Origin of the sequence: Paraburkholderia sp. BL6665CI2N2, from assembly GCF_004366535.1 — a bacterium.
Classification (GTDB): Bacteria; Pseudomonadota; Gammaproteobacteria; order Burkholderiales; family Burkholderiaceae; genus Paraburkholderia.
Window position 1 is genome coordinate 2,236,485 of the sequence record NZ_SORC01000001.1, and the last position, 57,671, is coordinate 2,294,155.

At 62.2% G+C, this 57,671-nt stretch carries 50 protein-coding genes and 2 pseudogenes (2 of these 52 cut by a window edge); 35 read left to right on the forward strand and 17 right to left on the reverse strand.

The genetic code is table 11. From position 1 onward, the window contains the following. From B0G81_RS10040 to B0G81_RS10050, 3 genes are all read left to right on the forward strand, one after another. A protein-coding gene (locus tag B0G81_RS10040) for an ABC transporter ATP-binding protein (protein WP_134134932.1) crosses the window boundary here: on the forward strand, nt 1-864 show its 3' portion. 51 nt of this gene lie to the left of the window's left edge; only the last 864 of its 915 coding nucleotides appear in the window; its start codon lies beyond the left edge, outside the window; its stop codon occupies nt 862-864. Between the two features lie 89 nt (nt 865-953). Further along, complete coding sequence (locus B0G81_RS10045; protein ID WP_121310547.1) at nt 954-1,631, forward strand: heavy metal response regulator transcription factor; 678 nt, start codon at nt 954-956, stop codon at nt 1,629-1,631. Then, entirely contained in the window at nt 1,631-3,091 is a 1,461-nt protein-coding gene (locus tag B0G81_RS10050) for a heavy metal sensor histidine kinase (protein WP_134134934.1), read from the forward strand. Before B0G81_RS10045 ends, B0G81_RS10050 begins: the two co-directional genes overlap by 1 nt. 88 nt (nt 3,092-3,179) lie before the next feature. Here B0G81_RS10050 and B0G81_RS10055 read toward each other — a convergent pair whose 3' ends face one another. Genes B0G81_RS10055 through B0G81_RS10065 form a run of 3 tightly spaced genes read right to left on the reverse strand, consistent with a single transcriptional unit; the run spans nt 3,180 to nt 9,354 of the window. Continuing rightward, nucleotides 3,180-4,682: an efflux transporter outer membrane subunit gene (locus B0G81_RS10055; RefSeq protein WP_134134936.1), complete on the reverse strand. Its 1,503-nt coding sequence runs from the start codon at nt 4,680-4,682 to the stop codon at nt 3,180-3,182. A gap of 27 nt (nt 4,683-4,709) precedes the next feature. Then, nucleotides 4,710-6,086, reverse strand: a complete 1,377-nt coding sequence (locus B0G81_RS10060) for an efflux RND transporter periplasmic adaptor subunit (RefSeq protein WP_134134938.1) — start codon at nt 6,084-6,086, stop codon at nt 4,710-4,712. Between the two features lie 19 nt (nt 6,087-6,105). Next, nucleotides 6,106-9,354, reverse strand: a complete 3,249-nt coding sequence (locus tag B0G81_RS10065) for an efflux RND transporter permease subunit (RefSeq protein WP_134134940.1) — start codon at nt 9,352-9,354, stop codon at nt 6,106-6,108. 310 nt (nt 9,355-9,664) lie between these two features. On the opposite strand from B0G81_RS10065, the gene B0G81_RS10070 reads away from it, so the two are divergent. Further along, on the forward strand, nt 9,665-9,952 hold the full coding sequence (locus B0G81_RS10070; protein WP_134134942.1) for a DUF4148 domain-containing protein: 288 nt from the start codon (nt 9,665-9,667) through the stop codon (nt 9,950-9,952). Nucleotides 9,953-10,008: 56 nt separating this feature from the next. Here the strand turns inward: B0G81_RS10070 and B0G81_RS43555 are convergent, their stop codons facing one another. The 4 genes from B0G81_RS43555 to B0G81_RS10085 form a co-directional block, all read right to left on the reverse strand. Continuing rightward, nucleotides 10,009-10,179 (reverse strand): hypothetical protein, encoded by a 171-nt coding sequence (locus B0G81_RS43555; protein ID WP_166678947.1) that lies wholly within the window; start codon nt 10,177-10,179, stop codon nt 10,009-10,011. A 130-nt stretch (nt 10,180-10,309) separates the two neighbouring features. Then, the gene (locus B0G81_RS10075; protein ID WP_134134944.1) at nt 10,310-11,455 is read right to left on the reverse strand and encodes a substrate-binding domain-containing protein; all 1,146 of its coding nucleotides are present in this window, start codon (nt 11,453-11,455) and stop codon (nt 10,310-10,312) included. Nucleotides 11,456-11,535: 80 nt separating this feature from the next. Continuing rightward, nucleotides 11,536-12,537, reverse strand: coding sequence for an ABC transporter permease (locus B0G81_RS10080; RefSeq protein WP_106308951.1), 1,002 nt, complete (start codon nt 12,535-12,537; stop codon nt 11,536-11,538). After that, nucleotides 12,534-14,156: a sugar ABC transporter ATP-binding protein gene (locus B0G81_RS10085; protein WP_134134946.1), complete on the reverse strand. Its 1,623-nt coding sequence runs from the start codon at nt 14,154-14,156 to the stop codon at nt 12,534-12,536. Before B0G81_RS10085 ends, B0G81_RS10080 begins: the two co-directional genes overlap by 4 nt. 251 nt (nt 14,157-14,407) lie before the next feature. Here B0G81_RS10085 and deoC point away from each other — a divergent pair, with 251 nt between their 5' ends. The 7 genes from deoC (at nt 14,408) to B0G81_RS10120 (ending at nt 23,886) form a co-directional block, all read left to right on the forward strand. Further along, nucleotides 14,408-15,418: a deoxyribose-phosphate aldolase gene (deoC, locus tag B0G81_RS10090; protein WP_106277976.1), complete on the forward strand. Its 1,011-nt coding sequence runs from the start codon at nt 14,408-14,410 to the stop codon at nt 15,416-15,418. A 16-nt stretch (nt 15,419-15,434) separates the two neighbouring features. Beyond that, the gene (locus B0G81_RS10095; RefSeq protein ID WP_134134948.1) at nt 15,435-17,825 is read left to right on the forward strand and encodes an aldehyde dehydrogenase family protein; all 2,391 of its coding nucleotides are present in this window, start codon (nt 15,435-15,437) and stop codon (nt 17,823-17,825) included. Nucleotides 17,826-18,007: 182 nt separating this feature from the next. After that, the gene (gene rbsK / locus B0G81_RS10100; protein WP_116144849.1) at nt 18,008-18,976 is read left to right on the forward strand and encodes a ribokinase; all 969 of its coding nucleotides are present in this window, start codon (nt 18,008-18,010) and stop codon (nt 18,974-18,976) included. A 39-nt stretch (nt 18,977-19,015) separates the two neighbouring features. Then, entirely contained in the window at nt 19,016-20,074 is a 1,059-nt protein-coding gene (locus tag B0G81_RS10105) for an ABC transporter permease (RefSeq protein WP_106277972.1), read from the forward strand. Nucleotides 20,075-20,169: 95 nt separating this feature from the next. Beyond that, nucleotides 20,170-21,174, forward strand: coding sequence for an autoinducer 2 ABC transporter substrate-binding protein (locus tag B0G81_RS10110; protein ID WP_012427059.1), 1,005 nt, complete (start codon nt 20,170-20,172; stop codon nt 21,172-21,174). A gap of 78 nt (nt 21,175-21,252) precedes the next feature. After that, nucleotides 21,253-22,812, forward strand: a complete 1,560-nt coding sequence (locus B0G81_RS10115) for a sugar ABC transporter ATP-binding protein (RefSeq protein WP_134134949.1) — start codon at nt 21,253-21,255, stop codon at nt 22,810-22,812. Nucleotides 22,813-22,827: 15 nt separating this feature from the next. Beyond that, on the forward strand, nt 22,828-23,886 hold the full coding sequence (locus B0G81_RS10120) for an ABC transporter permease (RefSeq protein ID WP_116144841.1): 1,059 nt from the start codon (nt 22,828-22,830) through the stop codon (nt 23,884-23,886). 65 nt (nt 23,887-23,951) lie between these two features. Here B0G81_RS10120 and B0G81_RS10125 read toward each other — a convergent pair whose 3' ends face one another. Next, nucleotides 23,952-24,677 (reverse strand): DeoR/GlpR family DNA-binding transcription regulator, encoded by a 726-nt coding sequence (locus B0G81_RS10125; protein WP_106277967.1) that lies wholly within the window; start codon nt 24,675-24,677, stop codon nt 23,952-23,954. A 442-nt stretch (nt 24,678-25,119) separates the two neighbouring features. On the opposite strand from B0G81_RS10125, the gene B0G81_RS10130 reads away from it, so the two are divergent. Together B0G81_RS10130 and B0G81_RS10135 are read left to right on the forward strand one after the other, a co-directional pair. Continuing rightward, nucleotides 25,120-25,521 (forward strand): hypothetical protein, encoded by a 402-nt coding sequence (locus tag B0G81_RS10130; protein WP_199730203.1) that lies wholly within the window; start codon nt 25,120-25,122, stop codon nt 25,519-25,521. Further along, a complete protein-coding gene (locus B0G81_RS10135) occupies nt 25,518-25,970 on the forward strand; it encodes a hypothetical protein (protein WP_134134952.1) in 453 nt (150 codons plus the stop codon). Before B0G81_RS10130 ends, B0G81_RS10135 begins: the two co-directional genes overlap by 4 nt. Nucleotides 25,971-26,024: 54 nt before the next feature. Here the strand turns inward: B0G81_RS10135 and B0G81_RS10140 are convergent, their stop codons facing one another. After that, the gene (locus B0G81_RS10140; RefSeq protein WP_134134954.1) at nt 26,025-26,828 is read right to left on the reverse strand and encodes a helix-turn-helix transcriptional regulator; all 804 of its coding nucleotides are present in this window, start codon (nt 26,826-26,828) and stop codon (nt 26,025-26,027) included. Between the two features lie 142 nt (nt 26,829-26,970). Between B0G81_RS10140 and B0G81_RS10145 the strand changes: the two genes are divergently transcribed. From B0G81_RS10145 to B0G81_RS10155, 3 genes and pseudogenes are all read left to right on the forward strand, one after another. Next, nucleotides 26,971-27,177, forward strand: a complete 207-nt coding sequence (locus B0G81_RS10145; protein ID WP_134134956.1) for a hypothetical protein — start codon at nt 26,971-26,973, stop codon at nt 27,175-27,177. Nucleotides 27,178-27,214: 37 nt separating this feature from the next. Further along, a pseudogene (locus tag B0G81_RS10150) lies at nt 27,215-28,173 on the forward strand (zinc-binding alcohol dehydrogenase family protein). Nucleotides 28,174-28,391: 218 nt separating this feature from the next. Beyond that, nucleotides 28,392-29,765, forward strand: a complete 1,374-nt coding sequence (locus tag B0G81_RS10155; protein ID WP_134134958.1) for an alkaline phosphatase family protein — start codon at nt 28,392-28,394, stop codon at nt 29,763-29,765. 161 nt (nt 29,766-29,926) lie between these two features. Here the strand turns inward: B0G81_RS10155 and B0G81_RS45350 are convergent, their stop codons facing one another. Further along, nucleotides 29,927-30,058 (reverse strand): hypothetical protein, encoded by a 132-nt coding sequence (locus B0G81_RS45350; RefSeq protein WP_279590464.1) that lies wholly within the window; start codon nt 30,056-30,058, stop codon nt 29,927-29,929. Between the two features lie 349 nt (nt 30,059-30,407). Between B0G81_RS45350 and B0G81_RS10160 the strand changes: the two genes are divergently transcribed. The 6 genes from B0G81_RS10160 to B0G81_RS10185 all read left to right on the forward strand — a co-directional run bounded on the left by B0G81_RS10160 (nt 30,408) and on the right by B0G81_RS10185 (nt 36,536). Further along, nucleotides 30,408-31,292 carry a manganese catalase family protein gene (locus tag B0G81_RS10160; protein ID WP_134134960.1) on the forward strand — a complete coding sequence of 295 codons (885 nt, stop codon included), beginning with the start codon at nt 30,408-30,410 and terminating at the stop codon, nt 31,290-31,292. Between the two features lie 253 nt (nt 31,293-31,545). Further along, on the forward strand, nt 31,546-32,115 hold the full coding sequence (locus B0G81_RS10165) for a ferritin-like domain-containing protein (protein WP_116144827.1): 570 nt from the start codon (nt 31,546-31,548) through the stop codon (nt 32,113-32,115). 145 nt (nt 32,116-32,260) lie between these two features. Further along, entirely contained in the window at nt 32,261-33,166 is a 906-nt protein-coding gene (locus tag B0G81_RS10170; protein ID WP_134134962.1) for a formate/nitrite transporter family protein, read from the forward strand. A gap of 96 nt (nt 33,167-33,262) precedes the next feature. Beyond that, nucleotides 33,263-34,432 (forward strand): zinc-dependent alcohol dehydrogenase, encoded by a 1,170-nt coding sequence (locus B0G81_RS10175; RefSeq protein ID WP_134134964.1) that lies wholly within the window; start codon nt 33,263-33,265, stop codon nt 34,430-34,432. Nucleotides 34,433-34,723: 291 nt separating this feature from the next. Continuing rightward, a complete protein-coding gene (locus tag B0G81_RS10180; RefSeq protein ID WP_134134966.1) occupies nt 34,724-35,143 on the forward strand; it encodes a MarR family winged helix-turn-helix transcriptional regulator in 420 nt (139 codons plus the stop codon). A gap of 85 nt (nt 35,144-35,228) precedes the next feature. Beyond that, nucleotides 35,229-36,536 (forward strand): chloride channel protein, encoded by a 1,308-nt coding sequence (locus B0G81_RS10185; protein WP_134134968.1) that lies wholly within the window; start codon nt 35,229-35,231, stop codon nt 36,534-36,536. Nucleotides 36,537-36,630: 94 nt separating this feature from the next. Here B0G81_RS10185 and B0G81_RS10190 read toward each other — a convergent pair whose 3' ends face one another. Continuing rightward, nucleotides 36,631-37,446 carry an AraC family transcriptional regulator gene (locus B0G81_RS10190; RefSeq protein ID WP_243856405.1) on the reverse strand — a complete coding sequence of 272 codons (816 nt, stop codon included), beginning with the start codon at nt 37,444-37,446 and terminating at the stop codon, nt 36,631-36,633. A gap of 372 nt (nt 37,447-37,818) precedes the next feature. After that, a complete protein-coding gene (locus B0G81_RS10195) occupies nt 37,819-38,256 on the reverse strand; it encodes a PRC-barrel domain-containing protein (protein ID WP_134134970.1) in 438 nt (145 codons plus the stop codon). A 295-nt stretch (nt 38,257-38,551) separates the two neighbouring features. Between B0G81_RS10195 and B0G81_RS10200 the strand changes: the two genes are divergently transcribed. Further along, nucleotides 38,552-39,127 (forward strand): HdeD family acid-resistance protein, encoded by a 576-nt coding sequence (locus B0G81_RS10200; protein WP_134134972.1) that lies wholly within the window; start codon nt 38,552-38,554, stop codon nt 39,125-39,127. Between the two features lie 17 nt (nt 39,128-39,144). Continuing rightward, nucleotides 39,145-39,465, forward strand: a complete 321-nt coding sequence (locus B0G81_RS10205; protein WP_243856406.1) for a hypothetical protein — start codon at nt 39,145-39,147, stop codon at nt 39,463-39,465. On the opposite strand, the gene B0G81_RS10210 is transcribed toward B0G81_RS10205, so the two are convergent. The 3 genes from B0G81_RS10210 to B0G81_RS10220 form a co-directional block, all read right to left on the reverse strand. Continuing rightward, a complete protein-coding gene (locus tag B0G81_RS10210) occupies nt 39,440-39,712 on the reverse strand; it encodes a UBP-type zinc finger domain-containing protein (protein ID WP_116121649.1) in 273 nt (90 codons plus the stop codon). The genes B0G81_RS10205 and B0G81_RS10210 overlap by 26 nt on opposite strands. A gap of 59 nt (nt 39,713-39,771) precedes the next feature. Then, nucleotides 39,772-41,013, reverse strand: a complete 1,242-nt coding sequence (locus B0G81_RS10215; protein WP_116121648.1) for an FAD-dependent oxidoreductase — start codon at nt 41,011-41,013, stop codon at nt 39,772-39,774. 280 nt (nt 41,014-41,293) lie between these two features. Further along, nucleotides 41,294-41,536, reverse strand: a complete 243-nt coding sequence (locus tag B0G81_RS10220) for a hypothetical protein (RefSeq protein ID WP_116121647.1) — start codon at nt 41,534-41,536, stop codon at nt 41,294-41,296. A gap of 650 nt (nt 41,537-42,186) precedes the next feature. On the opposite strand from B0G81_RS10220, the gene B0G81_RS10225 reads away from it, so the two are divergent. Further along, the gene (locus tag B0G81_RS10225; protein WP_134134974.1) at nt 42,187-42,741 is read left to right on the forward strand and encodes a phosphate-starvation-inducible PsiE family protein; all 555 of its coding nucleotides are present in this window, start codon (nt 42,187-42,189) and stop codon (nt 42,739-42,741) included. A gap of 94 nt (nt 42,742-42,835) precedes the next feature. Here B0G81_RS10225 and B0G81_RS10230 read toward each other — a convergent pair. After that, nucleotides 42,836-43,045: pseudogene (locus B0G81_RS10230) on the reverse strand (DSD1 family PLP-dependent enzyme); the annotation flags it as partial. 528 nt (nt 43,046-43,573) lie between these two features. Between B0G81_RS10230 and B0G81_RS10240 the strand changes: the two are divergent. The 10 genes from B0G81_RS10240 to B0G81_RS10285 all read left to right on the forward strand — a co-directional run bounded on the left by B0G81_RS10240 (nt 43,574) and on the right by B0G81_RS10285 (nt 57,328). Then, the gene (locus tag B0G81_RS10240) at nt 43,574-45,151 is read left to right on the forward strand and encodes an ABC transporter substrate-binding protein (protein ID WP_134134978.1); all 1,578 of its coding nucleotides are present in this window, start codon (nt 43,574-43,576) and stop codon (nt 45,149-45,151) included. Between the two features lie 222 nt (nt 45,152-45,373). After that, nucleotides 45,374-45,682, forward strand: a complete 309-nt coding sequence (locus B0G81_RS10245; RefSeq protein WP_134134980.1) for a (2Fe-2S)-binding protein — start codon at nt 45,374-45,376, stop codon at nt 45,680-45,682. Next, nucleotides 45,664-47,094 (forward strand): NAD(P)/FAD-dependent oxidoreductase, encoded by a 1,431-nt coding sequence (locus B0G81_RS10250; RefSeq protein ID WP_134134982.1) that lies wholly within the window; start codon nt 45,664-45,666, stop codon nt 47,092-47,094. Before B0G81_RS10245 ends, B0G81_RS10250 begins: the two co-directional genes overlap by 19 nt. Beyond that, nucleotides 47,091-48,245, forward strand: coding sequence for an FAD-binding oxidoreductase (locus B0G81_RS10255; protein ID WP_106277927.1), 1,155 nt, complete (start codon nt 47,091-47,093; stop codon nt 48,243-48,245). The genes B0G81_RS10250 and B0G81_RS10255 overlap by 4 nt, the downstream gene beginning before the upstream one ends. A 221-nt stretch (nt 48,246-48,466) precedes the next feature. Beyond that, nucleotides 48,467-49,927 (forward strand): aldehyde dehydrogenase family protein, encoded by a 1,461-nt coding sequence (locus B0G81_RS10260; protein ID WP_134143050.1) that lies wholly within the window; start codon nt 48,467-48,469, stop codon nt 49,925-49,927. Between the two features lie 174 nt (nt 49,928-50,101). Beyond that, the gene (locus B0G81_RS10265) at nt 50,102-50,497 is read left to right on the forward strand and encodes a GNAT family N-acetyltransferase (RefSeq protein WP_166678948.1); all 396 of its coding nucleotides are present in this window, start codon (nt 50,102-50,104) and stop codon (nt 50,495-50,497) included. 54 nt (nt 50,498-50,551) lie between these two features. Continuing rightward, nucleotides 50,552-52,591 (forward strand): hydantoinase/oxoprolinase family protein, encoded by a 2,040-nt coding sequence (locus B0G81_RS10270; protein ID WP_134134985.1) that lies wholly within the window; start codon nt 50,552-50,554, stop codon nt 52,589-52,591. A 71-nt stretch (nt 52,592-52,662) separates the two neighbouring features. Continuing rightward, complete coding sequence (locus B0G81_RS10275; RefSeq protein WP_134134988.1) at nt 52,663-54,666, forward strand: hydantoinase B/oxoprolinase family protein; 2,004 nt, start codon at nt 52,663-52,665, stop codon at nt 54,664-54,666. Between the two features lie 500 nt (nt 54,667-55,166). Then, the gene (locus tag B0G81_RS10280; protein ID WP_243856407.1) at nt 55,167-55,793 is read left to right on the forward strand and encodes an SDR family oxidoreductase; all 627 of its coding nucleotides are present in this window, start codon (nt 55,167-55,169) and stop codon (nt 55,791-55,793) included. Between the two features lie 320 nt (nt 55,794-56,113). Further along, nucleotides 56,114-57,328 (forward strand): alkene reductase, encoded by a 1,215-nt coding sequence (locus B0G81_RS10285; protein WP_134134992.1) that lies wholly within the window; start codon nt 56,114-56,116, stop codon nt 57,326-57,328. 119 nt (nt 57,329-57,447) lie between these two features. On the opposite strand, the gene B0G81_RS10290 is transcribed toward B0G81_RS10285, so the two are convergent. Beyond that, on the reverse strand, nt 57,448-57,671 hold the 3' portion of the coding sequence (locus B0G81_RS10290) for a fumarylacetoacetate hydrolase family protein (RefSeq protein ID WP_134134994.1). Its footprint extends 949 nt past the window's final position; 224 of the gene's 1,173 nt are visible here — the last part of the coding sequence; its start codon lies beyond the right edge, outside the window — the gene reads right to left on this strand; it ends in the stop codon at nt 57,448-57,450.

Consider the following 57,671-nt stretch of genomic DNA (forward strand, 5'->3'; position numbering starts at 1 on the left):
CGCGAGCGTTTCGACCGCCTGAAATCGCGCGAGGTGATTCTGGAGGTGCGCGACCTCGGCAAGCGCTTCAAGGCGGCGCAAGGCGAGTGCACGGCGCTCGACGGCATCAGCTTCAAGACGCACCGGCGTGAGTTCGTCTGCGTGATCGGACCGTCGGGCTGCGGCAAGTCCACGCTGGTGCGCATTCTCGCCGGCCTGGAGGCGCAGACGAGCGGCAGCGTGCTGCTCGACGGCAAGCCGGTGCAAGGGCCGGGCGCCGACCGCGGTATGGTCTTTCAGGGCTACACGCTGTTTCCGTGGCTGACGGTCAAGAAGAACGTCATGTTTGGTCTGAAGATGAACGGCCACAGCACCCTGCATGCGGAACGCGAGGCGCTGCAATGGCTCGATCTGGTCGGTCTGACGAAATTCGCCAATGCCTATCCGCATCAGTTGTCGGGCGGTATGAAGCAGCGCGTGGCGATTGCCCGCGCGCTCGCCAACCGGCCGCGCATTCTGCTGATGGACGAACCCTTCGGCGCACTCGACGCGCAAACGCGCGCGAAGATGCAGACGCACCTGCTCGATATCTGGCGCAACATCGACGTGACCGTGCTGTTCATCACGCACGACCTGGATGAGGCGATCTTTCTCGCCGACCGGATACTGGTGCTGAAGGCGAATCCCGGCGAGGTGCAGGAGTTGATCGAAGTGCCGGTGCCGCGGCCGCGCGACTATTCGCAGGTCACTTCGCCGGAGTTTCTGGCGACCAAGGCGCGGCTCGAAGCCTTGATCCATCCACCTACGGAGGCCCGCGACGAGGAGGACGATGTGGTCAAACCGCACATGATCCGTATGACCGATGTCGCGGATAACGTCGAGTAGGCGGCAGCGCATCGACATTACCGGATCGTAATCGCCCGTTGTGGTGCTTGACGGTATGATTCCACCGTCAATGCCACGCGGAGCAACCGATGCGAATCCTGGTGATCGAGGACGAGCTGAAAACAGCGGCCTACCTCAAGAAGGGCCTGGAAGAGTCCGGCTATGCGGTCGATGTGGCCAACGACGGCCCACAAGGGCTGATCCTCGCGCTGGAAGAAGAGTACGACGTGATCGTGCTCGACGTGATGCTGCCGGGCATGGACGGCTGGACCGTCGTCAAGACCTTGCGCGCGAAGCGCACCACGCCCGTGCTGTTCCTGACCGCGCGCGACGACATCGACGACCGCGTGCGCGGCCTCGAACTCGGCGCGGACGATTACCTCGTCAAACCTTTTGCCTTCGTCGAACTGCTGGCGCGCGTGCGCACGCTCGCGCGCCGGGGCCCGCCGCGCGAAAGCGAACTGATCAAGGTGGGCGATCTGGAAATGGACGTGAACCGCCGTCGCGTGAAGCGGGGCGGCACGCGTATCGACCTCACGCCGCGTGAGTTCTCGCTGCTGCAACTGCTCGCGCGCCGCCAGGGCGAAGTGCTGAGCCGCACGCAGATCGCGTCGTATGTGTGGGACATGAATTTCGACAGCGACACCAACGTGGTCGAAGTCGCGATCCGCCGCTTGCGCACCAAGATCGACGACAACTTTCCCGTCAAGCTGATCCACACCGTACGCGGCGTGGGCTACGTGCTCGAACTGAAGGACACTGCCTGATGCGCGGCCGCTCGCTTGCCGCGGCGCTCGCGCTGGCGTTCGGCGCCACCACGCTGACGGTTTTCGTGCTGGTCGGTAGTTTCCTGTATATAGCGCTCGAAAAGCAGATCAAGGCGCAGGACAATCTCGACATCGTGCTCGCCGCGCGTCACGCACGGCGCCTCGCTGAGGAACTGGAGTCGGCGCAAAGCCTGCGCGACCATAGCGAGCGTTTGACTAGCGTTGTGCTCGGCAACGAAGCGCTGTCGATGGAAGTGTTCGATCCCGACGGCAAGCGCGCGATCGAGCACAATATCGCCGGCGCGCTTGCCGCACCGGATGCGGCGAGCGGCGCCGCGACCGTCGCAGGGTTGCCGCCGCTCACGCGCGTGGCCGCGACGGCGCGCATCACCGAGGCCGATATCGGCGACTGGACTGGCCGTAACGGCGCGCCGATCCGCGGCATTTTCACGGACGCACGGCTGCGTAACGGCGACACGGCGAGCCTGCTGGTGGCGCGCAACATGAGCGACCGCTGGCGGCTGCTGGACCGTTACCGCGACAAGCTCAACATGGCGGGCGTGGCCGGCGTGGTGCTGGCCATGCTGCTCGGCTACCTGCTGATTCGCGCCGCGCTGCGGCCGTTGCGCGATATCGCGGCGAGCGCGAGCCTCGTCACGGTGAACCGCCTCGATACGCGAATCGCGGTGGCGCGCGTGCCGAGCGAACTCGAAGCTCTGGTGGCCTCGCTGAACGCGATGCTCGAACGCGTCGAGCACGGGTTCCAGCGTCTGTCGCGTTTCACCGCCGACCTCGCGCACGACATGCGCACGCCGCTCAGCAACATGCGCGGCGCCGCTGAAGTCGCGCTCGCGCGGCCGCGCTCCGTCGACGACTACGAAACGCTGCTCGCCTCGAATCTGGAAGAGTGCGACCGGCTCTCGCGCATGATCGAGAGCGTGCTGTTTCTGGCGCGCGCCGAGCATCCGCAGTTCGTCAAACAACTGCGCGAGTTCGACGCGGCGCAGGAGTTGACTCACATCGCCGAGTATTTCGAAGGCATTGCCGAAGATGCGGATGTGCGTTTGCGCGTGAGCGGCACGGCCAGCGTGACGGCCGATCTCGAGTTGTTCCGCCGCGCCGTGAGCAATCTGCTCGCCAACGCCATTCGCTACACGCCGCCGGGCGGCGAGATCGTGCTGGACGCCGGTGCGTCGGCCGAAGCCGTGCGCGTGAGCGTGGAAAACCAGGGACAGCCGATTCCCGCCGAGCATCTCGAACGGATTTTCGACCGCTTCTATCGGGTCGATCCGTCGCGCAGTTCGCTGCCGTCTTCAGGAGTGTCGCAAGGGTCCACGGGATCGACCGGGCTCGGGCTTGCCATCGTGCGCACGATCATGGAGCTGCACGGCGGCTCCGTGCATGCGGAAAGCGATGCGCGCAGTACGCGGTTCGTGCTGAGGTTTCCGCGCGCCAGCTAGATCGCAAAACCTTACTCGCGCCATCTGGCAGGCACCGCGTTCAAGCATTTCACCGCGGTGCCATCGCCAGAATTCGCGGACCCTCCGCTTACATCGACCCCACCGCGCTCTTGCCTTCGTCACCCCACGTGCCACCCAACGCCTTCAGCAACAGCACACTCGACTCCAACTGCCGCGCGGCGATCTGATCCGCGAAGCGCTGGTTCGTCAGCGCGATCGTCTGGGCGGTCACCACGTCGAGGTAGCTGACCGCGCCCGCGTTGAAGCGGTTCGTCGTGAGCCGCAGTGACAGGTCCGCGGCCGTGGTGGCGCGCTGCTGGCTGGCGGCTTCGTCGGCGAGGGAGTGCAGGGCGGACAGGTTGTCCTCGACCTGCTGGAACGCCACCAGCACCGACTGTCGATAGTCCGCGACCGCGCCGTCGTATTGCGCGGTGGCGCCATGCAGGCTGGCTTTGCGTTTGCCGCCGTCGAACAGCGTGCCGGCCAGCTGCGGACCGAGCGACCAGAACAGGCTCGGCGCGCTCAGCCATGGCGCGAAAAACGTGCTTTCGAGCCCGGCGCTTGCGGACAACACCAGATCGGGAAAGAACGCCGCGTGGGCCGCGCCGATCTGCGCATTCGCCGACGCCACGCGCCGTTCGGCCGCGGCGATGTCGGGGCGCCGTTCCAGCAATTGTGACGGCACGCCAATCGGAATTGCGGGCGGCGCCGCGGCCGAGCCGTTCGGCGGCAGCGTGAAGGTCGATGCCGGTTCGCCGATCAGCGTCGCGATCGCGTGCAGCATCTGCGCACGCGTCACGTCGATGTCGGTGTCTTGCGTGCGCGTCGCTTCGAGTTGCGTCGTGGCCTGCGCGACGGCGGAGGCATCGATCGCGCCGTTTTTCAACTGCTGCTGCAACAGATTTAACGCGGCGGCGTAGGCATTCACGCTGTCGTCGAGCAGCTTCTTCTGCGTGTCGAGCGAGCGCAGCGAGAAATAGTCGACGGCCAGATCGGCGCTCATCGACAGGCGCACGCCTTCGAGGTCCGCCTCGCTCGCCTGAGCGTCCGCCTGCGCGCCGTTCACACTGTCGCGTATTTTCCCGAACAGGTCCGGCTCCCAGCTCGCCGCAACGCCCGCGGAATAGTCCGGCACGGTCTTGCCCGCGAGCGATTTACCTTCGATGTTCTGCGAGGTCCGAAAACGCTGCTGCGCGGCACCGGCGGTGACGGTCGGGAAGAAACCGGCACGCTGATAGTCCACCATTGAGCGCGCCTGCTGGACCTGCGCGACCGCCTTGCGTACGGTCTGGTTCGACACGTCGATGCGCGCCTCCAGTTCGTTCAGCACGGGATCGTTGAAGATCGTCCACCAGGGGCCGCGCGGCGTGGCGTCGGCCGGCGCGGCCTGCGCCCAGCCGGGCGCGGCGCTCGCTTGCACAGCGCCCGTAGGCACAGCTCCCGTATGCACGGCGCCCGCGTACTGCGCTGGAATGTCGGCGCTCGGACGTTGATAGGCAGGCAGGGTCGAGCACGCGCTGAGCAGCGCACCGATCAGCGTGGCCGCTAGCGTGCGACGCGGCAACGGCCGTGAAAGAGACAGGTTGATCATCGACAAATCCTTTATCTGACGAAGCACTCAGCCGTGCACGGCCGGCATGATCTGGACCATCTGGCCGCTAGCGATCGAATCGCCAGGGTTGTCGATCACGCGGTCCGAGGCGGCGAGTCCCGTCGTGATTTCCACGTGCGTGCCGAAATCGCGGCCGATCTGCACGGTCTTGAGCAGCGCCCGGCCATTGTTGTCGACCACGGCGACCGTCACACCGTCCGGACGGAACAGCAGCGCGCTGACCGGCAGATCGAGCGCCGGCGTGGTCGATTGCAATTGCAGATGCACCTGCGTGTAGGCGCCGGGCATCAACGCGCCGTCCTTGTTGTCGACGTCGATCTCGACGCGCAGCGTGCGGCTCGACGGATCGATCGAACCGGTGCTGCGCGCCACCTTCGCCGCGATATGGCGGCCCGGATACTGCTGCGCGGTCAGATACACGGCCGTGGCCGGCGTCACGTACGGCGCCTCGTTCTGCGGTACATCGACGAACACACGCAGCACGCCGTTCTGCTGGATATGGAACAGCTCGCCCGACATGCCCGCGGCGCCGGGCGTGCCGCCCGCCGTCACCAGCGCGCCGACGTCGACGTTGCGCGCGGTGATCACGCCGTCGAACGGCGCGGTGATCTTCTCGTACGAGACGAGTTCGGCGAGATGCGCGACATTGGCCTGCGCCGACGCCAGCATCGCGCGACGCGCTTCCATATCGCTGACCTTGCTGTCGGCGTCCTGTTGCGCGACCGATTGGGTCTTGAGCATGTTCTGCCAACGCTGCGCGGTGGTTTTCGCGTAGTCGAAATTGGCCTGTGCGGTGGCTTCGTCGGCGCGGGCCTGGCGCAGTTGCGCGTCCAGATCAGGGGCTTCGATCGTCGCGAGAACCTGGCCGCTCTTCACCTGCGCGCCGATGTCGGTGTTCCAGTGAGCGAGGTAGCCGCTGGTGCGGGCATAGATGGATGCTTCGGCGAACGGCGTGACGGCGCCGGGCAGCAGCAGTTCGTTGACGGCCGGCGCGGGGCGCGGTTTGACCACCGACACGCTGAGCATGCTTTGCGCTTGCGTTTGCTCCGTGAGCGCGGCGCTCGCATGCAGACGCGGCACGATGCCGATGATCAGCAAGACCGCTGCAAGACCGCTGAGCGCGAAGGGCCAGAGACGGCGGTGCGTTCCGGCGTTTGTCTCGCGGTGGGAACCGGCGTCGCCGGCCGCCTGGTCACGCTTGTCACGCGTGGATTCGGCGGACGGGGCGGTATGCGCGCGCGCGCCGCGGTCTGATTCCCGCGCGGCTGAAGCTGCTGGCGCGGGGTCAGCAGCATGAGCGGCGTCTGGCGCGCGAGTTTCAGCGGCGTTGGCAACCTGTTCGGGCTGCCCACCCAACTTCGGCGGAAGTGATGAATCGTTCATAAAAAAGGTCTCGTCGAAATCAAAGAGTGCGGGCGGCGACGGCGGATTCTGCTTTTTCGCTGCGTGCCGCGCGGCGTTTGTCGAGCCACGCATGCACCATCCCGTAGACGACGGGCACGAACAGCAAGGTCGACACCGTGCCGAGCGCGAGGCCGCCGATCACGGCACGGCCGAGCGGCGCGTTCTGTTCGCCGCCGTCGCCGAGGCCGAGCGCCATCGGCAGCATGCCGATCAGCATGGCGAGGGCCGTCATCAGCACCGGCCGGAAGCGGCTGAAGCCGGCTTCGAGCGCGGCCTGCAACGGCGGCTTGCCGCCGTGGTGAAGTTCACGCGCGGTGTTGACGACCAGGATGCTGTTAGCTGTGGCGATGCCGATGCACAGAATGGTGCCGGTGAGCGCCGGCACGCTCAGGCGGGTGCCGGTGCTGAACAGCATCCACGCAATGCCGGCGAGCGAACCCGGCAAGCCGCTGATCGTGATGAACGGGTCGAGCCACGACTGGAAGTTGACCACCATCAGCAGATAGACGAGGCCGATGGCGAACACGAGGCCGCTCGCCAGACCGCTGAACGAATCGTGCATGGCCTGCACCTGGCCGCGTACGACGATGGATGCGCCCGGCGGCAATTGCGGCCGGATCTGCTCGACCAGCCGGTTGACGTCCGCCGCCACGCCGCCGAGATCGCGCCCTTGCGCCGACGCGAAGATATCGAGCACCGGTTGCACGTTGTAGTGCGAGACGACGGCTTGCTGCGTGCCGCGTGTCAGCGTGCTCAGCGCGCCGAGCAGGTTCTGCGGCGCGGGCCCCACGCCGTTCGCCGAGAATGAGGCCGTGGCCGCTGCCGTCGTCGCCGCGCCGCCGCTCTGCGCGACCGGAATATTGGCGAGCGCCTGCAACGAGTTGATGTCGTACTGCGGCATCATCGCCACCAGCGGATAGCTCACGCCGTTGCGCGGATCGAGCCAGAAATTCGGCGTGGTCTGCGAACTGCCGGAGAGCGCGATCAGCAGGTTCTGCGATACCTCACGCTGCAACAGGCCGGCCTGAATCGCCCGGGTGCGGTCGACGTTGACGTTGATCGCGGGCGCGTCGCCGGGCTGTTGAATGCGCGCATCGACGAGACCGCGCACGCCGCGCAGTTGCGCGAGCAAACGGTCCGCCACCACGCGGTTGGCGTCGAGCTTGTTGCCGACGATCTGGATATCGATCGGCGCGGGCAGGCCGAAGTTGAGAATCTGGCTGACGATATCGGCGGGCAGGAAGGCGAACGTGACGCCGGGGAAGTCCTTGGTCAGCGTGTTACGCAGCGTCGCGACGTATTGCGCGGTCGGCTTGTGTTTCGGCGCGAGCGTGATCATCACGTCGGCATCTTCGGGGCCGATCGGGTCCGACGAGTCATAGGTCAGATTGATGCCGCTCACCGGCACGCCGATGTTATCGAGCATCGCCCCGAGTTCCTGCTTCGGGATCACATCGCGCACGCGGGCTTCGACCTGGTCGGTGATACTTGCGGTGTCCTCGATGCGCGTGCCGGTCGGCGCGCGCAGATGGAGGCGGATTTCGCCGGTGTCCACAGCCGGGAAAAAGTCGCGGCCCGCGAACGGGACCAGCGCGAGCGAGCCGAGGCAAAGCACAAGGAAGATCGCAATGAAGCGCTTCGGGCTCGCTATCGCCGCGCCGAGCACGCCGCGATAGCGTTCGCGCAACCGTTCGAAGCGCTGCTCGAAGCCGGCCTGAAAGCGGATCAGGCGCGCAACCGGACCGTTGCCGCTGGCGGGCGCGTTGCTGCGGGCGCGCATCAGATACATAGCGAGCGTCGGCACCAGCGTGCGCGAGAAGAAGTACGACGCGATCATCGCGAACACCACTGCTTCGGCGAGCGGCACGAACAGATAGCGCGCGACGCCGGAGAGCAGGAACATCGGCACGAACACGATACAGATCGACAGCGTCGAGACGAAGGTCGGCACGGCGATTTCACCGGAACCGTTCAGGATCGCGTCCTGCAACGGCTCGCCGTTCTCCAGATGATGCGTGATGTTTTCAATGGCGACGGTGGCGTCGTCGACGAGAATTCCCACGGCGAGCGCGAGGCCGCCGAGCGTCATGATGTTGATGGTCTGGCCGAGCGCGGACAGCGCGATCAGCGAGGTCAGCACGGCGAGCGGAATCGACACCGCGATGATCAGCGTGGCGCGCCAACTGCCGAGAAACAGCAGGATCATCATGGCGGTGAGGGCGGCAGCGATCAGCGCCTCGCGCGCCACACCCACCACGGCCGACTTCACGAACACGGATTGATCGGACAGCGCGGTGATATGCAGCGCGCTCGGCAGGCCGGCCGCGATATGCGGCAGCATCGCCTTGACCTGCTGGATGATGGTCAGCGTCGAGGTGCTGCCGGATTTTTCGATGGTCAGGAGCGCGGCGCGTTTGCCGTCGCTGCGCACGATGTTGGTCTGCGGCGCATAGCCGTCGCGTACATGGGCGACGTCACGCACGTACACCACGCCGCCGGCCACGGTCTTGATCGGCAGATCGTTTAACGCGGCCACCGTGTCGGTGCTGCCGTTCATCTGCACGTTGTATTCCTTCGTGCCGATCTTCGCCGTGCCGCCCGGCAGAATCAGGTTCTGCGCATTGACCGCGTTGACCACGTCGAGCGGGGCGAGGCCCTTGGCCTGCAACGCGCGCGGATCGATATCCACCATGATCTGCCGCACCTTGCCGCCGAACGGCAGCGGCACCGAGGCGCCTTGCACCGTCGCCAGTTGCGTGCGGATCTGGCTGTTGCCGAGATCGTAGAGTTGCTGTTCGGAGAGCGTGTCGCTGGAGAGGCCGAGTTGCAGGATCGGCACCGTCGAGGCGTTATACGTAATGATGTTCGGCGGCAACGTGCCGGGCGGCAGTACGCGCAGGATCGACGCCGAATTGGATGCCGCTTCCGCAATCGCGCGATTAATGTCCGCGCCCGGATGGAAAAAGATTTTCACTACCGAAACGCCGTTCAGCGATTGCGACTCGATGTGCTCGATATCGTCGACGTCCGAGGTCAGCGCGCGTTCGTAGTTCGATGTGATGCGACTGGCCATGTCTTGCGCCGAGAAGCCGTTATAGCTCCAGACGATGCTGACCACCGGGATATCGATGTTCGGAAAGATATCGGTCGGCGTGCGCAGTATCGCGAGCGGGCCGACGATAAAGATCAGCACGGCGAGGACCACGAAGGTATAAGGGCGGCGCAGCGCCAGCCGGACAATCCACATGACGGGTTCCTGAAAAAAGGCCGATGGAGGCACGCGCCGATGCAGTGCTGCGAGGCGCGTGACGCGGGCTTCGTAAGTCAGGAGTGTGGCGGGGCGGCGCTGACGGGCTGCCGTCGGTTAGATTACCGTTCTGTTATGTGAGCGCTGAAGTGAATGCGCATAGATGTGGCGCGGCTTCGCGTGGCGTATCGCCAGCCGTGCATAGATAACAGAACGGTAATCTGAAGGTCAGTGCCCGGACAGGGGAAATGACAAGAATGGGAGGCGTGTTGCTACCCAGTCATTGCTTGCCCCTACCCGGAGAGACATCATGAAATTGCTTAACGCTGTTGCCGTCACCGCGCTCAGCCTGGCATTCGGCGCGAATGCCTTTGCGCAAACCAGCACGTCAGGTCTGACGCGCGCCGATGTGACGGCGCAGCTGAAGCAGGCACAGGCAGAAGGGCTGGTGCCGTCCCATGATGAAGAGTATCCGCCGACGGATGCCGAAATAGCGCGAAACCGGGAGTTTTATGCGATCGAGCACCGCGCGGATAACACCGCAACGGTGCGCGCCGCGCAGATGCCGTCGGTGAATGGCGAGCCGGTTTCGAACTGAGCCAATTCACCGCCGTATCAAACCGGCTGCTTCCGGCTGGCAGCAGATTGCCGATGCTACGGCCGATCCCGGCTGCGTGCCCGCGTCGCGCCGGTAATCACAGCGACGCCGAGCAGAATGACCGCCACGATGGCAATCGTATGCTGCGCGACGTGCATGGCCATCAATCCCCATGACACGCCGCCGATCAGAATGATCCAGCCAACCAGGTAAATAAGCAGGGTCATCTTTTCTCCTCGTTCGAATCGACGCAGTAGGTCTATCGAGTAGCAGGATTCGCGCCCGACGCCGGCCTGTCGCGCCGGCGTCGGGAAGCGGAAGGAGAGAAGTGCGATGACAGAGCGCGGGCCGTCTGCCTCAACCGCAAGCCGGCGCGGCCTTCTTGCACGCATCCGCCAGTTGCGGCGGCGGGTCCTTCTTGAACACGGTCTTATAAGACTCGAGCACGTTCGACTGAACCACCGGCAACGATTGCACGCCGATCCACGCCGGCGGCGTCTGGCCGATCAGCGCCTTCATCATCGCCATGGCCTCGGCAACGCCCTGATCGTACGGGCGCTGCGAGCCGGTCGCCTTGAGCGGTCCGCCCTTGGCGATTTCGATCGCGGATTGCAGGCCGAGATCGACCGTCGTCATGGGAATGGTCACGCCTTGCGCGCGCATCGACGTCAGCGTGTCGAGAGCCGGCTGATCCCACACGGCGAACAGGCCCTTCACGTCAGGATTGCCAGTGAGGAAGTCGCCCGCGATCTGGCCGACTTTAGACGGGTCCGTGAAGGCGACCTGCTTGATCTTGATGTCCGGACGGTTTTTCTTCAGCCAGTCGTTGACGGCCTTGGTGCGCTCCGTCGTGCTGAAGTAGTCGACGCCGAAATTCACGAGCCCGACCGTTGCGCCTTGCGGCACGCACGAGGCGAGCACTTTCGCCGCGATCTGGCCGTTGCCTTCGCTATCCGCCGAAATCATCGCCGAGTATTCTTCCGGATGCTTCAGGCCGGTCGGCACGTTGTCCATGAACACGAGCTTGATGCCGGCCGCGGACACTTTCTTGTAGGTGGCGGCCGTCGCCGTGCCATCGACCGGAATCGAGATGATGCCGTTCGGGTGGCGCTGGATCGTGTTCTCGATATCGGCGATCTGCTTGTCGACCTGATATTCCGCCGACGCCGTGCCGATCACTTCCACGCCGTACTTCTTCAGCGTATCGGTGATGCCCGCCACCTGAAGTTGCGACCAGTCGAGGTTCATGGTCTGCATCGAAATGCCGACCTTGAACTTGCCGGCCTTGATCTTGGCGATGTCGGCGTCGGTCAGTTTCACGGCATCCACCGACGCGGCTTTTTCGCCGTTCGGTCCTTGCCCGACGATACCCTTAGGCCCCATCGAGCCCGCCGGTATGCCGGTCACGCATTGTGCGTAAGCACCCGGGGAAGCCAGACAAGCGACGGCGGCGACCGCCATGACACTGGCTAACGCTATTCTTGAACCACGACGTTGTTTCATGTTTCTCCTCCGTTGGTCTTCATGTCCGCGCTTCACGTCTTCACGTCCGAACTGCCTTGCTTCTCTACTTTCTTTGTTGCCTACTTCCTCGTAAACGCAACCGCCGCGACGATGATCACGCCTTTAATCACCAGTTGCAGCGATGAACTCACGCCGAGCAGCACCAGCCCGTTATTGAGCGTGCCGATGATCAGACTGCCGAGCAGCGTCCCCAGCACGAAGCCGCGTCCGCCGAACAGACTGCAGCCGCCGAGCGTGACCGATGCGATCACATCCAGCTCCATGCCTTGCACGACGTCGGGCCGCGCCGCATGCGAGCGCGCCGAGAGCACGAGCGCGGCGAGTCCGGCCAGCATGCCGGTGAGAATGAAGGCGAGGGTGGTCACGCGCCGCGTGTTGATGCCCGAATAAAGCGCGGCGGTTGGATTGCCGCCGGCCGCGTAAATCTGCCGGCCGAACACGCTGTAGTGCAGCAGCAGAATGCCGGCGATCACGGCGAGCAGCGTCCAGATAATCGGCACCGGCACGCCGAAAATATCGCCCTCGCCGAAGATCGAGATGAACGAGTCGTTATCGATGATCACGGGCTTGGTGGTCGTCACCATCAGCGCGAGTCCGCGCGCGGCGCTCAGTGTGCCGAGCGTGACGAGAAACGAAGGAATGTTGACACGTGTGGTCACGATTCCATTGATCGCGCCGACGATCGCGCCGGTGCCGATCCCGGCAATCGCGCCGATCACCCAGTTGTTGCCCACGTACGCCATGGCGAGCGCCGCTGACATGCCCGAGAGCGCCAGCGTCGAGCCCACGGAAAGATCGATCTGCCGCGCGATGATCACGAAGGTCATGCCGATCGCGATGATCGAGACGAGCGCGGTTTGCCGGCCGATATTCAGGAAGTTATCGATGGACAGGAACCACGGCGACGCGAAGCTGAACACCACCAGCAGGATCGCGAACGCGGCATACAGCGCATATGGCCGGTCGCCTTGCAGCAGGGCTTGCGCGATGCGCCGCATACGGCTTTTCTGCGGCGGCGACGCCTGCCGTTCGGCCGTCAGCGGCGAGACAGATTCATTCATGTTACGGGCGCCTCGAGCGAAGAACGGGAAAGTTGGATCAGGTGATGCAGCGCTTCAGCATTGGCGAGTTCCGCGCGCTCCACGGTATTGACGATGCAGCCGTCCGCGATGATCGATATGCGGTCGCACAGGCGCAAGAGTTCATCCAGATCCGACGAGACGATGAGCACACCGGTGCCCGCCTGCGCGGCATCGTTCACCACGCCGTAGATTTCCTCGCGCGCGCCGACATCCACGCCAACGGTCGGTTCGTCGAGCATGAGCAACTTGGGGCGCGGATGATTCCACTTCGCGAAGACCACTTTCTGCTGATTGCCGCCGGATAAGAACTTGACCGCGGTCGATGAGTTGGGCGCTTTCACGGCCAGCTCTTTCATGGAACGCTTCGCCTGCTGAACGGCGGCCTGACTGCGCAGCCATCCCCAGCGAGAAAAATGCGGCAGTCGCGGCAGCGTCAGATTGCGTTCGATCGAATGATCGAGCACGAGCCCTTCGAGGTGACGATCCTCCGGCACCAGTGCCATGCCAAGTTGAATCGCCTCGGCGGGTGCGATGCGCGAGCGCGTTCGAGCGTCGAATTCGATGCAGCCGGCGTCGACGGATCGAAGGCCAAAGATGGTTTGCAGAATCTCGGTGCGTCCGCTGCCGATCAACCCCGCGAGTCCGTGGACTTCGCCGCGGCGAACCACGAGATCGATGTGATGCAAGCGGTCGTTGCTGACGTTCGATAACCTGAGTACGGGCGCGGTGTCGGCGTTGGACGCCCGTTCGGATGCCGGCAACGCGCCTGCGGTAGTGGCAACCACGGCGGCTCCATCGCCCACCGCCGTTTTCTGCCGCGCCTGCAACGCGGCATGAGCAGGACCGACGATCGCCGCCACCAGTTGCTTCATATCCGTTTGCGCGGTCTGGAATGTGCCGGCATTCGCGCCATCGCGGAACACGGTCACGCGCTGCGAAATCCTGAACACCTCGTTCAACCGATGCGTCACGTAGATCACGCCGACGCCGCGAGCCGTGACCGCGCGAATCGCGTCGAACAGAATCTGCTCTTCGCCGCCGGTCAACGCGGACGTGGGTTCGTCGAGAATCAGTACGCGCACTTCGCCCATCAGCGCTTTGCAGATCTCGGTCATTTGCCGGTAAGCGAAGGGCAGCGAGCCGACCGGCACTTTCGGATCGAGTGGAATGCCATGCGAACGCAGGAACTCGCCGACCGTGGCCATGAGCTGGCGATTCTTCACGAAGCCCAGACGCGTGCGCGGTTCGCGGCCCAACATGAGATTGGCGCCGACCGACAGCGATTCGACGAGACTCAAATCCTGATAGACCACGGCGACACCCGCATCGCGCGATTGCGCCGGCGAGTCGAACGCGACGTCCTGGCCGGCGATTTCGATGACGCCCTCGTCATACGCATGCACACCGCTCAGGATCTTGATCAGCGTGGATTTGCCCGCGCCGTTTTCGCCGAGCAGCGCGTGGACTTCGCCGGGCAGCACTTCGAGGTTGACGCCGCGCAGCGCGTGCACGCCACCGAATCGTTTGGTGACGCCCGCAACACGGATCAATGGAACCTGAGGCGATGACGCGGCCGCGACCGCAACCGGCTCACTCATCTGGCATGTCTCCTTCGTCCACGCGACGAAATTCTTTTCTTTGTATAACGCTTACCGGCCGGAACCGTGTTGTGATCTTCGCATCATGAATATGGTGCGTCAATAACATTCACAGGCGTTCGCCGGGCTCATCCGCTTGATGATGTAACGATTGCTCGCAAAGCTTGTTATGATTCTATCAATCGTTGTAGCATAAGTGCGAACAAATTGTCGGCGGCTGTTGTGCGTCGCATCATATTTTCGGATGTCTTATGCCAGAAGCCCCATTGCAGTCTTCATCGGTCGTCGCGCTGCGCGGCACACCGATCGTTCATCCCGAGCGCAATCCCGGCATGCCGTTCGACGCCTCCTGGCTCGACGGCTTGCGCGTCAACCAGTCGGCGGTTGAACGGCGCACCGCCACACTCGGCACGCGCCGCAGCGTCAAGAAAGATGCGCAGGCGGCCTGGCTGCTCAAAGCCGTCACCTGCATCGACCTCACCACGCTCAACGGCGACGACACCGAAGGCCGCGTGCGGCGGCTCTGCGCGAAGGCGCGGCAACCGGTGCGCGCCGATCTGCTCGAAGCGCTCGGCATCGCGCCGCAAGGCATCACGACGGGCGCGGTGTGCGTGTATCACCGCTTCGTCGCGGCGGCGGTCGATGCCCTGCACGGCAGCGGCATTCCGGTTGCCGCGGTCTCCACGGGTTTTCCTGCAGGCTTGATTCCGCATCCGCTGAAGCTCAAAGAGATCGAGGCCTCGGTCGCGGACGGCGCACAGGAAATCGACATCGTCGTCACGCGTGAATATGTGCTCACCGGCAACTGGCAGGCGCTGTACGACGAAGTGCGCGACTTCCGCGCGGCCTGCGGCCCGGCGCATCTGAAAACCATTCTTGCCACCGGCGACATCCGCACGCTTTCGAACGTGGCGCGCGCGTCGATGGTCTGCATGATGGCCGGCGCCGACTTCATCAAGACATCCACGGGCAAGGAAGGCGTCAACGCGACGCTCGACGTCTCGCTCGTGATGGTGCGCATGATCCGCGAATACCAGGAACGTACCGGCGTGCTGATCGGCTTCAAGCCGGCGGGCGGCGTGTCGACTGCGAAGTCCGTCCTGTCATATCAGATCCTGATGAAAGAAGAACTCGGCCGTGCGTGGCTCGAACCGGAACTTTTCCGGATCGGCGCGTCGAGCCTGCTGGCCGATATCGAACGCCAGCTCGAACATTACGTGAGCGGCCGTTACTCCGCTTTCAACCGTCACCCCGTAGCCTGAACAGAAGACCGATCCCATGAGCGTAGCCGAGTATTTTTCATCGATGGAGTACGGTCCCGCACCCGAGGACGATCAACCCGCGCGCGCCTGGCTGGCGCAGCATGAGCATGGCTTCGGGCATTTCATCGGCGGCGCGTGGCATGCGCCGGCGGCGGGCGAGCGCTTCGCATCGAACGCGCCCGCGACCGGCGAGCAGCTCGCCCAGGTCGCTCAAGGCGACGCGGCCGATATCGACGCCGCCGTAGCCGCCGCGCGCGCCGCGCAGCCGGGCTGGCTCGCGTTGGGCGGCGCCGGACGGGCACGGCATCTGTACGCGCTGGCCCGCATGGTGCAGCGTCATAGCCGGCTGTTCGCGGTGCTCGAAGCGCTCGACAACGGCAAGCCGATCCGCGAAACGCGCGATATCGACGTGCCGCTCGTCGCGCGTCACTTTCTGCATCACGCGGGGTGGGCGCAGTTGCAGGAGAGCGAGTTCGCGGATTACGCGCCGCTCGGCGTGGTGGGTCAGATCGTGCCGTGGAATTTCCCGCTGTTGATGCTCGCGTGGAAGATCGCGCCGGCCATTGCCATGGGCAACTGCGTCGTGTTGAAGCCGGCTGAATACACGCCGCTCACCGCGTTGCTGTTCGCGGAACTCGCGCATCGCGCAGGCTTGCCGGCCGGCGTGCTAAACGTAGTGACCGGCGATGGACGCACTGGCGCCGCATTGGTCGAGCATCCGCAAGTCGACAAGATCGCCTTTACCGGTTCGACGGAAGTGGGCCGGCTGATCCGATCGGCCACGGCGGGTTCCGGCAAGTCGCTCACGCTCGAACTCGGCGGCAAGTCGCCCTTCATCGTGTTCGACGACGCTGATCTGGATGGCGCGGTCGAAGGCGTCGTCGACGCAATCTGGTTCAACCAGGGGCAGGTCTGCTGCGCGGGCTCGCGGCTGCTCGTGCAGGAAGGCATCGAAGCGCGTTTCATCGCCAAACTGAAACGGCGCATGGAGACGCTGCGCGTGGGCACGTCGCTCGACAAAAGCATCGATCTCGGCGCGATTGTCGATCCGGTGCAACTCGAACGTATCCAGTCACTGGTGGAAACCGGTCGGCGTGAAGGTTGCTCGGTCTGGCAGTCGCCTGATACGACGATGCCTTCCGGCGGCTGCTTTTTTCCGCCGACGCTCGTCACTGGTGTAGCGCCAGCTTCCACGCTCGCACAGGAAGAAATCTTCGGCCCGGTGCTGGTGACGATGAGCTTCCGCACGCCCGACGAAGCGATCGCGCTCGCCAACAACTCGCGTTATGGACTCGCCGCGAGCGTGTGGAGCGAAACCATCGGCCGCGCGCTCGACGTTGCACCGCGCCTCGCCAGCGGCGTCGTCTGGATCAACGCGACGAATCTGTTCGACGCGGCGGTCGGCTTTGGCGGCTATCGCGAGTCGGGCTATGGCCGCGAAGGCGGGCGTGAGGGCATCTACGAATATCTGAAACCGCGGGCGTGGCTCAAGCTTGCGGAGCGCCGTTTGGCGCCGGCCCCTGCGCGCAACGCGGAGACGCTCGACCCGTTGTCGAACGCCACCTCGATTGACCGGACCGCGAAACTGTTTATCGGCGGCAAGCAGGCGCGTCCTGACAGCGGCTATTCTCTGCCGGTGCATGCGCCGGACGGCTCGCCCGTCGGTGAAGTGGCCGCGGGCAATCGCAAGGACATCCGCAACGCGGTGGAAGCCGCGCGCGGGGCGCAGAAATGGTCGCAGGCGAGCACGCATAACCGCGCGCAAGTGCTGTTCTATCTGGCGGAAAATCTCGCCGTGCGCGCTGACGAATTCGTGCGCCAACTCGTCGTGCGAAACGGTGTGACGGAGGCCGCGGCGCGTGCCGAAGTGGATGCCTCCGTGCAGCGTCTTTTCACGTACGCGGCGTGGGCCGACAAGTTCGATGGCGCCGTGCATACGCCGCCGTTGCGCGGCGTCGCGCTGGCCATGAATGAGCCGCTCGGCGTGATCGGTATCGCCTGTCCGGACGAAGCGCCGCTGCTCGGCTTCGTTTCGCTGGCGGCGCCCGCGCTGGCGATGGGCAATCGCGTGGTGGTGCTGCCGAGCGAGGCGTCGCCGCTCACGGTCACCGACTTCTATCAGGTGGCCGAGACGTCCGACGTGCCCGGCGGCGTGCTGAACATCGTGACGGGTGAACGCGGCGCGTTGCTGCCCGCGCTCGTCAAACACGACGACGTCGACGCGGTCTGGTGCTTCGGCAGCGCGGCGGATTCGACGCTGGTCGAGCGCGAATCGGTCGGCAACCTGAAGCGAACGTTTGTCGATTACGGCCGCCAGTTCGACTGGTTCGACCGTGCGAGCGAAGGCCGGCCGTTCCTGCGCCAGGCGGTGCAGGTGAAGAACATCTGGATACCGTACGGAGATTGACTGGCTGATTCGCCAACCGTACCGAACGTCTTGAAGTAAAGACACGCACGCCAACCAGAAAATGGAGGAGACAACGTGCTGAAGAATCTGGATTTGTTGCTGCATACATTGGTGTTGTGCGCATGTGAAGCATCGACCCGAAGCCTCTTGAATCAGGCTGGATTGCCGCAAGGGGCGCCCACATGAACACGCCTTCGCAAGCAACTGGAAAAGGACGCGTCGTCATTCTCGGCATCTATGTGACCGATCTGACGTTTCGCGCCGGACGTATGCCGCAGATCGGTGAAACGATCGCGGGCACGGCGTTCGCCATGGGGCCGGGCGGCAAGGGCTCGAATCAGGCGGTCGCGGCTGCGCGGGTCGGCGCGGACGTGGTGTTCTGCACCCGCATCGGCAACGACGCGTTCGGCTCCATCGCACGCGCCACGTGGGCCGCTGAGGGCATCACGGCGCGCGCGTCGGTGATCGACGGCGTCTCGACGGGCGCGGCGCATATTTTCGTCGACGACAACACCGGCATGAACGCGATCATCGTCGCATCCGGCGCGGCCGGCACGATGGAGGCCGCCGACGTCGATGCGATCGAAGCCGACATCGCGTCGGCCCGCGTGTTCGTCACGCAACTCGAACAGCCGCTCGAAGCCGCGCGGCGCGGGCTCGAAGTGGCGCGCAAACACGGCGTGATCACCGTGTTCAATCCGGCGCCCGCCATGCCGCTCGACGACGCCATCTTCCCGCTGTGCGACTACATCACCCCGAATGAAACCGAAGCGACCGCATTGACCGGCGTGCCGATCGCGAACGCCGACGACGCCCGCCGCGCCGCCGACGTCTTGCTCGCCAAAGGCGTCGGCACGGCGATCATCACGCTGGGCGAGGGCGGAGCGCTGTTGCACTCGGCGACTCAATCGCACCTCGTGCCCGCGTATCGCTGCGGCCGCGTGGTGGAAACCGCCGGCGCCGGCGACGGCTTCACGGGCGGCTTCGCGGCAGCGCTCGCACGTGGCGACGACGCGATCACCGCATTGCGTTTCGGTTGCGCACTCGCCGGTATTTCCGTGACGCGTCCAGGCACGGCGCCTTCCATGCCGACGCTCGCCGAAGTGAATCAAGTGCTGAACCAGCCGGCCGGCGTATCCCAGCCATCCTGAACTGACCGTTTGCGAAGCCCGAAGGAGCGTGTCGTTACCATGAAGTCTGCGTTCACCGCTGGAAAACTGTTCGGCGACCGGCAACTGAATTTCCTGCTGATCGTCAACGTGCTGGTCGTGCTGGTCGCGACGTGGCTCTCGCGAGGCCAATTCGTCGACATCGACAATCTGCAGTCGATGGGCGGCCAGTTGCCCGAACTCGGCCTGCTCGCGCTCGGCATCATGCTCTCAATGGTGTCGGGCAACGGCGGCATCGATCTGTCCGGCGTCGGGCTCGCGAACCTGTCCGGCATGGTGGCCGCGCTGGTCGTGCCGCGCTTCGTCAATGGCGACGATTCACCCGCGCTATATACGTCGCTGTTCTGCGTGATCGTGGTCGCGATGGGTTTGGTTGGCGGCCTGTTGAATGGCGTGGTGATCGCCCGCCTCAGACTCACGCCGATTCTCTGCACGCTCGGCACACAACTGCTGTTCACCGGCTTTGCGGTGGTGCTCAGCAATGGCGCCTCGGTGCATGTCGATTACGTGGACCCGTTGTCGAATATCGGCAACGGTACGGTGTTTCAGGTGCCGATCGCATTCTGCATCTTTATCGCGGCGGTGATCGTGCTGGGGTGGCTGCTCAAGCGCAGTCCATTCGGCTTGCGTCTCTATCTGATGGGCACCAATCCGAAAGCGGCCTTCTATGCCGGCATTCCGCGCGCTCGCATGCTGATCACGACGTACGCGATGTGCGGCGTGCTCGCGTCGCTGGCCGGGCTGATCAGCGCGACGCATACGTCCAGCGCGAAATGGGACTACGGCAACTCCTATCTGCTGATCGCGATCCTGATCGCGGTGATGGGCGGGGTGAATCCTGCCGGCGGTCATGGCCGCATCATCTGCGTGTTCTTCGCCGCGACGGTGCTGCAGTTTCTCTCCAGCCTGTTCAATCTGATGGGCGTGTCGCAGTTTTTCGGCGACTGCGCGTGGGGTTTTCTATTGCTGCTGTCGCTGGCGTTTGCGGGCGGCGAACGGGTGCGCGCGATCTTCGGCTTCGGCGGCGGGACGGGCGCTTCGAATGCGGTGAGTTCAGCGAGTTCAACGCCAAAAAGTTAGCGGCGTTACATGAAGTTTCAGTACGCGGCGGACAGCGAGCCCAGGCTGTCCGTGACGGTGAAGTGGGCGACATCGAACGATAAAGGAGACATCGCATGAAATTGACTCGACTGGGTGCCGCGCTTGCGGCAGGGGCGCTGACGGTAGGCGTGATCGCCGCGGCGCAGGCTGCCACGAACGAAACGATCGTCACGGTCGTCAAGGTGACCGGCATCAACTGGTTCAACCGCATGGACGACGGCGTCAAGCAGTTCGCCAAGGACAACCCCAACATCAACGCGTATCAGACCGGGCCCGGCCGCGCGGACGCGGCGCAGCAACTGAAGATCATCGAAGACCTGATCGCCAAGAAGGTGACGGCCATTGCCGTGGTGCCCTACGATCCGCCGACGCTCGAACCCGCGCTGAAGAAGGCGATGGATCGCGGCATCAAGGTGGTCACGCATGAAGCGGACAACGCCAAAAACACGATGGTCGACATCGAGGCGTTCGACAACACCGCCTACGGCGCCGGCCTCAACGAGCGGCTCGCCTCGTGCATGCACGACGACGGCAAGTGGGCCGTGCTGGTCGGCTCGCTCGGCAGCCGCTCGCAGGTGCAATGGGCGGACGGCGGTATCGGCAACGCCAAGGCCAAATATCCGAAGATGAACCTGGTCGAGCCGAAGCTCGAAACCAACAACGACGGCGAGCGCGCCTATGAAGTCGCGAAAGAAGTATTGCGCAAGCATCCGGACCTGAAGGGCTTCCAGGGCTCGTCGTCGCTCGACGTGATCGGCATTGGCCGCGCGGTGGAAGAGGCCGGCATGCAGGGCAAGATCTGCGTCTACGGCACGGGTCTGCCGACGGAAGCAGGCAAGTTCCTCGAAAGCGGCGCGATCAACGGCATCGCGTTCTGGGATCCGAAGCTCGCGGGCATCGCAATGAACAAGGTCGCGCAAATGCTGGTGGACGGCAAGACGGTTGAAAACGGCGCCGACCTCGGCATTCCGGGCTACACGAAGGTGACGGTCGCTAAAGGTCCGGGCAAGGGCATCATCGTGCGCGGGCAGGGCTGGGTGAACGTCGACAAGTCGAACTACAAGCAGTATCCGTTCTGAACTTTGCGGCTTCCGGTTTTTTGTTTCATGTGTCATGGCGTCCTCGCAAGGGGACGCCTCAACCTGTGACTCGCTACAATGAATCAAGACGCAACCTCACCTAAGTCACCGCAGTCTGAAGCGTCGCAGCCGTTTCTGGAGGTTGTCGGCGTGCACAAGCGTTTCACCGGCGTGCATGCGTTGCGCGGCGTGAGTCTGTCGTTCGAGCGCGGGCAAATCTATCACCTGCTCGGCGAAAACGGTTGCGGCAAGAGCACGCTCATCAAGATCATTTCCGGCGCGCAGCCGCCCGACGAAGGCGAACTCGTGATCGAAGGCGTGCGGCATGCGCGGCTCTCCGCGCTCGAATCGCTCGCCGCCGGCATCGAGACCGTGTATCAGGACCTCTCGCTGCTGCCCAACATGAACGTGGCGGAAAACGTCGCGCTCACGTCGGAACTCGCTACCCATCAAGGCAAGCTGGTCCGCACCTTCGACCGGCGCGAGCTGGCCCGCACGGCCGCGCGCGCACTCGAAGCAGTCGGCCTGCCCGGCAACGCGGAGTTTCAGGCCACGCTGATCGAGCAATTGCCGCTCGCCACGCGGCAACTGGTGGCGATTGCCCGCGCGATCGCCAGCGAGGCGAAGTTCGTGATCATGGACGAGCCCACCACGTCGCTCACGCAAAAGGAAGTGGACAATCTGATTGCCGTGCTCGCCAATCTGCGCGCGCAGGGCGTCACCGTGCTGTTCGTGAGCCACAAGCTCGACGAATGCTATGCGATCGGCGGCGAAGTGATCGTGCTGCGCGATGGGCAGAAAATGGCGCAAGGACCGATCGCGCAATTCACCAAGGCGCAGATCAGCGAGCTGATGACAGGGCGGCATCTTTCAAATGAGCGCTATCGCGAAGGCGCACACGAGCCCAACGTCGTGCTTGAGGTGCGAGGCTATACGCGCGCCGGCCAGTTCAGCGATGTGTCGTTTGCGCTGCACGGTGGCGAGATTCTCGGCATTACCGGTTTGCTCGACTCGGGCCGCAACGAACTCGCGCGTGCGCTCGCGGGTGTCGCGCCGGCGCAATCCGGGCACGTGACGCTCGACGGCAAGACGGTTTCACTGCGCACGCCCTCGGACGCGAAGAATCATCGCATCGGCTATGTGCCGGAAGATCGCCTGAACGAAGGGCTTTTTCTCGACAAGCCGATTCGCGACAACGTGATCACCGCAATGATCTCGAGCCTGCGCGACCGCTTCGGCCAGATCGACCGCGTCCGCGCGCAGGCGCTTGCGGAGCAGACGGTAAAGGATTTGCAGATCGCCACGCCGGGTGTCGACAAGCCGGTGCAATCGCTGTCGGGCGGCAACCAGCAGCGCGTGCTGATCGGCCGCTGGCTCGCCATCGACCCACGCGTGTTGATTCTGCATGGACCGACGGTCGGCGTCGACGTCGGCTCGAAGGACATCATTTACCGCATCATGCAGCGCCTGTCGCAACGCGGCATCGGCATCATTCTGATCAGCGACGATTTGCCCGAACTGCTGCAGAACTGCGACCGCATCCTGATGATGAAAAAAGGCCGCGTGGCCAGCGAATATCAGGCCGACACGTTGAGCGAAGCCGATCTGTATCACGCGCTTCTTTCGGAAGCCGCATAAAGGACGTTCCCATTTATGAACTCGCGCATCGATTCGCGCCTGAACCAGACCATGACCACCCCGACCGTCGTCGAAGTCGCCCCCGAGGTCAAGCCGCCGAGCTTGCGGGCCAAGCTCGCGCGCAATCCCGAATGGTTCACCCTGGCATTGATCGTGGTGACGTGCCTGATTGTCGGCGCGATCAATCCGCGCTTCTTCCAGTTGGCGACGCTGTTCGACCTGTTGCATTCCGCGACCACGATGTCGCTGTTCGCTCTGGGCACGCTCGTGGTGCTGGCCTCCGGCGGGATCGACGTGTCGTTCACTGCGATTGCCGCGCTGACCATGTACGGCATCACCAAGGCCGTCTTCGCCTGGTGGCCGGATGCGCCGTTCGCGCTGATCCTGATCGCGGGCGCGCTCGGCGGCGTCGTGCTCGGCATTGTGAACGGGTTGCTGGTGCATCGGCTGAAGGCGCCTTCGCTGATCGTCACGATCGGCACACAGTATCTGTATCGCGGGCTGCTGCTGACGTTCATCGGCACGACGTTCTTCATGAACATTCCGCACAGCATGGATCATTTCGGCCGCATTCCGCTGTTTTTCTATCACACCGCTGACGGCCTGCGCGCCGTGCTGCCGGTATCGGTCGTCGCGTTGGTGGCGGCCGCGGTGGTCACGTGGTGGTTGCTGAATCGCACGATGATGGGACGCGGCGTCTATGCGATGGGTGGCAGTCTCGCGATTGCCGAGCGGCTCGGCTACAGCCTGCGCGCGATCCATCTGTTCGTGTTCGGCTACACCGGCATGCTGGCCGGCATAGCGGGCATTCTGCACGTGTCAAATAACCGGCTCGCCAATCCGTTCGATCTGGTGGGCACCGAACTCGACGTGATCGCCGCTGTGATTCTGGGCGGTGCGCGCATTACGGGCGGCACGGGGACGGTGGCCGGCACGTTGCTCGGCGTCGTGCTGGTCACGCTGATCAATAGCGTGCTGATTCTGGTGGGCGTGCCGAGCACCTGGCAGAAGGTGATTATCGGCGCGTTCATTCTGGTCGCCGGGACGCTGTTCGCCTTACAGCGCAAGAACTGAAGATTGAAGCTGCGGCCTCCGCGTTGCTCGCTGAGGCCGCAAAATGCAGAGGTGAGGAAGCGCGCCTAACGGCGCTTGCGATGCTCCTGTCCTTTCTCGGTGATGATGGAATCGAAGTCGTCCACTTGCGAGAAACGCACGGCTTTCACCACGCCGAACTTGCTCTGGTCCACCACCAGATGCCGCTCGACCGCGCTCGCCATGGCGGCCTGTTTCAGCGCGACCTCATGAAAATTCCAGCATGTCACGCCGCGCGCCGCGTCCACGCCGCCGGCTGAAATGAACGCCTTGTTGATACCCATGCGGCGCAACATCTCCAGACTTTCTTCGCCCGCGAACGAATCGGACGAAGGGACATAGACGCCGCCCAGCAGAATCATTCGCACGTTGGGTTTGCGCCGCAAAATCTCCGCGACGTTCAGCGAATAGCACACCACCGTGACATGCCGCTCGACCGGAATCAGCCTGGCCAGCGTGGTGAGCGTCGTGCCGCAGTCGATGAATAGCGTCTCGTTGTTGCCGATGAGTCCCGCCGCGATTGCCGACGCCTCGGCCTTGGCCTGCGCGAAGTGATCTTTCTCTTCTTCGAGTGAATAGCCGGCGTTATTGGGGACGTCGGTCGCGCTGACGATGTAGCCGCCGAGATACGTGAATCGCTCGGGACTGCCGGCGATGTCGCGCCGGACAGTCATTTCCGAAACGCCCAGCAGGCCGGCGGCGTCGCGCAGGCGCATCACGTTTTGCCTGCCCAGTGCTTCGGCAAGGGCGCGGAGGCGGTCGGGTTTCAGCATGGAGCTCCTGTCGCGCAGTGAGGAAGGGCGTTATGTTTTGTTCGATTTGGTGAAAGAATTATAACAAGAGGCGGTGCGCACGGCGAGCGGGATATCGGTTGTTTGGACGGCCGCCGGCATGTGCTGGCGCGTTTTCGTACTGCCGAGCGAGGAAGAAGTGCCGAGGTCAAATGGCGGATAGCTTTCTTCTCGAAGTCCACTCACGCGGCCATAGAATTTCATAGCGTTAATTGGCTAGATGAAGCAGGGCTCTATTGGTGAGCAGCGATTGCGCGGGACACGATTGTATTCAGAATGAATGCATCATTTTTAATCCGCACCGCATTACGCGATTCATTCATTTACATTTCTGTAAGCCTCGTTATAATCCGAACGCTTACGTCGCGGCTTTTTTGCGGCCGGAGAAAAACTGACAACGTCGCGTGGAAAACGGATCACGATAATGGCTGGCGGACAAAATATCAAAACTCTGTGCGAGAACCACTGGGCGCGATGGAAAGCCGATTGCAGCGGCTTCCTGAAGGCCGTCGCGGCGGACCTCGATATCACGTTGACGGGTGATGCGAACAGCATTATCGACACGATCGGCCGCGCCCCGTGGACTCAACTCGGCTCGGATGCCGATAAGGCCGTTGCTTATGCGGGACTCGGCTATCTGGTGGTTGCCGGATTGAAGGCGACGCATCACGGCCATGTGGTGATTGTCATGCCGGGCCAATCGAAACCTTATCCGCTCGCGTATTGGGGCCGATATGGCGGCGTCGGACGGAAAAACACCGCCATTAACTTTTCCTGGTCGCATGCGGATCTCGCGAACGTCCAGTATTACGCTATCAAGCCATGAAGCAGAGTCTTATCACGCGAGCGGTCATGGCCGCTGCCGGTCTGTTGATTGCGGCTCCGGTTGCCATCGCGCAATCGTGTCATTACAACGAGGTGAATCCCGGCACGGGCAAGCTCAGCGTCGGCGACCTGTCCATCGATCTGGGTCAGAGCGACGGCACGGAGAGTCCGACGGCCTGGCTCGGTCCGCTCACGCTAAGCCGTGCGGGTGGCGCGCCGTGCTCCGTGGACCCGAACGTCAGCATCGTCGAGCGGCCGCTTTACTCGAACGGCAAGCAGCTTCTCGTCTCCACGTATTCCGGCAGCGAGCAGGTGGTCTACGCGATCGATGCGTCGACCTGCAAGATCCAGTGGAAAAGCGATTCGTTTTCCGGCAAGGTCAAACTGAGCGGCAACCGGTTGCAGATGGATAAGCGCAAGGTGAAATTGGGCTCCGACTGCACACCTTAAGGCGGCTTGCCAGAGTGTGCTGCATATTCAACTCGCTCAAGTCGCGTTTGAAGATCAGGCAGGCGCACCGCGCGACTCCTGCGTGTCCGTCGCGAGATATCGGCCCGGCGTCGTTCCCATTGTTCTGCGGAACATATCGATAAACGCGCTGACGTTGTCGTAACCCAATTCGAGCGCGATCGTCGTTACGGGTACGCCATCCGCGACGAGTTCAAGCGCGCGCAGCAAGCGCGCCTGTTGACGCCATTGCGCGAACGACATGCCTGTCTCGCTCACGAAGCGGCGACTCAGCGTGCGCGGCGCGAGACCGGCCCACGTCGCCCATTCTTCCAGACGCCGGTTATCGGACAGATCGCTAACCAGCGCGTCCGTGATCCGCACCAGCCTCGGGTCTTCCGGGCGCGGCAAATCGAGCGATTCCTCTTTCGACGCTATCAACTCGTCGACGATCACCTCTGCAATCCGCGTCTGCCCCTGATCGAGTTCCACCCCCGGCCATGTGGCGACGCGCCTCACCGCTTCGCGCAGCAAAGGCGTGGTTTTGATCGCGCGCGACTCACGCGGCAACTGCGCGCAGCGGTGCTCGGTAATGAAAACACTCCACCCTGAGAACGGGCCATACGAGCGAACCGAGTGGACGCAATGCGGCGGAATCCAGATCGCGTGAGTGGCCGGCACGACCCAATGGCGCTTATCGAGCCCGACCGATACAAGCCCGTTCAACGCGCCCATGAGTTGTCCGCGCGCGTGACTATGCGACGACGTCGCGCGCGCCTCGCTCTGCGTCAATTCCGCCGCGGCGAGGAACGGCCCTTCGGGCGATGTGACGAGATCCGGTCGGATTAATTGCTTCGGCATGGCTGGAACACCGTATTGAATGGCCTTTATACCGGAGACCGGCCGCGTTTGCACGCCTACACTCGCTTCCATTCTTTCAAAGACTGGAGGGCAATGACATGCGAGCGAACAGGTTCTCCCCGATTCCGTCGATCGAATCGAAATGCGCGGCGCGACGATCCGCAAGGGCACGGTAGGCGCTTTCCTCGCCAACGCGCGGGTCTGGACCGATCCGCAAGCCAGTGAACAGGCATGCGCCGAAGCCGAGGCCGACATGCTCGACGCACTGCCCGCGCTGCGCGCGATCGGCTTGTTCGACGTGCTCGGCATTCGCGATGTCGCGTTGCGCGATTGGGTCCACGCGCACTGAGCGACGCCTCGCGGCAATCACACAACAAGGAGTCACCATGAAAGCAGCAGTCGTAAACGCAGCGGGCCAAGCGCCCGTGTATGCCGATTTCGAAGTGCCCGTTGCAGCGCCCGGTCAATGCGTCGTCGACGTGACGGCGTCCGCCCTGAGTCACGTGACGCGGGCGAGGGCAGAGGGTTCACACTATTCGTCGACGGGGAGCTTTCCGTTCGTTGCGGGCGTCGACGGTACCGGGCGCCGGGAAGACGGACAGCGTGTCTACTTCTTCAAGCCGCAAACGCCATTCGGCGCCATGGCCGAGCACAGTCTCGTGTCGGCCACGCATTGCATCGCGTTGCCCGACGCGCTCGACGATATCACCGCTGCCGCCATCGCGATTCCTGGCATGTCGTCGTGGGCGGCGCTCATCGAACGGGCGCGCTTCGTGGCCGGCGAGACGGTGTTCATCAACGGAGCAACGGGTACGTCGGGGCGACTGGCTGTGCAGATCGCGAAGCATCTCGGAGCAGGGCGCGTCATCGCAACCGGCGCAATGCCGCAGCGCTCGAATCGCTGGCGCTTGCCGGTGCCGATAGCACGATCTCCCTGGCGCAGGACGAGAGCGGTCTCACGCGCGCATTCGAAAATATCTTTCGCAACGGCGTGGACGTGGTGCTCGATTATCTCTGGGGCGCGAGCGCTCAGTCGTTGCTTATCGCGGCAGCAAAGGCTTCACCGGACGACTATCCGGTGCGCTTCGTTCAGATCGGTTCCGTGAGCGGCGCGGATATCCAGTTGCCAGGCGCGGTGCTCCGTTCAGCGGCCATCACGCTGATGGGCAGCGGTATCGGCAGTATTCCTTTCGCGCGTCTGCTCGACACGATGAACGCCGTATTCAATGCCGCCGTGCCCGCCGGATTGCGGGTCGCAACCCAAGCCATCCCGCTCGCGGCGTTGAGCTCGCATTGGGAAAACGCGAGCAGCGCGACGCGCACGGTGTTCATTCCTGCGCCATAAGGTCGTCATGCCTGGAGCACTCTGAAGATCGACTGCGAAGGCGTCGTCATCTTGCCGGTGAAAATGCCGACGCTGTTCACCTCTACTTTCGAACGAGATATCCGCCTGCACCGGCGCGACCTCAGGGAATTACCTGAGACGCGAAAGCCATGGTTTTCGTCTACCTTGTCCGATACCGAATCGGTTTGCCGTGAATACCGGGTGTGCAAGGAGCTCCAATGACTGCTCTGGACCAGATTGACACCATCGTGATCGTCATGATGGAAAACCGTTCCTTCGATCATGCCCTCGGCTATCTGAGCCTGAACGGCGGCCAGGTCAACGGCCTTTCCGCGGATCCGGCGTGGCAGGCGAACTTCATTAACGTATACAACGGCAAGCAATATCCCATCCATGCATTAGATCCGGCCGGCCCTGCCATCTCGGATCCGCCTCACGACCGCGCCCCGATCGCCACGCAGATCAACACGCCGTGCGCGGCGGGTGGATGCCCGGAACTCGGCGGATTCGTGCAGAGCTATGCGACCCGCAAGCCGGCAGCGTCGAATCTGGCCGACGTGATGGGTTATTACGACGCTCGCACCGTGCCCACCTTCGACTTTCTCGCGAAGCACTTCACGGTGTGCGACAACTGGTTTGCTCCATTGCCCTCGGGAACTCAGGCGAATCGCCTGATGGCGATGGCGGGGACCAGCCTCATCAGCGACAACGTGCAAGGCGTGAGCTTTCTGCCCGATCAGCCACTTGCCTACGATTGGCTCCGTCAGCGCGGCATACCCTGGTGTGTCTATCAATCGGGGAGCTTCTTTCCGTTTTTCAGCCTGATGAAGGAGTGGCTACCGGAAATCCTGCTGTCCTTGACCCTGCCGCTCAACGATGCCGGCGGCAACTTCCGGCGGTATTCGAGGTTTTCCCGTGACTGGCAGGGCAACAGCATTCTGCCGAAAGTGATCTTCATCGAACCGGAATATACCGACGGTCCTCATCACACTGCTAACGACGATCATTGTCCAACGGGAATGGCGGGAGGTCAGGCGTTCATTGCCGATATCTACCGGACCTTGATTTCGAATCCGACCCGATGGAAAGAGACGCTGTTGATCGTGACGTACGACGAGCACGGCGGATTCTTCGATCATGTGGCGCCCTTGGACATTGCGGCCGACATCGCGGGATATTCTTTCAAGACCACCGGTCTGCGCGTGCCGGCTTTTCTGGTGTCGCCGTATGTCACGCCGGGGAGCGTGTTCTCGGGAAAACTCGACCACACTGCGGTGCTGCAGATGCTTGCGGAGAAGTTCGACTCGCAGAAGCAGTATTCCACGGCGGTCAGCACTCGCAATGCGCAGCTCGATCCACTGGCGAGCGCGCTGAATAGTCAGCCCGTCGTTCAACCTCCGCCTGCGCTGGCGGGCGCGCCGATACAGACCGCGGCGGCCGCGTTCAACGGCCCGGTGCAAGCGGGCGTGTCGGATACGACGCAGGCTTTTCACAATGTCGCGCTGCAGGTGGCAAGGGATCACCCGCAGTTGCTGAGCTCGCCGCAGTGGACGGGACTGGCGGAGTATCTCTCCGTGTATGGGAAGCATTGAGGGAGAGCGCGTGCGAGAACGGAACGCTTTCTACTAGCCGGCGAGCTTCGAGCTTTGTTGTCGCAGGCCCTCAAAGATTCTGTCCGACACATCGTCTGGAAATGCGGACGGCAACCGCGCGCCAAAATAGCCTGTAAATGGCAAATACAGTAAATAGACTGTTAAGCCGCTACGAGCGCCAGAAGACCCTCATCACGCGTGTAACTCCGCCAACCTGCAATGGCGCTGCCGCCGCAGATTTTCTTGAAGCCCTCGGGGACATCGCTTGCCAGTCGCGCGAGCATTTTTTTCATTGCGCGTTTCCGTGAATAGATGCATGTACATCAACCGCTACGCATCCCCGATGCGGTGATGTTTTCCGATCGCGGCGCTCCGGGCCTTGTAGACGCTTCCAGACCGCCGACCAGAAGTCCGCCGGAAAGGGTGTTCGGGCAGCGAGAAAAGCGCTGGCACGGCGCATGCGCATCGGCAGAAGGCATCTCGCCTTAACGCACGCCAGAGCTTTGCTCTGAGACAGCGCAAGTGACATCCGCATCCGCACCGCGATCGTCCTGCCTGCACTTACATCCTCGCAAACCCAAGGTCGTCTTTTCCGGATCAGCCGATCCATGGAGGACACCTGTCTGAATGATTGGAGATGATATGTTTGTGCACAATAAACGACTGCAATACACCGTTCGGGTTGCCACGCCAAATCCCGGTCTCGCGAACCTGCTGCTCGAACAATTTGGTGGACCCCAGGGAGAACTTGCCGCGGCCTGCCGGTACTTCACGCAGGCCGTCGCCGAGGACGATCCGGGCCGGCGCGACATGCTCTTCGACATCGCAACGGAGGAGTTGAGCCACCTCGAGGTGATCGGCTCAATAGTCGCCATGCTTAACAAGGGGGCGAAAGGCCAGCTCGCCGAGGGTGTCGAGCAGGAGGCGGAACTTTACCGCTCATTGACCGGCGGTGGGAACGACTCGCACACCACCGCGCTTCTGTATGGCGGCGGCCCTGCGCTGACAAACTCGGCCGGCGTGCCCTGGACCGCGGCCTATATCGATACGATCGGCGAGCCGACCGCTGATCTGCGATCCAACATCGCTGCGGAGGCGCGCGCAAAGATCGTGTACGAACGGCTGATCAATGTTACCGACGACCCGGGTATCAAAGAGGCGCTCGGGTTCCTGATGACGCGTGAAATCGCGCATCAGAAGTCGTTTGAAAAGGCGCTGCATTCCATTCAGCCCAATTTCCCGCAGGGCAAGGTGCCCGGCAATCCGGAATTCACGAACGTCTACTACAACATGTCCTCTGGCGAGGACGTTCGCGGGCCGTGGAACGAGGGTCCGGAATGGGAGTTCGTTGAAGATCCGCAACCGGCAGTTGATGGGGGCGACGGCCTCGCGACCGTGCAGGTGTCGGAAGAAGACATCGCGGTGCTGCAAAGCATGGCTTCGCGCACTGCGTCCGACGTCACTGCCGACCCGACGACCGGCGCTGATCTCGGATCCGGCCAGCCTGGCGCTGTTACGGCCGGCTAAGCAGCGGTTTAGGCCGGGCAACGGTGCGGGCATCGGCACGACGGTGCCTGTACCTCTGCGGGATTATTTTCGCAGCACGAGGCAGCGGCCGATCCACGATCAAGGACCTATCGGCACGGATAGCGGCGTTCGGTCAGGTCGCGGGTGGGACGGCCACCCCGCGCACGAGCCGCACACCGGTGCCGTCCTCTGCGCCGTGCGGGCACAGCCGTTGCGCGGTGACAGACTCCACTCACCCTATTAGGAGGCCACCATGGCACAGCGCAAAACCATCGACGATCTGTTTATTCACATGCTTTCCGATATCTATAGTGCGGAGAAGCAGTTGACCAAGGCCCTCGCGAAGCTGTCACGCGCCGCTTCCGATCCGCAGTTGAGCGAAGCATTCAAGATTCACCTTGAAGAAACGCAAGGGCAGGTGGAACGGATCGATCAGGTTGTCGAGACATGCAACATCCGTTTGAAGAGAATGAAGTGTGTCGCAATGGAAGGACTGATCGAGGAAGGTCAGGAGTTGATCGACGAAATCGAAAAGGGGCCGGTCCTGGACGCGGGGCTTGTGGCTGCGGCGCAGAAGGTCGAGCACTATGAAATCGCTGCATACGGCAGCCTTTGCGCTATCGGTAAGCAACTTGGTTTCGCCGAAGGGGTGAAGTTGCTGCAGGCAACGCTTGAGGAAGAAAAGGCAACCGATCTGAAGTTGGGTGAGTTTGCCGAAAGGGCGGGTAACGCGAAGGCCTCGCAGCAGGACGGCGATGACGAAACGACCCGAAAGAGCGGCAGCAGATCAAAGGCCGGTCAGGCGAAAGCTGAACAGGCCTGAACGAACGGCCGCCGCTGTCTCAGACTGCGGAGCGCGCAGGCGCTCCGCAGAATGCGGCTCCGAATGCCGACACGCGAAAGAGGCGGGCGATGCGTTACCGATCGACCCGTCCACCAAAAAACCAACCCAATAGAGGAGTGCGTTCATGCCGCCAGACCAGACTGACCTGCGCGGGGCGGACGATCGCCCCGTCGCGGCTGAGAGATCGTCGGTGCCCGACGCGCAGGAGGCGGGGGCGGATTCGCCGCATCTGGACGAGGGGCAGCAGGATCAGGCAGCGGATCACGCGTCGCCTCATGCATTGGTGCTTCACGAGATTGTTCGGGAAGAAGGGGAGGCGGCGCTCGCTCGGACAGTTGGCGCGCTGGCCTGGTCGTCGCTCGCCGCAGGGTTGTCGATGGGATTCTCTTTTCTAATACCGGCGGTGCTCGAGGCCCAACTGCCAGAGGCACACTGGCGCTCACTCGTCTCCAGTTTTGGATACACCGTTGGATTTGTGCTGGTCATCATGGGACGTCAGCAGTTATTCACGGAAAGCACGTTGACAGTCGTACTGCCGGTGCTCACCCGCCGCGACGCAAGCACAGTTCGGAAAGCGTTACGCCTGTGGGCCGTTGTACTGCTGTGCAACCTCGTCGGCACATGGATATTCGCAGCCATGCTGCGCATTCCAGGAGTCTTCTCCGCCGACGTAATTGACTCGCTGCGCCGGATATCGATCGACGCAATGGCTTCATCAACGCCCATGCCCACGGTGGTTCGTGCGCTCCTGGCCGGCTGGCTGATTGCGCTGATGGTCTGGCTGCTGCCCAGTGCGCGATCCGGCCGCCTGCTGACGGTGCTGCTGATCACGTACGTCGTCGGGGTAACGCATCTCTCGCACATTATCGCCGGTTCAACCGAAATTGCTTATGCCTGGCTTGCGGGCATCGCGTCGCCGGCGGACTACTTCGCCAAGTTTCTGTTGCCGACTCTTGCCGGCAACGTGATAGGCGGCACCTCCCTGGTTGCGCTTCTCAACCATGCAGCGATCGCGCCCGAGATGAGCTAGAACCGATGAAGCGACGGCCGCGGCGTCGTGAACGCATCGAACGATCACTCAGAAGCGCGCTGGTTCTACCTGACTTTTTCTGAAAGGAGCCTCACGATGAGAGCACTTCGCTGGCATGGCAAGCACGACATCCGTTGCGATACGGTCCCTGATCCTGTCATTGAAGAGGGCCGCGATGCGATTATCAAGGTATCGAGTTGCGCGATCTGCGGTTCCGATCTGCATCTGTTCGATGGGTTTATGCCGACGATGGAAAGCGGCGACATCATGGGCCACGAATTCATGGGGGAGGTCGTGGAGGTTGGCAAGGACAACGCAAAGCTGAAGGTTGGCGATCGTGTCGTTGTTCCCTTTACCATCTTTTGCGGCGAGTGCGATCAATGCAAACGCGGCAACTTTTCCGTGTGTGAGCGTAGCAATCGCAATAAGGAAAAAGCCGATAAGGTCTTCGGCCACACCACTGCCGGACTTTTCGGCTACTCGCATCTGACCGGCGGCTATCCCGGCGGGCAGGCGGAATATGTTCGAGTTCCGATGGCGGACACGACGCATGTCAGGATTCCGGAGGGACTCACCGACGAGCAGGTCCTTTTTCTCGGTGACATTTTCCCGACCGGTTGGCAGGCAGCGGTGAACTGCGACATCCAGCCTGACGACACCGTTGCCATCTGGGGCGCGGGACCGGTCGGGCAGATGGCGATTCGTAGCGCGATTCTGCTGGGTGCAAAGCAGGTGGTCGTGATCGACCGTGTGCCTGAGCGACTCGCCATGGCGCAAGCGAGCGGGGCAGTCACGATCAACTTCGATCAGGAAAGCGTCCTTGATCGCCTCAAGGACCTCACGCAGGGAAAAGGTCCGGAAAAATGCATCGACGCGGTCGGCATGGAATCGCATGCTACGCGCTCGTTCGACGCCGTGTACGACAGGGTCAAGCAGGCGGTGATGCTGGAGACAGATCGCCCGCATGTGCTGCGTGAAATGATTTACGTGTGCCGCTCAGCAGGCACGCTCTCGGTGCCGGGCGTGTATGGCGGACTGATCGACAAGATCCCGTTCGGCGCGTCGATGAACAAGGGGCTGACCTGGAAGATGGGGCAGACCCACGTCAACCGATGGACCGATGATCTGCTCAAACGCATACAGGACGGACAGATCGATCCTTCGTTTGTCATCACCCACACAGTGTCGCTGGAAGAGGGGCCGGGCATGTACAGGACGTTCCGCGACAAGGAGGACGGTTGCATCAAGGTGGTACTCAAACCTTAACTGCAAGCCGGCAGCATGCGCGACCGGTGCGCTAAGCAATGCGACCTAATGGGGCCCGCCATGTGGAGCAGCTTTGTCCTCGTCGAATGACAGGAGGCGTTCGATAAGATCGGTCGCGAGATGAACGAAGCATCCCGAACGCCACCCAAGGGACGCTACCTGTAGCTGACAACGCGCGCATGGTAACCTCCCCGACGGCGGGGTCTGCCGTGCGCAATCACTGCCTCGGCATCGACCCGTTTGCCCCGCAACCAGCCGCTGGGGCTCCGCCGCCCGGCGCAGAGACTCGACATGAAATCAGGCAAATCATCCAGACAACCGCCGCCGGGCAAGCGCGATATCGAGGCGATGTCTGCGTTCCGGTACGACCTGCGCAAGTTCCTGCGTGCTTCCGAAGAAATCGCCAATGCCGCGGGCATCACGACACTCCAGTATCAGTTGCTGCTGCACGTGTACGGCTTTCCTGACCGGCAATGGGCGACCGTTGGCGAACTCGCGGAGCGGTTGCAGGCGGCGCCGAACGGCACCGCGGCGCTCGTCTCGCGTTGCGAATCGGCGGGGCTCGTAATGCGCAAACCGGATCCCGCCGACCGTCGCCAGGTGCAGATCCGCCTCACACCCAAGGGCGAAAAGTTTTTGCTGGAGCTGGCGGCTGAGCACAAGGCGCTCTATGGGGCGTTCGGCTGGATTTTCGGCAACATGGGTAGCTAGTTGGCAGCAGCGGGCCAAGTTCTGCGGGGCGCCCAAGGCAATTTATGTCACAATCTGCCTTAAATGTCATTTTCCCGGCGGCTCCGTGCAACTTCTCTCGTTTATCGACCGGCGCGCAATCCTGCGTAGCCGGCGGCGTTGGCTGTATTTCGGCTTGTTCTGGCTGGGCGCCGTCATAACGGGGCTCGCGGCCGTCTCGTACGCGCGGCTCATCGACTTCGGCTACGACATCTTTTTGCGAATGATCGCGCACAACTGGTGGCTGCCGCTGCTCGTCACGCCGGCGATCGCCGCTTTTAGCGTCTGGGCCACACGCCGCTGGTTCCCCGGTTCGGAGGGCAGCGGTATTCCGCAGGTCATCGCGACGCTACACGATGTACGCACACGCGGCCCGCGTCTACTTACGCTGCGCATCCTTATCGGTAAAATTGCCCTCTCATTCCTTGTGATCCTCGGTGGCTTCACAATCGGCCGCGAAGGACCGACTATTCACGTCGGCGCGGCGCTGATGTTTAGCCTTCGGCGTTTCTACCCGGCACGGCTGCGCAGCATTTACGGCGTCGGTCTCGAACGCAAGCTCGCGCTCGCGGGCGCGGCCGCGGGGCTGTCCGCCGCGTTCAATGCGCCGCTCGCAGGCGTCGTCTTCGCCATCGAGGAACTCACGCGCAGCTTCGAAGCACGAACCAGCGGCGTCATTATCACGGCGATTATTTTCGCGGGCGTCGTCTCGCTGGCGCTTCAGGGCAACTACGTGTATTTCGGCACGATCGCCATCGGGAGCAAACTACCCGATCTGCTGGCCGTCGCGGTCATTCTGGTTGGTGTGATCACCGGCGTGGGAGGCGGCGTGTTCTGCTGGCTACTGCTCAATACCGAACGATGGATGCCCGCCTGGTTATGCACGCTGCGAAAGGTCCATCCTGTGGCGTTCGGCGCAGTTTGCGGCCTCTTCATTGCCGCAATCGGCGTGGCCAGCGGCGGTCATCTCTTTGGCAGCGGCTACGCGGAAGCTCGCGGAATGCTCGAAGGCCGTTTGCAACTCGGCGCGGCCTATCCGGCCCTGAAAATGGCGTCGATGGTGGGCTCGTATCTGCCGGGCACGCCGGGCGGCCTTTTCGCGCCGTCACTGGCCATCGGCGCGGGGATCGGCAACGCATTGCACATCGTGTTCGGACAAATGCAATTGCCGATGTTGATCGCGCTCGGTATGGTTGGTTATCTCGCCGCCGTCACCCAGAGTCCGATCACGGCGTTCGTCATTGTCATCGAAATGATCGACGGGCACGCGCTGGTGATTTCACTGATGGCGACGGCACTGGTGTCGAGTCAGGTGTCGAAACTCTTTGCGCCTCCGCTCTACGAAGCGTTGGCGCACCGGTATCTCCGTCATTGATGGACACGCGGCAAGCGGGCAGGAAAATTCGTTGATCGGAGGCAGAGTGGGGGCCGGGTAAATCGGTGTCCAGCGTTCTTCATCGTCATGTCAGTCAGCTACCGACGTTCCGGTGTGCCAGCCGGAATGCGCGCGGCGTCACGCCGGTATATCGATGAAACACGTCGGTGAAATGCTGCTGAGTCTGAAACCCGGCGCGCGCGCCAACGTCGACGAGGGGAATGGTCTCCTCGCACAACATCGTCCTGGCAAATTTCACTCGTTCGAGTGTCACGTACAGATGGGGCGGGTTGCCTGTCGCCGTTTTGAAACCGCGTGCAAAGTTTGATGCGCTCATGTTCACCAGAACTGCGAGTTGCTCGACCAGAATGGTTTCGGCGATGTTCTCATGAACGAAGGCTTGAATGCGAGTCAGCATCTGACGCGTAAGCGGCATGTCCGGTTCGACCGCGCCCGCGCAGTGCCCGTAGCGCAGCGCGATGTGCACCGAGATGACATCGGCAAAGGCGTCGGCGCAGGCAGCGTCGATGAGATCCGCGTTATGCAAAGCACCCAATGTGTCCGCGGCCTCGCGCAGGAACGGATCCCAGGACTTGGACCATTTCGGAACCGCGCCAAACGCTTCTTGCGAGACTTGCCCAAGAACGCCCGGTTTGAGTGCGATAACCCATCCCCTGGGATCGTTGTCAGCAACGGCGGCCAATTGCACCCCGGCAGGAATAACCGCGACAAATGGTGCACTTATCAGGATCGATTGACTCATTCCGCCCTCGTCGCAGCCCGCAGCCTGCACAACAGTGCCACCCGTCGGTATAACGAGCCGAAATCCCTGCACCGAGTGCAGCCCGCCATGGGTGAAAACGACGTTCATCGGTTGGCAGCGTAACTTGTGATCCGGGGTCGATCCCATTGCTTACTCCATAATGAGCGGACGTTTTCTTCTTGCATCGTCGCATACCTGACTTTACGTCGATTTCAAGGCGGCTTAAGGCAGATTCGTAATACGCTCCAACCGCGCCTACCGATCATCGCGATCCCGACCGCGTATGCGGGCTCAAGAATGACATCGATGTATGGCCTGACCGAGGGCTGTCTGAAAGGTATGGGACGCGGCGGCATGTGTTACCGAAGACGATGATCTGCGACCCCGAGCTGTGACGTGAATTACCGCCGGCTTGCGGCACGACGAATGGTCACGCGGTGGCGCACTAATCGGCGGACCGCCCATTGGAACGAGCATGCCGCGCCAAATGAATCGATCCCGCACGACGCGAGACATATATCAGTGATGCTCGCTGTTGTAGTCGGACCTTGCCTTGGGTGTCGCGCGTACCTTTGCGTATTGAAACTCGGGCAGCGCCTTGATCGCATCTTTCGTCGCACCGGCAAGCACCAGTTTGCCATTGTTGAAATCGAGTTGCTCGATCGGAATGGCCACGTCGTGATGCGACACCCCCAGAAACTGGTTTGCGGCGACGATTGCAAACGATACCGACCGGTCGGGTGCCACGATAATGTCATGAATGACGCCGACTCGCTCACCCTTCTCGTTGAAGACCGGCTTGTCCATGACCGACTTTCTCACGCTCCAGCCTGCCACAATCGCGGCCGACTCTTCCACGCTGACGCCGAGCGGCTGGGTGCCGGCCACCTGGGCGTTCGCCACTAGCGGGAGTGCGAGCGACGACGCGAGCAGCCATACAAGCAGATTTGTTTTCATGAGATTCCCTTCGTTATCGTGCCGACGGTGCGACACCGGGCCAGCAATGATCACGCTAATGCCGGACCGTGCGCGGCATAAGTTCATGTTAGAACTCCTCACGGCGAGCGTTTTATAAAAAAACGGTGATGGATCGGTTTATTTTGGTGCATCTGCGACGCCGACTGGATGCCACTCAGCACGCGCGGCGAATCAACGCAGAATTGCGAAAGACATGGCAGAAACGCGAAAGAATCGCCGATGCGTGGAGCGTAGACTGAAGTCCATCACCTGACGGCACAGCCCGGAGTCCCACATGGATGAACTGCTTGGACGCGCCTGGTGGATGCTCATTCTGCGCGGCACGGTCGCGCTGCTGTTCGGCACTCTGGCGCTATTCTGGCCCGGTCTCACGCTGCTGCTGCTCATCACCCTTTTTAGCGCCTACGCAATCGTCGGCGGCATTGTCGCGATTGTGGCGGCCATCCGCTACCGCGCGACGCACAGCGGCTGGTGGGTGCCCTTGCTGCTCGGCATCTGCAGTATCGGCGCGGGTGTGATTGCCGCGCTGGTGCCGGGCATTACGGCGCTCGTGCTGGTCGCCGTCATCGGCGCAAACGCAATTATCACCGGCGTATTCGATCTGATCGCAGCAACGCGGTTGCATAAGCGCCTGCGCAATGCGTGGATGCTGGTGCTAACCGGAGTGCTATCCGTGCTGTTCGGCATCCTCGTGCTGCTCTTTCCCGGCGCCGGCGCACTAGCGCTCGTCTGGCTGATCGGCGTGTATGCGTTGTTCACGGGCGCGCTGCTGTTCGTACTCGGCATCACTGCGCGCGCCTGGCACCATGACGGTCTGGCCGGCGAGCCACACGCGCCATTGCATCCGTAAGCGCACCGTTCGTGGGAATGCGCGATCACCTTGCGCAGATCGGCTATGACCCCGAATTCGGCGCGCGGATGCTCAAGCGCAAGATCCGTCTTGAAGTGGAATCGCAACTCGCCGATGCGCTGTTGCGAGGCGACGTGCGCGACGGCGACAAGGTCACAATGGTCTACGACTCAGGTACGCACTCTGTGCGTGTGCAGAAAGGCGCGACGCCCACAGAAGCGCCCAACATGCGTCGAAGCCGGCACCGGCGCATGCGTGACGCCGGCATGCTCAGGAACGCGACGCCGCTCGCACGTGCGGGCTACGTCGCCGTTACGATTCGAGTTCACCTGCGATGATCTCGTCGCGATAACACCAGATCCACGTTTCGCCGGGTTCGATTGAACGTACCAGCGGGTGGCCTGTCGCGTGAAAATGTTTGCTTGCATGCCGGTTGGGCGACGAATCGCAACAGCCGACGTGGCCGCACGAAAGACAAAGCCGCAAATGTACCCACGGCTGGCCAAGCTTCACGCAGTCCTCGCAATAGTCGATGGATGTGTGGAGAATGCGGGCCTCGCCCAGGTGCGTGCAACCAGGGGTCATGACGGTACTCCTCGGACAGGTGCGCACAGACGTGCGGACCAAGGTTGTTGTGCTTACGCTCAGGCGCTATTCAGATAGCGATGCACCAGCGCCACCGCCATCGCTCCCTCGCCGACCGCCGACGCCACGCGCTTGATCGATGCGTGACGCACGTCGCCAGCTGCGAATACGCCGGGCACACATGTTTCCAGATGCAGCGGCGCGCGTTCGAGCGGCCAGTTCAGGGTCGCCCGATATTCCAGCAGGTCGGGACCGGTCACGAGATAGCCGCCTTCGTCGCGGACAATGCCGACGTCTTGCGCCCATTCGGTCTGCGGCACGCCACCAATGCAGACGAATAGCCAATTCGTCCTTGCCGTGCTTTGCCGGCCGGTGCGCACATCGGTCAGCGTGATTTCCTGCAACACGTCACTGCCTGCAAGCGCGGTAACTTCGGTGCACGTGCGCACTTCAATGTTCGGCGCCGACGTGACGCGATCCATCAGGTAGTGGGACAACGTGTTCTTGAGCGATGCGTCACGCACGAGCATATAGACGCGGCTGGCGGTCTGCGAAAAATGCATGGCGGCCTGTCCGGCCGAATTGCCGCCACCCACCACATATACGTCTTCGCCATGGATCAGTTCGGCCTCACTCGCGCCGGCGCCGTAATAAAGGCCCGCGCCGAGAAAGCGCTCTTCGCCGCTCAGCCCTAGCGTGCGATATGCCACGCCGGTCGCGCAGATAGACGTGCGCGCCGTGATACGTGTGCCGTCTTCCAGATACACGATGCCACGCCCTGGCGGAAACTCCGCGTGCACGCCGGCGCGCGCCAGCAGGATTTCGGCGCCGAACTTGACGGCCTGGACGCGCGCCCGTTCAGCGAGGTCCACACCGCTCACGCCCTGTGGAAAGCCCAGGTAGTTCTCGATTTTGGAACTGCTGCCTGCCTGGCCGCCCAGTGCCCAACGCTCCACCAGTACCGTACGCAGTCCCTCCGATGCACCGTACACCGCCGCGCTCAAACCCGCCGGTCCCGCGCCGTAAATCGCGAGATCGTAGGCCTCACGGGACGGACTTGCGAACCAGCCGAGCTTCTCGGTGATTTGCCGGATGGTGGGACATTCGAGCCGCGTGCCGTCGTGGAAGACGCAGACCGGCAAGCGCGAATCGGAAAGATGCTGCACGTGCGCCAGTTCCTCCGCTTCTTTATCGCTGCGCAGTTCGATCCATTCGAACGGTATATCGCAGCGATGCAGGAAGTCGCGTAGCGCGTAGCCATTTGCGCTGCGCATTGGCCCATAGATCCTGACCGTGACCATGCTATTCGCCTTTGAGGTGGGAGTTTCCTTCGTTTCACGCGTTTCCCAAGCAGGTGGCCGCGCCGGGATAAGTGCGGATCGCCATATTCAGGCATCGTAAGCGCATGGTAAGAGGCGTCTTTCGCGATACCGCCCGGTTTTGTTCGCTTTCCGCTAAAGGTTCCATCACGTCGGGTCGTGCGACTGCCTGCCACGCACCGTATGCGTTCTGCTCGATCCCGCAGGCTCGATGTTCAAACGCGTGCGTTCGCACGGGCCGCTCCGGTTTCGTATCAAGGCGTCAATCTGGAAGCACGAACTCGGTACGCATGTCTTCGATCGCCTTCTGGACATGATGTGCGCAATCCGCGCCGAGGTCGTTGAGCGGCACGATGTTCCAGTTGCGGCCGGATGCGTCCGGCGGACACCGCTCCGGTAGCGGTATGCGCACGCGCAAAGCTCCCGGCACGTCCGCGGCGATTTTTGCCACGCGGTTCTGCAGTTCGTCGCGAATCTGCTCAGCGGTTCGAACGGTTTTCCCCATCGGTCTGCCTCTCTCGGTCGCATGTGCGGTTCGTGACTGAATGGCGCATACGTTCCTTTCGCGTGAGCATGCGCCAACGATGCTTTAAGTCTAGTCGCTAATCCGGGGATGTTTGGATAATCGCTCGCTTCCGCGGACCGCATCAAGGGAGTGCACGCAACAAAGCTGCTCGGAAAATGCGCAAAAGCCAGAAAGGCCCGGCAAAGAGGCGCGCGTGTCGCGCGCGAGGCTACATTGAAACCGTGTGTCACGCGAGGCAAGAGCTGCACACATCTTATGAGCGGTTGACGACCTGTCGGCACATCACGGGTGGGGCGGGCAGTGAGGCAATCCCCGTAACACCGCCGAAATCGCGTATTCCATCTTGCGCTCGTTGGGGTACAGTGCATGGAGCTGCTGCTTGAGGCTTAGTACCTCTTCGAATTCATGACAGGAACCTGTATCAGAAGCGCGAAATAGTTCGGCCTCTGTTATCAATCACTGGATATGTCAGTTCCGCTTTGGGCAGGTATCCGCGAGAAGCCGCGCAAGCGCGAAAGACCGTAGCATGTGCGTTACCCGAGCGTCGAATGAACTGTGCACGGTGCATGTGCAATCCATGCGTGCGCGGCGCGTTCGCGACGCAGCGACGGCCGTCCGGGAGTCAAATCATGGAAAGTAAGAAAGGCTGGCTGCGCAAGGATCTCGATGCGTTGCGTCTGCAGTGGGCGATGCTCACCTTTTATGAACGATTCGAGCAGCTTGTCGCGCATGTGCTGAGCGTCGTCATTTCCATCATCATCCTCGTGTCGCTCTGGCAGTTGATTCAGGCGGTGATTTCATTGCTGGTTGCGGATGCGCTCAACCCGCTGGATCACGCGGTGTATCAGACCGTCTTCGGTATGGTCATGACGCTGCTGATCGCGATGGAATTCAAACATTCGATTACGCGCGTGATGGCGCGGCGCGATCACATCGTGCAGGTCAAAACGGTGCTTCTGGTTGCGCTGCTGGCTATCGCCCGGAAATTCATCATTCTCGATCCGGCCAGTGCGCCCGCCCAGATCGCGGCGCTTGCATTTGCGCTGATGGCGCTGGGGAGCGTCTACTGGCTGATGCGGCAGCGTGATGACCCGGTCGACGCGCCGAACGCCGCACAAGCGGAGCGTGATCGCATGCTGCGCGCGCAGCGACAGCAAGGGGGCCCGCCCCGCGAAGGCGACTAGCCCGACAATTAACTTGAGTCGCCGCGCTCGTCTCGTGACGGCAGTGTAAGCGTCAATCCGCCGGACGGCGTCGACGGTCACGGGAAGTCCGGTCGGCTGATGCGCAAGCGACGCTGTCGGCGACAATTTTCAGTCCGCAGTCTTTTCCCCGCAGCGCAAGCGCCCATGAGAGCCCGGTTGGCGCCATACCCATTGCGTAGACGATGTCACGAAGATCGCTCGCAAAAAACTGCTCGGCTTCCTTCAGCTTGGACACGGTGATGCCGCTTGCACCGGCGGCCATTCAAAACCGCTGGCTGCGAATTCGCCGATTTCCAGATTCGAGTGCCCCCATGGATCAGTTCCCGCGGACGGTCAATCCGGCCGGACTGGCAAAGCCGGGTGGCCACTACAGGCACGTTTCAATTGCGCAAGACCTGATTTTCGTGTCAGGCCGGGTCGGAGACGCCGAACCCGCTCGCACCGCCGCGCCGCTTCCGGCGCTCCACTTCGGTCGGAAGATTGAGATTTAAGCCGTCGCACAAAAATAAGCGCGTCGATTCGCAAACGCCAGGTTTGAGGTCGGTGCGACGCATCGACAGACAACATCCGCCCCCATGGCCACGCAAATCATGCTGTGCACCCCACCAAGAACGATCGATTTGAATGGTTGGGATGCCTCGTTTGCAATAAAGGCCATTTTTTGCGGTGATTAAATTGGTTCGTCACGAGTCCGTTGCGAAGCCGTTCCAGGCGACGGGCGTCAAGTTTCAACAGAGACGGCATCGCACGAGGCCGCGCCAGCTTCAGCTGTCATTGCACCATCAATCTCTCTATGTAAGGAGCAGTTCGCATGAACGACGCCCAGATCAAGAATGGCGGTATCAGCCGACGCGACATGATGCGTCTTCTCGCCGCCGGCGGAATGCTTGCCGCTGGCGCCGGCGGACTGTTCGCCGGTGCGAAGTCGGCAATCGCCGCGCCGGCGCCCAAGAAGGGCGGAGCGATCCGGGTGGCGTACGACGCCGGATCGAGTGCGGACACCATGGACCCGGCCAAGGGCTCCGCAGGGTCTGACTACATTCGCTTCTTCATGTTCTACAGCGGACTCACGCAACTGGACCAAAGCTTGACACCGCAGATGAATCTTGCGGAAGCGTTGGATACTTCCGACGGTCGCGTCTGGATCATCAAGCTTCGCAAGGGTGCGACTTTTCATGACGGCAAGGCGCTGACACCGGCGGATGTCGTGTATTCGCTGATGCGCCACAAGGACCCAGCGATTGGCTCGAAGGTGAAAACGCTCGCCGATCAGTTCACCGATATCAAGGCAAGCGGTCCAAACGAAGTAACGTTGACGCTGGCGTCGGCCAATGCCGACCTCCCGGTCATCCTCGCCACGCCGCAGTTCGTCATCGTCAAAAACGGTACGACCGACTTCTCGTCGGGAATCGGTACTGGTCCGTACAAGGTCAAAACGTTCAAGCCGGGCGTGACCACCATTGGCGTGCGCAATGAGAACTACTGGAAACCGGGTCTGCCTTATCTGGACCAGATCGAGCTGATCGGGATCGGCGATAACGCCGCCCGTGTGAACGCTTTGCTGGCCGGCGACGTGCACCTGATCAATTCCGTCGATCCCCGTTCGACCCAGCGAATCGCGTCGACGCCGGGCTATGCGGTCCTCGAAACGAAGTCGGGGCTCTATAGCGATCTGATCATGCGTCATGACAATCCGCTCTCCGGCAATGCGGACTTCGTCGAGGGCATGAAATACATGTTCGATCGCGAGCAGATCCGTACTGCCGTATTTCGCGGCTATGCCGTGATCGGCAACGACCAGCCGATTCCGCCGGGGCATCGCTATTTCAATGCGTCGGTACCGCAACGGCAGGTGGATCTGGACAAGGCCAAGTATTACTTCAAGAAGGCGAATGCGATCGGCCCGGCGTTGCCTCCAATCTATGCGACGCCCGACGCGAATGGCTCGATCGAGATGGCCGAACTTCTGCAGCAGACGGGCGCGAAGATCGGCGTCAACGTGACGATCAATCGCGTGCCCGCCGATGGCTATTGGTCGAATCACTGGATGAAGCATCCGCTCGGCTTCGGCAGCGTGAATCCGCGTTCGAGCGCGGACGTCCTGTTCACGCAGTTCTTTAAATCGGATGCGCCATGGAACGAGTCGGGCTGGAACAATCCAAAGTTCGACCAGTTGCTCGTCGCTGCACGATCGGAAACGGACGAGACCAAACGCAAGCAGATGTACGGTGATATGCAGCAGATCGTCGCGACGCAGGGCAGCATCGGTATTCCGGCGTTCATCAGTATTCTCGATGCGAACGACAAGCGTCTGCAAGGACTCGGGTCGATCCCAACGGGTGCGATGATGGGCTTTTCATTTGCCGAACACGTATGGTGGAACGCGTAAGCCCGCGCAGTGAAGCGCGTGACCGGCGCACCGACATAGTTTGACTGATGTCCTGACGCCGCATCGTGTGCTGCGGAGCGTCCGCAAAACGGTGAGATCTGTGCAGCACGCCCACGAATACGGCACAACGCCGGGCTTTTAAGGTGATTAAATGTCTCTCAGTGCGGTCGCATCCTTTCATGATCAGCGCCGCGCATGCGGCGTGCGTTGGGAGTCATGTGCATGAAGTCCAAATTCGTTCGGCTGTCAGAAACGGCGCGGACTCCGGTCCGGTTTTGCATCGACGGAGAAACGGTCACAGGCTTTGAAGGCGATACGCTTCTCGTAGCCATGCTGTGCAACACGGATCATGTGCGTCATTCGGAGTTCGGTCCGGAAACACGCGCCGGCTTCTGCCTGATGGGTGCATGTCAGGACTGCTGGGTGTGGACCACGGATGGCGAACGCATGCGAGCCTGCACGACAATGGTCAGTGCCGATCTGAACATGGTGACTCGCCAGCCGGAGGTGCAATGGCCGAACCTCGTGTGATCATTGTCGGCGCGGGGCCGGCTGGGGTTCGCTGCGCTCAGGCGCTGGTCGCCGCCGGATTGCGTCCGCTTGTCATAGACGAAAGCAGGCGCGACGGCGGCCAGATCTACCGGCGCCAGCCAGATCAGTTCACTCGCCCGTACAGCAAGCTGTATGGCACCGAGGCGCCGCGTGCGCTCGACCTGCATGAGAGCTTCGAGCGCCTTCGCGCGAGCATCGACTATCAATCTGAAACCCTTGCATGGAATGTCGCAGGCGGCACACTCCACACCACGCACGCGGGCGTGGCGAGCCAGCATCCGTTCGACGCGCTGGTGCTGTGTCCGGGCGCGACCGACCGGCTGATGCCGGTGAAAGGCTGGCAACGGGCCGGTACGTATAGTCTCGGCGCCTCGCAGATCGCGCTCAAGGCGCAAGCGTGCGCGATCGGCAGCAACGTGGTGTTCATGGGTTCGGGGCCGTTGCTGTATCTCGTCGCGAGCCAGTATGTGCAGGCGGGCGCAACGGTCGCGGCGGTGCTGGACACCTCGCCATTCGGCAAGCGTCTTCGCGCGTTGCCGAAGCTGCTTGCGCGGCCCGATGTACTACGCAAGGGCGCGGCGCTGGTCTCGTCGCTCAGGAAGGAGGGCGTGAAGATCGAGACGGGCATCGTGCCGGTGGAGATTCACGGCGATGACCAGCGGGGCGTGGACGGCGTGAGTTATCGCACGGCACGTGGCGCGCAGCATCGCATCGCGTGCGACGCGGTGGCGCTGGGTTATCACCTGCGGCCCGAAACGCAGCTCGCGGACCTCGCAGGCTGCACTTTTACATTCGATGCATCGACGCGCCAGTGGCTACCGCAACTTGACGAGATGGGGCGCAGTTCGGTTAAAAACGTGTATCTGGCAGGTGATGGTGCGCGTGTGCTCGGCGCGGACGGCGCCGAAACCGCGGGGGCGCTCGCAGCGTTCGCCGTATTGCAGGACCTCGGCCGCGCTGTCGATACATCGCGGGTCGCGTCCCTGATTCGCACGCGGGAGAAAATGGACCGTTTCCGCGCGGGGCTCGCCATCGCGTTTCCCTGGCCGTCCCAGCAGGCGGCCGCGCTCTCCGACGACACCATCGTGTGCCGGTGCGAAAGCATCTCGGCAGGCGAATTGCGGAGGGTCGTTCGCGACGAAGGCGCGCGCGAAGCGAATCGTGCCAAGGCATTTAGCCGTGTCGGCATGGGCCGCTGCCAGGGGCGCTATTGCGGCCATGCCGCGGCTGAAGTGATCGCCAGCGAATCAGGCGTGCCACTCGAACAGGTCGGCCGCTTGCGCGGTCAGGCACCCGTGAAGCCATTTGCGATCTCAACGGTTTCCGATACCTTGGCTGCAACGCAGGTCGTGGCCGGGCATACCGCGCTTACGACGCTGGAGGAAGAATGAAGCGGATAGAGGCGGATGTGGTCATTGTCGGTGGTGGTTTCATGGGCGCGGCGGCGGCGTTTTTCCTGCGCCAGCGCGGACGCTCTGTCATCGTGCTCGAGCGCGGCCTGATCGGCCAGCAGGCGAGCGGCACGAATTTCGGCAACGTACGCCGTCAGGGGCGCTTTCTGCCGCAGTTGCCTCTTGCTAACCGCTCACGCGAGATATGGGGAAAACTGCCGGAACTAATCGGTCATGATGCAGAGTTTCTGCCGTCGGGACACGTGCGTGTCTGCTACCGGCAGGAACAGGACGACGCGCTCGAGATCTATGCGCGTGAGGCCAGTCACTATGGATTGAAGCTCGATCTGTATCGCGGCGCCGAGATGCGTGCCAAATTCCCATTTCTCGGCAAGGAAGTGCGTGCGGCTTCCCACTCCGTGATGGACGGTCACGCGAATCCGCGCCTTGCCGCGCCAGCGTTCGGTCGAGCTGCGGCACGCGCTGGCGCGCGTATCGAAGAGAACACGGAGATTGCCGTCGTCGAGAAAGACGGCGATACATTTCGCGCGCGAAGCACCGACGGCCGCGAATTCTGTGCGCCGAATCTGCTGATTACAGCGGGCGCGTGGGGAAATCAGCTGAGCGAACAATTCGGTGAAGCCGTTCCGATTGCCGTGCGGGCGCCCCAGATGGCCGTGACCGAACCCATGCCTTATGGACTGCGCGAGGTGGTCGGCGTGACCTCACCGTTGCTCGAAGAAGTCGTCTATTTCCGGCAGGTCAAACGCGGAAACATTGTGATCGGGGGCTGCGCGCGTGGGCCCGCCTACCTTGACGAGCGTCGTGCAAAAGTCTTGCCGGAAAGTCCGCTGATCCAGTTCCGTCAACTGGCGCGTGTGGCGCCGGCGCTGACGCGGCTGCATATCATTCGCGTGTGGAGCGGCGTGGAGGGCTATATGCCGGACGATCGCCCAATCATGGGGCCGAGCAACAAGGTGGATGGTCTTTACTATGCATTCGGTTTCTGCGGCGCGGGTTTTCAATTGGGCCCGGGCGTCGGCGATGTCATGGCAGAGCTTATCGATACCGGCGCAACCAGCACGCCGATCGACGCATTTGCGATCGAACGGTTTGCGGCAACGGCGACGTCCGCAGCGGTGGCGGCATAGCACGGTCAAAGGCGCCGACGCCTGCGCGCCGCGCTCTGCACAGATTCTGCTACGTGCCTTCGTATTTGCGCATGACGCCGAGTTCTTTCCTGAAAAGCGCCTGCGTCAGGCCGGCCACGCATTTTGATAGCTTGCACGCGGGCTCGCCGCTCCCAATATGAACACGGCACGCCGCGTTCACCCGATTGCCGGCGCTTATTACTCTTTCCTGGATGTGTGCGATGACCTCTCTCTCAACGAACGCTTATAACGTCGATCCGGTCGCATGCCAGCGTTTCTATATCGACGGCCGCTGGATTGCACCCGCAAAGCCCACATTCATGCAGGTTATCAATCCCGCGACGGAGGAACCCGTCGCAGAGATAGCGCTGGGTTCCTCCGAGGACGTCGATCGCGCGGTCAGTGCTGCTCGCGCTGCGTTTGATGGCTGGTCGTCCTCGCCTGTAGCGACGCGCGTCGCCATTCTTGGCAGGATGCATGATCTGATTCTCGAACGAAAGGAAATGTTCGCCCAGGCAATATCGCTTGAAATGGGCGCTGCAATTTCTTTCGCGCGTTCACTGCAGGTTCCGCTTGCGGCCGAGCACGTTCGGATCGCACGCGATGTGGTTTCGCAATATCGCTTTGTGTCCGTCAATAACGGCACGGCAATTTCACGTGAGCCGATCGGCGTTTGCGCGCTCATTACGCCGTGGAACTGGCCGCTTTACCAGATCACCGCAAAGGTGGCTTCGGCGCTCGCGGCCGGGTGTACGGTGGTCCTCAAGCCGAGCGAATTGTCGCCGCTCAGCGCGCAGCTCTTCGCACAACTGGTTCACGACGCCGGCGTTCCGCCCGGCGTGTTCAATCTGATTAACGGCACCGGCCCGAAAGTGGGCGCGGCGCTGGCGGAGCACATGGACGTCGACATGATCTCGATCACCGGATCGAACCGCGCCGGCGTACTGGTTGCCCAGGCGGCAGCGCCAACGGTCAAACGTGTCGCCCAGGAACTGGGCGGCAAGTCCCCGAACGTCATGCTTCCTGATGCCGATTTCGCAAAGGCCGTACCGCTCGGCGTGATGTCCGCATTTCGCAACGTCGGACAATCATGTAGCGCACCCACACGGATGATCGTGCCCCGCGACAGACTTACGGATGTCGAAGCTTTGGCCCTGGCAACTGCTGAAGCAATTGTCGTGGGCGATCCCCAATCCGATGCGACCGTATTAGGGCCCATCGCCAACGAGGCACAGTTCAACCGCGTGCAGACCATGATTATCGCGGGCGTGGAGAGTGGAGCGAAACTGATTTGCGGAGGGCCGGGGCGAGTGGAAGGTTTCAGCAAAGGCTTCTTCGCCCGCCCGACGATTTTCTCCGAGGTACTACCTCAGATGCGGATCGCGCAGGAAGAAATCTTCGGTCCGGTTCTTTGCATCATTCCCTACGACACGATCGACCAGGCTGTCGAGATAGCGAACAGCACACCCTATGGACTGGGTGCGCATGTGCAGACTCAGAATATCGACGCCGGGCGCGCAGTCGCATTTCGCATTCGGGCGGGACAGGTTCATATCAACCATCCGGCATGGGATCCGCACGCGCCGTTCGGTGGCTATAAGCAATCCGGTAATGGACGCGAGTATGGTGTTCAAGGCTTCGAAGAGTACCTCGAAACGAAGGCTATTCTTGGTCACGGATGATCGAGGCACGACTTTGATCCCTGGAAAACGGGGATCTGCCTACGTTATCGTCTCAACCGAAAAACCGATCGGCAGGGCGATCCACCAGGTCTCGTCATGACACCGTCAAGTCCCACATTTCAGCTTTTGCCTTTCGAATCCGGGTCGGCGCGCTGGTCGCGCGATGGCTTCGAAGTGGATACCGACCGGCAGCGTATCGATGTGCCGGCTACCCAGCGTTTGCTGATCGAGGAAAGTTACTGGGCGCAAGAATCGACGGCCGACGCTTTGCGGCGAGCAATAGCCGGATCCGTGGCGTTTGGGCTGTATGACGGCTCGCGGCAGATCGGCTTTGCACGAGTCGTCACAGACGGCGTCGCGTTTGCTTACGTACGCGACGTGATCGTGGCAAGTGCATATCGTGGGCGGGGTCTGGGCCTGTGGCTCATGCAGACAATTGGCGAGCATCCCGACCTGATACCCGTACGCCGATGGATGTTGTCGACCCGGGATGCTCATACGCTCTACGAAAAGGTCGGCTTCAAGCGTGTCGGATATACCGATCTCCTCATGACGAAGGCCGCCGAGTGAGCGCATCCAGCGTCATACGAGCAGCGGGAAAGCATTCTTTTCAGGGTAGCTAACATGGCCTACAGGGTTGGAGTTGATATTGGCGGTTCGTTCACGGACTTCGCGGTGCTGGACGAAAAGGACAACACGATTCGAACGTTGAAGGTGTTGTCACGTCCCGATGAACCGGGCGCGGAGATCAGGACCGGTATGGCGGTATTCGCCGAGCGCGACGGTATTGCCGCTGCAGACGTCAGCTACTTCACGCATGGGACGACCGTCGGCGTCAATACCGTCATTCAGCGCAAGGGCGCCAAACTGGCGCTTCTCACTACCCTGCATTTCGAGGATGTGCTGGAGCTGGGCCGTCTCAAGATGCCGCGCTTTCACAACCTGTATGCGCGCCGTCCGGTTCCGCTGGTTCCGCGGCATTCGGTATTTGGAATCCATGAACGTACCGATGCCGCCGGCAAGGTTCTCACGGAGGTCGATGCCACAGCCGTCATGCGAGCCTTCGAGCAGGCACAGGAGCAGGGTTGCGAGGCCATCGTGATCTCCTTTCTGCATTCCTATCGCAATCCGGAGAACGAGCGGGCCGCAAAAGCGGCGATCGCCGATATCGCGCCTTCTTTTCCGGTGTTCTGTTCAAGCGACGTGTGGCCCATCATCCGAGAATATGAGCGAACCGTGACCGGGGTGATCAGCGGCTATGTGCAGCCGAAAGTGGCCCGCTATCTCACGGCTTTCGAGGAAGCACTAAACGGAGTCGGCGTTCCCGTGCCGCCGCGCATCACGAAATCGAATGGAGGCGTGATGAGCGCGCGCCAGGCGAAGGAAGAATGCGTGCAGATGATCTTGTCGGGTACCGCGTCCGGCGTGATTGGCGCCGGCTATCTGGCACGCATGATGGGACTGCCCAGGATACTGAGCCTCGACATCGGCGGCACGAGCGCCGACGTGGCCGTTATTGTGGATGGCGCGGCGGAATATGGTGCAGGTGAGTTGATCGGTGAGTTCCCGATCTTCATCCCTTCTGTGTCCGTCACGTCGATCGGCCAGGGCGGCGGGTCGATTGCGTGGGTCGATGACCTCGGCGTGCTGCAGGTGGGCCCCGAAAGCGCGGGATCGAGTCCGGGGCCGGCATGCTTCGACAAGGGCGGGCTTCGGCCGGCGGTGACCGACGCGTTCGCCGCCTGCGGTTTGATCGGCCACAGCAAGCTGGGTTACAGCGCCGTGAACATCGACGTGAAGAAGGCGCAAACCGCATTGGCGCCGCTCGCAGACGCGCTGAATCTGAGTTTGTTCGAAACCGCCGAGAGCATCATTACGATTGCTGTATCGGGCATGTTCGCCGATACCAGCGGATTGATGTCGCGCTTCGGCATTGACCCGCGCGAATTCTATCTGCTCGCATTCGGCGGTGCAGGCCCGATGATGGCGTGCTTTCTCGCACGCGAACTGAATATCAAAGGCGTGATCGTTCCGCCGACACCCGGTGTGTTGAGCGCATTGGGTGGGTTGATAGCCGATCTGAAGAACGATTTCATCAAGACGTTGTATATCGATCTGGATGCGGATTCGGTCGCGTTGCTGAAGGAATCGTTTGACGCGCTGAAATTGCGCGCCGAGCATTGGCTCTATCGGGATCAGCAGTTCGAAGGTGAAAGCACGCTCTCGTACACGACCGAGATGCGGTATCGCGGACAGTCCTTCGAAATCGAAGTGCCGCTCGATCCGGACTGGGTCGCTCATGGCGATCTGGACGCGATCACCGCTGCCTTTCACGCGCAGCATCAGCGTTTGTTCGGCCACAGCGATTCCCTTGCGCCGCTGCAAATGATCAGCCTGCGTCTGCTGATTACCGGCAAGACGCCGAGGCCGGCGCTCGCGCGCATCGCACACAGTACGGCCGCTCCGGTGCCCGCTGCGTTCGTCGACGCATATGTCGACGGCGAAGTGCGCAACGTAGCGCTATATCAGCGTGCGCATTTGCTTGCGGGACAATGCTTCGATGGTCCGGCGACCGTCGCTCAGGACGATTGCACGACATGCGTGCTGCCCGCAATGAGCGTGACAGTCGATACATTCGGCAATCTCGTGATCACCATGCATTGATGGCCCGCCTGCGTCGCGCCCGTGCTGCTCGCGGGCACGCACAACGATAAACCCTCAAGGAGCCATACGTCATGGCGATTGACCGTCGTAACCTGCAAGTTCTTGCCAACTACTGCGCCGCCGCCGCGGACGCGATGGCTTATACCTTGCTTCGAACGGCATACTCGACGTTCGTTAAGGAAACCGAAGATTTCTCATGCACGATCCTGACCGAGTCGGGCATGGCATTCGCCAATCCGCGCAGTTTCGGCGCACCGTGGTACAGCGGGATCGACTATGCTCCGGTCATCGAGATGTTCGATGACTACGAAGACGGCGACGTCTGTATCACGAACGACTCGTATAGCGGCCATGTCGCCACGCATTCTCCCGACATCCATATCTGGAAACCGGTATTCGACGACGGTGTCCTTGTGTGCTTCGTCGCAGGCCATATTCACAATACGGATGTAGGCGGCGCGGTGCCGGCATCGCTCTCCCGGTCGCTCACCGATATCGTGCAGGAAGGGATTCGTATACCGCCCGTGAAAATCTACCGGCGAGGCGTTCTGAACGAGGAGATGGCGGCGATGATGCGCCTGAACGTGCGTGCGCCGGATCAGAACTGGGGCGACTTCAACGCGCAGATTGCGTCGGTCAATATCGGCGAGCGCAAGGTCAAGGAAATCATCGCGCGCTTTGGCCGGGAAGATTTCAGGGAGGGTGCACGCGCGATTCTCGACCATGCCGAACAGCAGGCGCGAAATGTCATCCGCACCATTCCCGATGGCGAATATTTCTTTGCCGACTACGCTGACGAAGACGGCGACGGCGGCGTGCCATGCCGTATCGCGCTTACGCTGCGCGTGAAGGGCGACGAGGTCGAGCTGGACTATACCGGCAGCGATCCGCAACTCGCGTCGTCACTGAATATGCCGACGGGCGGGCGCGAACACCATCCTTTGCCGCTGGTCGGCCTGACCTACGTGCTCTATACGCTGGACCCGCGTATCTGGATGAACGCCGGAACCCTGCGTGCGGCAAGGGCGATCCTTCCGTCAGGCACGGTCGTCAACTGCGAAGCGCCTGCTGCCGTGGGTATGCGCTCGCTGACATGCATGATGACGCAGATCGTCACGTTCGGCGCATTCTCGCTGGCGCTTCCCGACAGGATCCCCGTGACGGCGCCCGGTGGCAACGCCATCATGAACGTGAAGACCGTCGATCACGCCAATCGGCCCGTCATGGCGTCCATTGGACCGGTGGGCGGCGGCGGCGGAGCGACTCCTGTGTCAGATGGCGTCGAGGGTTGCGGTGGTGCGTCGGCGTTTCTCAAGAACACGCCGATCGAAATCAGCGAAGCTGAAGTGCCGATCTTTTTCCTGCGGTACGGTCTGTGGCCAGACACGGCCGGCGCCGGGCAGTATCGAGGCGGCATGTCCACGGTGATGGAGTTCCGCGCGTCGACGCCCAACACGATCGTGACGGCGCGCAACCGTAACCGTTCAGTGTTTTCGTCATGGGGCGTGAAGGGAGGCCGTGCGGGTGCGCTGTCCACCTTCCAGAAGAACCCGGATACGTCCGCTGCCATCGAACTCGGCAACACGGACGTCGTCCGGTGCGATCCGGGCGACGTTATCCGCGTCATTGGTCCGGGAGCAGGCGGCTACGGCGATCCGATGCTGCGCGACGCGCAACGCGTTCTGTCGGACGTTCGCAGCGGCTTCCTTTCACCTGAACGCGCGCTCGAAGACTATGGCGTGGCGGTGAAGGGGACAGGAGTGCAGATGGGTATCGATCAGGATCTGACCGCGACGCATCGCGAGAAGAGGCGCGGGGTGGCTGGCGGGCACGAGCATTTCGACTATGGTCCGACGCGCTCTGCGTTCGAACAACGCTGGACACGCGATCGATATGATGAGATGACGACTTTTCTCGCGAGCCTGCCGGTTGCGTGGCGTCATTTCATCAAGCGTCAAATCTTCATGGTGGTCGATGCAGAGACGGGCGTGTCGGTCGACTTGCGAACGCAGATGCAGGAAATCTTCAGCGCGATCCGCAGTAAATATCCTGCGCTTACGCCCAGGCCTGAATAGCTTTGACGGCATTCCGGTTTGCGGTGTGGTGCGGGGGATGATGCGATTACGATGGCCGTCGCGCTGCGTGCACGTACAAGCGCGCAGCGTATAGCACGCAATTCGATCATAAGGCGTTGTCAACTTGCCGAAATCGCTCTCTGGCGCGGACATGGCTCCAGCGTTGGAGAATCTGCTGAGAGGCGTTATTGAGTGGCAACAAGCGCTTGCCAGAGCAGAGAGTAGCGATTCAAGCTGTTACGGCGGTCATGCGTGGCGCTCAAGCCGCGAGAAGATATTGCGCACAGGCCGGCCGAGAGCACTAGACTTCCTTCATGGGAACCGTCCGGTCGCATGGAAGAGTGCATCGCGGCGAATGTAGCGGCGCGCGTGGGTTGGATGGACTCACAACCGCCACCAATCTTAAGCGATAACACGGCTCCTGGAAGACATGTCAGCTGAATGCCCGAAGCTTTCGCTGTGCTGACGCTTTCCCGAGGAGAGGCACGATGAGCATTGCATTGATTGGCGCCACCGGCCGCACCGGTCGCCTGGTGGCAGAGAAATTGCACCGTGCGGGCATTCCGTTCCGCGCGTTGCTGCGCGACGAGACGCAGCGGGGCCATTTCGAAGGCCTCGGCGCGACCGTTGCGATGGTCGACCTGACACAGGACTTCGGCGCGGCGCTCGCGGGCGCTCATACAGTTATTTTCACCGCCGGATCCGCTGAAACCGAGGGCGCTGGACAGGAGGCTCAGATCGATCGGGACGCGATCATCAAAGCGGTGGATTATGCGAAGCAACATGGCGCGGACCGCTTCATCGTTGTCAGCACCTTGCTGGCATACGCCCCTGAACGCGCGCCGGATGAGCTTAGGCATTACGCGCAGATGAAGCGCGCATCCGACGATTATCTGATCGGCAGTGGGCTCGATTATCTCGTGCTGCGCCCCGGCACGCTGACCATGGAGCCGGGTACTGGGACGATTGAGGTCGTGATCGACGCGCAGTCGGCTCGTGCGCCCGTGGCGCGCGAGGATGTTGCCGACGTCGTGCTCGAAGCGCTCAGGTTGAACGTCGTTAACACGATCTTCGGGTTTGCCGGTGGCAGTGAACCGATCGACGACGCGTTGGCCGCGCTTCGTTGACGTTGCGCGCCGCGCCGGAGAGGTTTACGTCACTGCAGCACCCGGGTCGTTGGTCACAAGTCGCTCGGCTGTGAACGAGCCCTCTGCGCGCGTGCCGCAGCCTGAGTCCCCTGCTGGCATTCGGCGGATTGTGCGGTACTGGAAGACATGGGGAACGGCAGGATCGCGACACTTCTGAGCAGAAACCGGAAAGAAGCGCGCGTGGGCCATGGCTAGACTGGCCTGAGAGCCAAATCATGTCGATGTGATCTGCCCAGACGCTTCGAAGCGTTCATGGCAGCACTTTTCGGGTCGAGTCAAGAAACGTAAGGAGCGAATTTATGCCGGATACAGAAATCGCGCCGGCGGAAGCCGGGCAGCGCGACGAGCAAATCCCGCTGGGCAAGCTCTTCGAACCCGTCAAGGTGGGACCGTACAACCTGCGTCATCGTGTCGTGATGGCGCCGCTGACGCGCTCGCGCGCGAGCCGGCCAGGCAACATACCGTCTCAGCTCAACGCCTGCTATTACACGCAGCGTGCATCGGCCGCGCTCATCATCAGTGAGGCGACGCAGGTGTCGATGCAAGGGCAGGGCTATGCGTGGACGCCAGGGATTCATAGTCGCGAGCAGGTCGAAGGCTGGCGGCTCGTCGCGAACGCTGTGCACGAGGCGGGCGGGTTGATGTTCATGCAGCTCTGGCACGTAGGACGCATATCGCACCCCTCGTTGCAGCCCGACGAAATGCTGCCCGTAGCGCCCTCTGTGGTCCAGCCGAAAGCGGAGGCGTTCATCGAGAACGAGCGCGGCGAAGGTGTCGTTGCACCTTGCGTCACGCCCCGCGCGCTGCAGGTCGAAGAGATGCCGTATCTCGTGCGACAGTATTTCAGGGGTGCGCGCAACGCAAAGGCTGCCGGTATGGACGGCGTTGAAGTGCACGGAGCGAACGGGTATCTGCTCGACCAGTTTCTGCTGTCCGGGACAAACCGCCGCGCGGACGAATACGGCGGGTCGAGCGAGCGCCGGGCCAGGCTGCTGTTCGAGGTGATCGAAACGGTTTGCGACGTGTGGGGGCCGGAAAAGGTCGGCGTACGGCTTTCTCCTCTCGGCACTTTCAACGACATGCATGACGACGATCCCGAGGCGACCTTCTCTTACGTCCTCGAGAAGCTCAATCGATACGGGCTCGCTTACCTGCACATCGTCAATCCCGCGCTGGCGGCGACCGGTGAGGATGCCGCTTTCACGGCGCGTGCGAAGCGCATGAACGAGATGATACGACGCACCTATCGCGGTGTGCTGATGGTCGCGGGCGGGTTCGACGGCAGCAGTGCGGAAAGATGGATCGAGGACGGCGAGGCGGATTTGATCGCGTTCGGGCGCCTGTTCATCGCCAATCCCGACCTGCCAGACCGCTTGCGGTCGCACGCTTCGCTCAATTCGCCGGACCCGTCCACGTTCTATGGAGGCGGCGAGCGCGGGTACACCGACTATCCGTCGCTCGCGCAGGAGCGCGGAGAGGCCCCTCGGTCGGTGATCGACGGGCGTTGGAGATAGACCGTCACGGTCGTTGAGCAGCGGGCTCGCCGGCGTCGCGGGACAAGTTGCGAGGCTCCCGAGCCGGCGACCGGCCGTCGACGGTCTCGCGGAAGTTTTTTATCATGCGCAGCGCCGATTTACGTATCGCTTACTTGCCCCACGCCGCAGGTAAGCGCCCGCCGCTTTGCAAGGGCCTCGTAAAGAGCGCGTACGCCGAATCGCCAAGGCGCGATCTCGGTTGACGACCGCACGGTGTTGACTAGTGTGCCGAGCGCCGGCGTTGCAATCGTCACTTTGTCCCCGAGATGATGCGTGAAGCCGCCGCCCGGAGCATGCCGGTCTTCAATTGGAGAGAACATCG

Coding starts and splice junctions, on each gene's coding strand:
- B0G81_RS10205 (WP_243856406.1), top strand. CDS start 39,145: ATGCGCGATCACCTTGCGCAGATCGGCTATGACCCCGAATTCGGCGCG.
- B0G81_RS10165 (WP_116144827.1), top strand. CDS start 31,546: ATGGCACAGCGCAAAACCATCGACGATCTGTTTATTCACATGCTTTCC.
- deoC (WP_106277976.1), top strand. CDS start 14,408: ATGCCAGAAGCCCCATTGCAGTCTTCATCGGTCGTCGCGCTGCGCGGC.
- B0G81_RS10120 (WP_116144841.1), top strand. CDS start 22,828: ATGAACTCGCGCATCGATTCGCGCCTGAACCAGACCATGACCACCCCG.
- B0G81_RS10045 (WP_121310547.1), top strand. CDS start 954: ATGCGAATCCTGGTGATCGAGGACGAGCTGAAAACAGCGGCCTACCTC.
- B0G81_RS10130 (WP_199730203.1), top strand. CDS start 25,120: ATGGCTGGCGGACAAAATATCAAAACTCTGTGCGAGAACCACTGGGCG.
- B0G81_RS10180 (WP_134134966.1), top strand. CDS start 34,724: ATGAAATCAGGCAAATCATCCAGACAACCGCCGCCGGGCAAGCGCGAT.
- B0G81_RS10055 (WP_134134936.1), bottom strand. CDS start 4,682: ATGATCAACCTGTCTCTTTCACGGCCGTTGCCGCGTCGCACGCTAGCG.
- B0G81_RS10190 (WP_243856405.1), bottom strand. CDS start 37,446: ATGGGATCGACCCCGGATCACAAGTTACGCTGCCAACCGATGAACGTC.
- B0G81_RS10210 (WP_116121649.1), bottom strand. CDS start 39,712: ATGACCCCTGGTTGCACGCACCTGGGCGAGGCCCGCATTCTCCACACA.
- B0G81_RS10110 (WP_012427059.1), top strand. CDS start 20,170: ATGAAATTGACTCGACTGGGTGCCGCGCTTGCGGCAGGGGCGCTGACG.
- B0G81_RS10060 (WP_134134938.1), bottom strand. CDS start 6,086: ATGAACGATTCATCACTTCCGCCGAAGTTGGGTGGGCAGCCCGAACAG.
- B0G81_RS10260 (WP_134143050.1), top strand. CDS start 48,467: ATGACCTCTCTCTCAACGAACGCTTATAACGTCGATCCGGTCGCATGC.
- B0G81_RS10095 (WP_134134948.1), top strand. CDS start 15,435: ATGAGCGTAGCCGAGTATTTTTCATCGATGGAGTACGGTCCCGCACCC.
- B0G81_RS10225 (WP_134134974.1), top strand. CDS start 42,187: ATGGAAAGTAAGAAAGGCTGGCTGCGCAAGGATCTCGATGCGTTGCGT.
- B0G81_RS10215 (WP_116121648.1), bottom strand. CDS start 41,013: ATGGTCACGGTCAGGATCTATGGGCCAATGCGCAGCGCAAATGGCTAC.
- B0G81_RS10240 (WP_134134978.1), top strand. CDS start 43,574: ATGAACGACGCCCAGATCAAGAATGGCGGTATCAGCCGACGCGACATG.
- B0G81_RS10050 (WP_134134934.1), top strand. CDS start 1,631: ATGCGCGGCCGCTCGCTTGCCGCGGCGCTCGCGCTGGCGTTCGGCGCC.
- B0G81_RS10125 (WP_106277967.1), bottom strand. CDS start 24,677: ATGCTGAAACCCGACCGCCTCCGCGCCCTTGCCGAAGCACTGGGCAGG.
- B0G81_RS10255 (WP_106277927.1), top strand. CDS start 47,091: ATGAAGCGGATAGAGGCGGATGTGGTCATTGTCGGTGGTGGTTTCATG.
- B0G81_RS10285 (WP_134134992.1), top strand. CDS start 56,114: ATGCCGGATACAGAAATCGCGCCGGCGGAAGCCGGGCAGCGCGACGAG.
- B0G81_RS10155 (WP_134134958.1), top strand. CDS start 28,392: ATGACTGCTCTGGACCAGATTGACACCATCGTGATCGTCATGATGGAA.
- B0G81_RS10270 (WP_134134985.1), top strand. CDS start 50,552: ATGGCCTACAGGGTTGGAGTTGATATTGGCGGTTCGTTCACGGACTTC.
- B0G81_RS10085 (WP_134134946.1), bottom strand. CDS start 14,156: ATGAGTGAGCCGGTTGCGGTCGCGGCCGCGTCATCGCCTCAGGTTCCA.
- B0G81_RS45350 (WP_279590464.1), bottom strand. CDS start 30,058: ATGAAAAAAATGCTCGCGCGACTGGCAAGCGATGTCCCCGAGGGCTTC.
- B0G81_RS10275 (WP_134134988.1), top strand. CDS start 52,663: ATGGCGATTGACCGTCGTAACCTGCAAGTTCTTGCCAACTACTGCGCC.
- B0G81_RS10250 (WP_134134982.1), top strand. CDS start 45,664: ATGGCCGAACCTCGTGTGATCATTGTCGGCGCGGGGCCGGCTGGGGTT.
- B0G81_RS10170 (WP_134134962.1), top strand. CDS start 32,261: ATGCCGCCAGACCAGACTGACCTGCGCGGGGCGGACGATCGCCCCGTC.
- B0G81_RS10245 (WP_134134980.1), top strand. CDS start 45,374: ATGAAGTCCAAATTCGTTCGGCTGTCAGAAACGGCGCGGACTCCGGTC.
- B0G81_RS10065 (WP_134134940.1), bottom strand. CDS start 9,354: ATGTGGATTGTCCGGCTGGCGCTGCGCCGCCCTTATACCTTCGTGGTC.
- B0G81_RS10135 (WP_134134952.1), top strand. CDS start 25,518: ATGAAGCAGAGTCTTATCACGCGAGCGGTCATGGCCGCTGCCGGTCTG.
- B0G81_RS43555 (WP_166678947.1), bottom strand. CDS start 10,179: ATGACCCTGCTTATTTACCTGGTTGGCTGGATCATTCTGATCGGCGGC.
- B0G81_RS10070 (WP_134134942.1), top strand. CDS start 9,665: ATGAAATTGCTTAACGCTGTTGCCGTCACCGCGCTCAGCCTGGCATTC.
- B0G81_RS10220 (WP_116121647.1), bottom strand. CDS start 41,536: ATGGGGAAAACCGTTCGAACCGCTGAGCAGATTCGCGACGAACTGCAG.
- B0G81_RS10080 (WP_106308951.1), bottom strand. CDS start 12,537: ATGAATGAATCTGTCTCGCCGCTGACGGCCGAACGGCAGGCGTCGCCG.
- B0G81_RS10175 (WP_134134964.1), top strand. CDS start 33,263: ATGAGAGCACTTCGCTGGCATGGCAAGCACGACATCCGTTGCGATACG.
- B0G81_RS10195 (WP_134134970.1), bottom strand. CDS start 38,256: ATGAAAACAAATCTGCTTGTATGGCTGCTCGCGTCGTCGCTCGCACTC.
- B0G81_RS10200 (WP_134134972.1), top strand. CDS start 38,552: ATGGATGAACTGCTTGGACGCGCCTGGTGGATGCTCATTCTGCGCGGC.
- B0G81_RS10105 (WP_106277972.1), top strand. CDS start 19,016: ATGAAGTCTGCGTTCACCGCTGGAAAACTGTTCGGCGACCGGCAACTG.
- B0G81_RS10140 (WP_134134954.1), bottom strand. CDS start 26,828: ATGCCGAAGCAATTAATCCGACCGGATCTCGTCACATCGCCCGAAGGG.
- B0G81_RS10160 (WP_134134960.1), top strand. CDS start 30,408: ATGTTTGTGCACAATAAACGACTGCAATACACCGTTCGGGTTGCCACG.
- rbsK (WP_116144849.1), top strand. CDS start 18,008: ATGAACACGCCTTCGCAAGCAACTGGAAAAGGACGCGTCGTCATTCTC.
- B0G81_RS10145 (WP_134134956.1), top strand. CDS start 26,971: ATGCGCGGCGCGACGATCCGCAAGGGCACGGTAGGCGCTTTCCTCGCC.
- B0G81_RS10115 (WP_134134949.1), top strand. CDS start 21,253: ATGAATCAAGACGCAACCTCACCTAAGTCACCGCAGTCTGAAGCGTCG.
- B0G81_RS10075 (WP_134134944.1), bottom strand. CDS start 11,455: ATGAAACAACGTCGTGGTTCAAGAATAGCGTTAGCCAGTGTCATGGCG.